Source organism: Hyphomicrobiales bacterium (assembly GCA_016125495.1).
Classification (GTDB): Bacteria; Pseudomonadota; Alphaproteobacteria; order Rhizobiales; family RI-29; genus RI-29.
In genome coordinates this window covers 57,672-115,342 of record WGLQ01000002.1, presented here as the reverse complement: position 1 = coordinate 115,342, position 57,671 = coordinate 57,672, and the positions used below count along the sequence as shown (strand labels likewise).

The 57,671-nt window shown below is 66.5% G+C and carries 46 protein-coding genes (2 of these 46 cut by a window edge); 27 read left to right on the top strand and 19 right to left on the bottom strand.

Features of this window, described 5'->3' with window-relative positions:
* From GC150_01050 to GC150_01040, 3 genes are all read left to right on the top strand, one after another.
* Nucleotides 1–99 carry the 3' end of a hypothetical protein gene (locus tag GC150_01050; protein MBI1383487.1) on the top strand. It extends 186 nt beyond the left edge of the window, so the window shows 99 of its 285 coding nt (coding positions 187–285); its start codon lies beyond the left edge, outside the window; the stop codon is at nucleotides 97–99.
* A 160-nt stretch (nucleotides 100–259) separates the two neighbouring features.
* Nucleotides 260–1,357: a ferrochelatase gene (locus GC150_01045; protein ID MBI1383486.1), complete on the top strand. Its 1,098-nt coding sequence runs from the start codon at nucleotides 260–262 to the stop codon at nucleotides 1,355–1,357.
* A gap of 165 nt (nucleotides 1,358–1,522) precedes the next feature.
* Entirely contained in the window at nucleotides 1,523–2,011 is a 489-nt protein-coding gene (locus tag GC150_01040) for an NfeD family protein (protein ID MBI1383485.1), read from the top strand.
* Between the two features lie 88 nt (nucleotides 2,012–2,099).
* On the opposite strand, the gene GC150_01035 is transcribed toward GC150_01040, so the two are convergent.
* Nucleotides 2,100–3,128: a KpsF/GutQ family sugar-phosphate isomerase gene (locus GC150_01035; protein MBI1383484.1), complete on the bottom strand. Its 1,029-nt coding sequence runs from the start codon at nucleotides 3,126–3,128 to the stop codon at nucleotides 2,100–2,102.
* A 260-nt stretch (nucleotides 3,129–3,388) separates the two neighbouring features.
* On the opposite strand from GC150_01035, the gene GC150_01030 reads away from it, so the two are divergent.
* Nucleotides 3,389–5,293 (top strand): outer membrane beta-barrel protein, encoded by a 1,905-nt coding sequence (locus tag GC150_01030; protein MBI1383483.1) that lies wholly within the window; start codon nucleotides 3,389–3,391, stop codon nucleotides 5,291–5,293.
* 16 nt (nucleotides 5,294–5,309) lie between these two features.
* Here the strand turns inward: GC150_01030 and galU are convergent, their stop codons facing one another.
* Nucleotides 5,310–6,236, bottom strand: a complete 927-nt coding sequence (gene galU / locus GC150_01025) for a UTP--glucose-1-phosphate uridylyltransferase GalU (protein MBI1383482.1) — start codon at nucleotides 6,234–6,236, stop codon at nucleotides 5,310–5,312.
* Nucleotides 6,237–6,619: 383 nt separating this feature from the next.
* Here galU and GC150_01020 point away from each other — a divergent pair, with 383 nt between their 5' ends.
* The 4 genes from GC150_01020 (at nucleotide 6,620) to GC150_01005 (ending at nucleotide 10,947) form a co-directional block, all read left to right on the top strand.
* Nucleotides 6,620–7,948: a lytic murein transglycosylase gene (locus tag GC150_01020; GenBank protein ID MBI1383481.1), complete on the top strand. Its 1,329-nt coding sequence runs from the start codon at nucleotides 6,620–6,622 to the stop codon at nucleotides 7,946–7,948.
* Nucleotides 7,800–9,344, top strand: a complete 1,545-nt coding sequence (locus tag GC150_01015) for a DUF459 domain-containing protein (GenBank protein MBI1383480.1) — start codon at nucleotides 7,800–7,802, stop codon at nucleotides 9,342–9,344. The genes GC150_01020 and GC150_01015 overlap by 149 nt, the downstream gene beginning before the upstream one ends.
* Before the next feature lie 130 nt (nucleotides 9,345–9,474).
* Nucleotides 9,475–9,834 (top strand): sulfatase-like hydrolase/transferase, encoded by a 360-nt coding sequence (locus tag GC150_01010; GenBank protein ID MBI1383479.1) that lies wholly within the window; start codon nucleotides 9,475–9,477, stop codon nucleotides 9,832–9,834.
* A gap of 78 nt (nucleotides 9,835–9,912) precedes the next feature.
* The gene (locus tag GC150_01005) at nucleotides 9,913–10,947 is read left to right on the top strand and encodes a sulfatase-like hydrolase/transferase (GenBank protein MBI1383478.1); all 1,035 of its coding nucleotides are present in this window, start codon (nucleotides 9,913–9,915) and stop codon (nucleotides 10,945–10,947) included.
* A 35-nt stretch (nucleotides 10,948–10,982) separates the two neighbouring features.
* On the opposite strand, the gene GC150_01000 is transcribed toward GC150_01005, so the two are convergent.
* From GC150_01000 to gltB, 5 genes are all read right to left on the bottom strand, one after another.
* The gene (locus tag GC150_01000) at nucleotides 10,983–11,342 is read right to left on the bottom strand and encodes a hypothetical protein (GenBank protein MBI1383477.1); all 360 of its coding nucleotides are present in this window, start codon (nucleotides 11,340–11,342) and stop codon (nucleotides 10,983–10,985) included.
* A gap of 123 nt (nucleotides 11,343–11,465) precedes the next feature.
* Nucleotides 11,466–12,890, bottom strand: a complete 1,425-nt coding sequence (gltD, locus tag GC150_00995) for a glutamate synthase small subunit (protein MBI1383476.1) — start codon at nucleotides 12,888–12,890, stop codon at nucleotides 11,466–11,468.
* A gap of 14 nt (nucleotides 12,891–12,904) precedes the next feature.
* Nucleotides 12,905–13,489, bottom strand: a complete 585-nt coding sequence (locus tag GC150_00990) for a glutathione S-transferase family protein (GenBank protein ID MBI1383475.1) — start codon at nucleotides 13,487–13,489, stop codon at nucleotides 12,905–12,907.
* Entirely contained in the window at nucleotides 13,489–13,989 is a 501-nt protein-coding gene (locus GC150_00985; GenBank protein ID MBI1383474.1) for a hypothetical protein, read from the bottom strand. The genes GC150_00990 and GC150_00985 overlap by 1 nt, the downstream gene beginning before the upstream one ends.
* 75 nt (nucleotides 13,990–14,064) lie before the next feature.
* On the bottom strand, nucleotides 14,065–18,828 hold the full coding sequence (gene gltB / locus GC150_00980) for a glutamate synthase large subunit (protein MBI1383473.1): 4,764 nt from the start codon (nucleotides 18,826–18,828) through the stop codon (nucleotides 14,065–14,067).
* 391 nt (nucleotides 18,829–19,219) lie between these two features.
* On the opposite strand from gltB, the gene GC150_00975 reads away from it, so the two are divergent.
* The 4 genes from GC150_00975 to GC150_00960 all read left to right on the top strand — a co-directional run bounded on the left by GC150_00975 (nucleotide 19,220) and on the right by GC150_00960 (nucleotide 24,849).
* Nucleotides 19,220–21,253: a prolyl oligopeptidase family serine peptidase gene (locus GC150_00975; protein MBI1383472.1), complete on the top strand. Its 2,034-nt coding sequence runs from the start codon at nucleotides 19,220–19,222 to the stop codon at nucleotides 21,251–21,253.
* Nucleotides 21,254–21,307: 54 nt separating this feature from the next.
* Nucleotides 21,308–22,867 carry an AMP-binding protein gene (locus tag GC150_00970; protein ID MBI1383471.1) on the top strand — a complete coding sequence of 520 codons (1,560 nt, stop codon included), beginning with the start codon at nucleotides 21,308–21,310 and terminating at the stop codon, nucleotides 22,865–22,867.
* 71 nt (nucleotides 22,868–22,938) lie between these two features.
* On the top strand, nucleotides 22,939–23,823 hold the full coding sequence (gene aguB / locus GC150_00965; protein ID MBI1383470.1) for an N-carbamoylputrescine amidase: 885 nt from the start codon (nucleotides 22,939–22,941) through the stop codon (nucleotides 23,821–23,823).
* Nucleotides 23,824–23,859: 36 nt separating this feature from the next.
* A complete protein-coding gene (locus GC150_00960; protein ID MBI1383469.1) occupies nucleotides 23,860–24,849 on the top strand; it encodes an agmatine deiminase family protein in 990 nt (329 codons plus the stop codon).
* 60 nt (nucleotides 24,850–24,909) lie between these two features.
* Here GC150_00960 and GC150_00955 read toward each other — a convergent pair whose 3' ends face one another.
* Nucleotides 24,910–25,923: a 1-aminocyclopropane-1-carboxylate deaminase gene (locus GC150_00955; GenBank protein MBI1383468.1), complete on the bottom strand. Its 1,014-nt coding sequence runs from the start codon at nucleotides 25,921–25,923 to the stop codon at nucleotides 24,910–24,912.
* Between the two features lie 127 nt (nucleotides 25,924–26,050).
* Here GC150_00955 and GC150_00950 point away from each other — a divergent pair, with 127 nt between their 5' ends.
* From GC150_00950 to GC150_00935, 4 genes are all read left to right on the top strand, one after another.
* Nucleotides 26,051–28,159, top strand: a complete 2,109-nt coding sequence (locus tag GC150_00950) for a hydantoinase/oxoprolinase family protein (protein MBI1383467.1) — start codon at nucleotides 26,051–26,053, stop codon at nucleotides 28,157–28,159.
* Complete coding sequence (locus GC150_00945) at nucleotides 28,110–29,834, top strand: hydantoinase B/oxoprolinase family protein (GenBank protein ID MBI1383466.1); 1,725 nt, start codon at nucleotides 28,110–28,112, stop codon at nucleotides 29,832–29,834. The genes GC150_00950 and GC150_00945 overlap by 50 nt, the downstream gene beginning before the upstream one ends.
* An 87-nt stretch (nucleotides 29,835–29,921) precedes the next feature.
* Nucleotides 29,922–30,452 carry an inorganic diphosphatase gene (locus GC150_00940; protein ID MBI1383465.1) on the top strand — a complete coding sequence of 177 codons (531 nt, stop codon included), beginning with the start codon at nucleotides 29,922–29,924 and terminating at the stop codon, nucleotides 30,450–30,452.
* 229 nt (nucleotides 30,453–30,681) lie between these two features.
* A complete protein-coding gene (locus GC150_00935; GenBank protein ID MBI1383464.1) occupies nucleotides 30,682–31,722 on the top strand; it encodes a serine hydrolase in 1,041 nt (346 codons plus the stop codon).
* Nucleotides 31,723–31,750: 28 nt separating this feature from the next.
* Here the strand turns inward: GC150_00935 and pxpA are convergent, their stop codons facing one another.
* On the bottom strand, nucleotides 31,751–32,536 hold the full coding sequence (pxpA, locus tag GC150_00930) for a 5-oxoprolinase subunit PxpA (GenBank protein MBI1383463.1): 786 nt from the start codon (nucleotides 32,534–32,536) through the stop codon (nucleotides 31,751–31,753).
* Here pxpA and pxpB point away from each other — a divergent pair.
* Both pxpB and GC150_00920 read left to right on the top strand, forming a co-directional pair.
* Entirely contained in the window at nucleotides 32,417–33,442 is a 1,026-nt protein-coding gene (gene pxpB / locus GC150_00925; protein ID MBI1383462.1) for a 5-oxoprolinase subunit PxpB, read from the top strand. The genes pxpA and pxpB overlap by 120 nt on opposite strands.
* A complete protein-coding gene (locus tag GC150_00920; protein MBI1383461.1) occupies nucleotides 33,439–34,515 on the top strand; it encodes a 5-oxoprolinase/urea amidolyase family protein in 1,077 nt (358 codons plus the stop codon). The genes pxpB and GC150_00920 overlap by 4 nt, the downstream gene beginning before the upstream one ends.
* Before the next feature lie 64 nt (nucleotides 34,516–34,579).
* Here GC150_00920 and GC150_00915 read toward each other — a convergent pair whose 3' ends face one another.
* On the bottom strand, nucleotides 34,580–35,056 hold the full coding sequence (locus GC150_00915) for a flavodoxin family protein (GenBank protein MBI1383460.1): 477 nt from the start codon (nucleotides 35,054–35,056) through the stop codon (nucleotides 34,580–34,582).
* A gap of 123 nt (nucleotides 35,057–35,179) precedes the next feature.
* Between GC150_00915 and GC150_00910 the strand changes: the two genes are divergently transcribed.
* The gene (locus tag GC150_00910) at nucleotides 35,180–36,049 is read left to right on the top strand and encodes a D-amino-acid transaminase (protein MBI1383459.1); all 870 of its coding nucleotides are present in this window, start codon (nucleotides 35,180–35,182) and stop codon (nucleotides 36,047–36,049) included.
* A gap of 31 nt (nucleotides 36,050–36,080) precedes the next feature.
* Here GC150_00910 and GC150_00905 read toward each other — a convergent pair whose 3' ends face one another.
* Complete coding sequence (locus GC150_00905) at nucleotides 36,081–36,812, bottom strand: cyclic nucleotide-binding domain-containing protein (GenBank protein MBI1383458.1); 732 nt, start codon at nucleotides 36,810–36,812, stop codon at nucleotides 36,081–36,083.
* Nucleotides 36,813–37,039: 227 nt separating this feature from the next.
* Nucleotides 37,040–38,704 carry a hypothetical protein gene (locus tag GC150_00900; GenBank protein ID MBI1383457.1) on the bottom strand — a complete coding sequence of 555 codons (1,665 nt, stop codon included), beginning with the start codon at nucleotides 38,702–38,704 and terminating at the stop codon, nucleotides 37,040–37,042.
* Between the two features lie 1,071 nt (nucleotides 38,705–39,775).
* On the opposite strand from GC150_00900, the gene GC150_00895 reads away from it, so the two are divergent.
* From GC150_00895 to GC150_00885, 3 genes are all read left to right on the top strand, one after another.
* The gene (locus tag GC150_00895; protein MBI1383456.1) at nucleotides 39,776–41,080 is read left to right on the top strand and encodes a hypothetical protein; all 1,305 of its coding nucleotides are present in this window, start codon (nucleotides 39,776–39,778) and stop codon (nucleotides 41,078–41,080) included.
* Nucleotides 41,081–41,236: 156 nt separating this feature from the next.
* A complete protein-coding gene (locus GC150_00890) occupies nucleotides 41,237–42,004 on the top strand; it encodes a tfuA protein (GenBank protein MBI1383455.1) in 768 nt (255 codons plus the stop codon).
* An 8-nt stretch (nucleotides 42,005–42,012) separates the two neighbouring features.
* The gene (locus GC150_00885) at nucleotides 42,013–42,939 is read left to right on the top strand and encodes an EamA family transporter (GenBank protein MBI1383454.1); all 927 of its coding nucleotides are present in this window, start codon (nucleotides 42,013–42,015) and stop codon (nucleotides 42,937–42,939) included.
* Here GC150_00885 and GC150_00880 read toward each other — a convergent pair.
* Nucleotides 42,881–44,089 (bottom strand): helix-turn-helix domain-containing protein, encoded by a 1,209-nt coding sequence (locus GC150_00880; protein MBI1383453.1) that lies wholly within the window; start codon nucleotides 44,087–44,089, stop codon nucleotides 42,881–42,883. The two genes, GC150_00885 and GC150_00880, sit on opposite strands and share 59 nt — an antisense overlap.
* Between GC150_00880 and GC150_00875 the strand changes: the two genes are divergently transcribed.
* The 5 genes from GC150_00875 to caiD are packed head-to-tail and all read left to right on the top strand — an operon-like array spanning nucleotide 44,067 to nucleotide 50,633.
* Nucleotides 44,067–44,963 (top strand): 3-keto-5-aminohexanoate cleavage protein, encoded by an 897-nt coding sequence (locus tag GC150_00875; protein MBI1383452.1) that lies wholly within the window; start codon nucleotides 44,067–44,069, stop codon nucleotides 44,961–44,963. The genes GC150_00880 and GC150_00875 overlap by 23 nt on opposite strands.
* Nucleotides 44,964–45,007: 44 nt before the next feature.
* Nucleotides 45,008–46,498 (top strand): carnitine 3-dehydrogenase, encoded by a 1,491-nt coding sequence (locus tag GC150_00870; GenBank protein MBI1383451.1) that lies wholly within the window; start codon nucleotides 45,008–45,010, stop codon nucleotides 46,496–46,498.
* 43 nt (nucleotides 46,499–46,541) lie between these two features.
* The gene (locus tag GC150_00865; protein ID MBI1383450.1) at nucleotides 46,542–47,705 is read left to right on the top strand and encodes an acyl-CoA dehydrogenase; all 1,164 of its coding nucleotides are present in this window, start codon (nucleotides 46,542–46,544) and stop codon (nucleotides 47,703–47,705) included.
* The gene (locus GC150_00860; GenBank protein MBI1383449.1) at nucleotides 47,706–49,820 is read left to right on the top strand and encodes a CoA-binding protein; all 2,115 of its coding nucleotides are present in this window, start codon (nucleotides 47,706–47,708) and stop codon (nucleotides 49,818–49,820) included.
* A 27-nt stretch (nucleotides 49,821–49,847) separates the two neighbouring features.
* Nucleotides 49,848–50,633 (top strand): crotonobetainyl-CoA hydratase, encoded by a 786-nt coding sequence (gene caiD / locus GC150_00855; protein ID MBI1383448.1) that lies wholly within the window; start codon nucleotides 49,848–49,850, stop codon nucleotides 50,631–50,633.
* Nucleotides 50,634–50,705: 72 nt separating this feature from the next.
* On the opposite strand, the gene GC150_00850 is transcribed toward caiD, so the two are convergent.
* The 6 genes from GC150_00850 to GC150_00825 all read right to left on the bottom strand — a co-directional run.
* Nucleotides 50,706–52,040 carry a M24 family metallopeptidase gene (locus GC150_00850; GenBank protein MBI1383447.1) on the bottom strand — a complete coding sequence of 445 codons (1,335 nt, stop codon included), beginning with the start codon at nucleotides 52,038–52,040 and terminating at the stop codon, nucleotides 50,706–50,708.
* A 130-nt stretch (nucleotides 52,041–52,170) separates the two neighbouring features.
* Nucleotides 52,171–52,671, bottom strand: a complete 501-nt coding sequence (locus GC150_00845) for a hypothetical protein (GenBank protein ID MBI1383446.1) — start codon at nucleotides 52,669–52,671, stop codon at nucleotides 52,171–52,173.
* Nucleotides 52,672–52,676: 5 nt separating this feature from the next.
* A complete protein-coding gene (locus tag GC150_00840) occupies nucleotides 52,677–53,726 on the bottom strand; it encodes an ABC transporter permease subunit (protein ID MBI1383445.1) in 1,050 nt (349 codons plus the stop codon).
* A gap of 125 nt (nucleotides 53,727–53,851) precedes the next feature.
* Nucleotides 53,852–54,850, bottom strand: a complete 999-nt coding sequence (locus GC150_00835; GenBank protein ID MBI1383444.1) for an ABC transporter permease subunit — start codon at nucleotides 54,848–54,850, stop codon at nucleotides 53,852–53,854.
* A gap of 92 nt (nucleotides 54,851–54,942) precedes the next feature.
* A complete protein-coding gene (locus GC150_00830; protein MBI1383443.1) occupies nucleotides 54,943–56,829 on the bottom strand; it encodes an ABC transporter substrate-binding protein in 1,887 nt (628 codons plus the stop codon).
* 70 nt (nucleotides 56,830–56,899) lie between these two features.
* Nucleotides 56,900–57,671, bottom strand: partial view of an FkbM family methyltransferase gene (locus tag GC150_00825; GenBank protein MBI1383442.1) — the 3' portion only. It continues 617 nt past the right edge of the window; the window shows 772 of its 1,389 coding nt (coding positions 618–1,389); its start codon lies off the right edge, out of view — the gene reads right to left on this strand; it ends in the stop codon at nucleotides 56,900–56,902.

Genomic DNA, 57,671 nt, shown 5'->3' with positions numbered 1-57,671 from the left:
ATCGGGTCGGTGCTGATCCCGCTCGGCGGCGGTCTCGTTGCCGGAACGCTCGCGCTCTCGGCGGTCGCACTCGTCATGGTGTGGCGTCGGGCCCGTTGAGCTTACCGCGCGCGAGTGGTTTGCCCGGTCCGCACGCCTTTACCAGAGCAGCGCGGCTCCTGACCCCGGCGCTTGCCTCGCCAAGCACCGGGGCGGCTCGGCCGGTGATCCATTCGCCACCGGCATGGGTAGCAACCCTGCCAATGCCACGAGGAGAGCGATGAACATCTTGTCCCAGAATGCTACCGCTCTCGCCGAGCGATCGGCCTTTCTTCCGCCCGACCATCCACCGGTCCGCTTCGGACGCGTCGGCGTGCTGCTCGTCAATCTCGGGACACCGGACGCCACCGACTACTGGTCGATGCGCCGCTACCTTCGCGAGTTCCTGACCGACAAGCGCGTGATCGAATGGCCGCGCGCGATCTGGCTTCCGATCCTCCACGGCATCGTCCTGATGCGTCGGCCGGGCAAGGTCGGCAAGGCCTACGAGGCGATCTGGAACCGCGAGCGCGACGAGAGCTGGCTGCGCACCTACACGCGCAACCAGGCGAACCGGCTCGCCGGGCGTCTCGGAGCCGCCAATGGACCCGATGCACCCGGTGATCTCGTCGTCGACTGGGCGATGCGCTACGGCTCACCCTCTATCCCCGATCGCCTCGAAGCGCTGCGGGCCGCCGGCTGCGAGCGCATCCTGTGGTTCCCGCTCTATCCCCAATACGCCGCCGCGACGACGGCAACCGTGAACGACAAGGCTTTCGACGCTCTCAAACGGATGCGCTGGCAACCGGCCGTGCGCACCGTTCCGCCCTACCACGACGATCCCGTCTACATCGATGCCCTCGCCCGCTCCATCGAGACGCATCTCTCGGCTCTCGACTGGGAACCCGAGGCCGTGATCGCTTCCTATCACGGCATCCCACTGTCGTACTTCCAGCAGGGCGACCCCTACCACTGCCACTGCATGAAGACGTCGCGCCTGCTCACCGAACGGCTCGGCTGGCCGAAGGGGCGCCTCATCACCACCTTCCAGTCGCGCTTCGGCCCCGAAGAATGGCTTCAGCCCTATACGGACGAGACCATCGAACGGCTGGCCCGCGAGGGGGTCCGGCGGATCGCGGTGTTCAACCCGGGGTTCGTTTCGGACTGCCTCGAGACACTCGAGGAAATCGCCGTGGGTGGCCAGGAGATCTTCCACGAGCACGGCGGCGAGAGGTTCGCGCACATCGCCTGCCTCAACGACGGAGATCTCGGAATGGACGTGATCGAGCACGTCACGAGACGCGAACTCGCCGGCTGGCTTCCACCGCCACGCCCGTGACCGGCCACGACGCCGCTCCGCTCCGCAACCAATTATCGAGTAGCCAGCAAAGCGAACACTTTCTATAACTTGGCCCGTGCTTCGTTGCTTGGGAACCGTCCGGGTGGTGGTCGCCAAGTCACCGAAGTGTCATGGCTTGCGCCGCCTTGGGGGAGCGTTCGGGATATGCTCGACTATTTCGTTCAGCTTGGTCCTTGGAATTGGCTTCTGCTTGCCGCCGTCTTGTTCATTCTAGAGACGGTGGTGCCTGGTGTGTTTCTCGTATGGTTTGGTCTTGCGGCGGCCATCGCCGGCGGTGCCGCGATCGCGTTCGATCTGGGGCTGGCGGGCCAGCTCACGATCTTCATCGTGTCCTCGATTCTCACCGTCCTACTCGCCCGACTCTTCGTGAACCGGACCAGCAGAACAGCGGAGGCCGAAACCTTGAACGTGCGCGCCAAGCAATACATTGGACACAACTTCACGTTGAGTGACGCCATTCAGAACGGCCGTGGCCGGATGAAGGTCGGCGATACGGTCTGGGCCGTCGAAGGACCCGAGTTGCCGCTCGGGACGGTCGTCACCGTCAAGGGCGCACGCGGCAACGTCCTTCTCGTCGAGCCGGTCGGCAATGATACGCCGAGCGGTCTTCCTCATGCGGGAACCTTCGGCTGAGCCCCGCAGGAAAGTCCGAGAGAAACGCCCGGCGAGCGCGCCTCGGTCTTCGATGATCGCAGGCTGCGGTTCCGCGCGCCCTGCGCTCTCAGGCAACCCCGATCCGCAGCAGGTCGTGGATGTGGACGATGCCGACGGGCCGGCCGTCCTCGACGACGAACAGTGCCGTGATGCTCGAGGAGTTGATGATCTCGAGCGCTTGCGAGGCGAGCACGTCCGGGCGCACGGTCTTCGGTCGCCGCGTCATCACTGACCCGACCGCCTTCTCGAACAACGTCGGCCCCATGTGTCGGCGCAGGTCACCGTCCGTGAAGATGCCGGCGAGGCGGCCCGCGCCATCGACGATGCCGAGGCAGCCGAAGCTCTTTTCGGTCATGGCCAACAGAGCCTCGGGCATCATCGTCTCGGCCGTCACGAGCGGCAGTCGCTCGCCCCGATGCATGACATCGCTGACGAACTTGAGGCTGGCACCGAGCTGCCCTCCCGGATGGAAGACCTTGAAGTCCTGGGCCGTGAAACCACGCCCTTCGAGCAGCGCGACCGCGAGGCAATCGCCCACCGCGAGTTGCATCACCGTGGAGGTCGTCGGCGCGAGGCCGTGCGGACAGGCTTCGTCCGCCTTCGGAAGTGCCAGCACGATCTCCGACGACTTGGCGAGAGTGGATTCCGGATGCGCCGTGATCGCGACCAGCGGCACCGAGAACCGCCGAGTGTAATTGATGATGTTCTTGAGTTCGGCCGTCTCTCCGGACCACGAAAGCGCGATCACCACGTCGTCGACCGTGATCATCCCGAGATCGCCGTGGCTCGCCTCGCTCGGATGCACGAAATAGGCGGGCGTGCCGGTCGAAGCGAGCGTCGCGGCAATCTTCTGGCCGACATGCCCGGACTTGCCTATGCCCGTTAGGATCACCCGCCCCTTGGCCGCTTGCACCAGCGTGACCGCCCTGGTGAACGGCTCGGCCAGACCGTTCTCGAGCGCCCGTTTGAGGCTCTCCAGTCCGTTCGCCTCGCAGGTCAGTGTGTGCAGGGCGCTGGCAATGGCCGGCTGCGCCGGGGGCACGGAGGGCTCGGCTCGCATGATCTGCTGACCCCTTCTCATCGCGCTCACCACCATGTCGCTTCGTCCCGTGCTCGGTTTCGGCCGGCGGATCCGCCGCCAACCGAGGCTCGCACGCAGCGACTGCGCTGGTGAAGCCTTAGCCGGACCATCGCATCCACGCAACGATTCGCCAGCCCCCCGGCACCCACGCTCTCTGCGGTGTTCCACCGCGACACACAGGAAAAGCTTTCGTTTACCAAGCCGAAAGCCATGACCGTCTAGGGTGCGCATTGGACCGGCTGCCGAGCCGGCGCCGATTGCCAAGAGGTTGCCCGGTGCGCTCCGCCACCCACTTTGTCTGCCGTCTCGTCACGGCGCTGCTGGTTCTGCTCGCGCTTGAAACACAACCGGCGAGCGCACAGACGCGCACGAGCACGCGCGCCGAAACGGCGGGCCAGTTCGGATCGCAGGCGGAATCCGGAACATCGGGCCTCACCGGCTCGCTGGACCCGCTCGTCCCGTCCTCGGGCCCGGCGCGGCGAACCCTAGAGGGCAATCCAGACGCCGCAACGGATGTCGGCGAGCCGGCCCCGCTCGGCTTCGACAACGCCGGACTGCGCAGCTCGTTCGGCAGCCTCGATCCCGCACGTTCGGGTCGGGACGCAGAGACCGGCGCCCCACGGAGCGACGCCGATGCATTGGACGAATTCGAGGAGGACGGCGATGACGCCGCCAATCTCGGCGATGGCAGCGATCCGCGCCTGGGGCTCGAGAACATGGTGCCGCCGGCCCCCGAGGACGGTCTCGGCGAGCCGGTCGAGCCCACCGCTCCACTCGATGGTGATCTTGCGAGCTACGAAGCCGATCAGCCGCCGCGCCCCAGCCCCGACGGCTTTGGTGCCCCGTTGACGCGTGACGGCGCCATTCGCCCGATCGAGTCGGCAACCGGCCTCGACGACGGTCTGCGTCGGGAGGCGGGTCCCCTGGCGGTCCTTCCCGCGCGCCACGCCTTCGGCGAGCCCGAACGCCTACCCGCGCTCACCACCGACCAGCCCGCACTCGACGAACGCGACGCTCGTAACGCTGGCCTCGAGGAGGATCGCCCCTTTGCGCCACTCGGCTGGCGCTACGGTTCGTTCGTTCTGCGGCCGAGCCTCGAGGCGTCCGGACTCGCGACCGACAACGTGCGCGCAAGCTCCGGCACGGCCGATGCCGACACCGCGCTCGAATTGCGCCCTGCCTTCACCATCACGAGCGACTGGCGCCGCCACGCGCTCGAGGTCGACGTCGAGGGGCTCGCAACCTTCCATGCCGGCTTTCCCGAGGAGGACGACCGCGCGCTTCGGGCCATCGCCCGCGCCCGGATCGACATCCGCGAGGACACCGCCCTCACTGGCGAACTCCGCTACGAACTGCAGCAGGAGGCCCGCGGAGAGCTCGAGAGCGGCGCAACGGGTGCCGGCGAGCGTCCGAACATCGAAACCTTTGCCGCCTCGCTGGCGCTCGACCGGCGCTTCAACCGACTCGACGTCGGACTGCGGGCCGGCCTCGAGCGCTTCGACGATGCCCTCGTGACCGCGGGCGGCGTGCCGGCCACCGGCAACGAGCGGGACTATCTCGAGGTTGTCGGCGGTGCCCGGGCGGCCCTGAACCTGAAGCCTGGCCTCTCGCTCTTCGTCGAGGGAGAGAGCAATGATCGCGACTATGCCCTCGCCACCTTCGACGACGGCTTTACGCGTGATCATCGCCGCGAGCGGCTCGTTGCGGGGATCGAAGGCGAATTGAGCCGCGCCGTTCTGACCGGTCGCGCCGCCGTCGGCTATGGCCGAATCCGCCCCGACGAGGCCAGCTTCGGCCAACTCGACGGCATCGTCGTCGATGCCAGCCTCACCTGGCTTCCCTCCGCGCTCACCACGGTCCGCTTGCGCGGCGCCAGTGAACTCGAGCCGACCACACTCGCCGGCTCGCCGGGCTCGCGCACGACCGCCTACGCGCTCGAGATCGAGCACGCTTTCCGCCGCTATTTCCTGGCAACGGCGGGCCTGGCCTATGGAACGCAGGACTACGAGGGCGTCGACATCGAGGAAAGCGAGCTGGCGGCCTTCGTTGCCGCCGAGTACTTCCTGCGCCGTGGCCTCACCGTCACCGCACGCCTCGAGCACACGAGCTTTCAAAGCTCGCTCCCGGATCGCGACTACGACGTTTCCTCGGTCCGCCTCGGAATGCGCGTCGCCCCCTAGCCTCGGGTACGCTGCCTCAGACCGCGCGCCTCACCAGCGCCGGGCGCGCGGTCTTGGCCTTTCCGCTCCCATCGAGGATGTCCCGGATGCCTTGGCTGAAGGGACCGGCGAGCGCACCATCCTCGAGCGCGAGCGCCACGTTGGCGAGCAGGAAGCCGAGCTTGGAACCGCAATCGAACGTCTGTCCGTCGTGCTCGAAAGCAACGAACGACTGGCTGGCGAGCAGCTTGAGCATGGCGTCCGTCAGCTGGATTTCGTCGCCCGCGCCACGCTCCTGGCTCGCGAGGATGCCGAAGATTTCGGGCTGCAGGATGTAGCGCCCCATGATGTAGAGGTTGGACGGCGCGGTTCCAGGCTTCGGCTTTTCGACCATGTTGCGCACCGGCCAGACGGGCCCCGGCCCATCCGCGATGCCGACGATGCCGAATTTGTGTGCCTCTTTGGCATCGACGCGCTCGACGCCGACGACGTTGCCACCGCCGACATCGTGATAGACGTCCATCATCTGCGCGAGGCAACTCTTGCCCTCGGTCTTGACGATCATGTCGGGCAGCAGCAGCGCGAACGGCTCGTCACCGACGAGGTCGCGGGCGCACCACACCGCGTGCCCGAGGCCGAGTGGCGCCTGCTGGCGCGTGAAACTCGTCTGGCCGGCGCCCGGCATGAGTTCCTCGAGCATGTTGATCTCGGCGAGCTTGGCCTTCTCGCGAAGCGTCATCTCGAGTTCGACCGAGCGGTCGAAATGATCCTCGATCACGTGCTTGTTGCGCCCGGTCACGAAGATGAAATGCTCGATCCCGGCCTCGCGCGCCTCGTCGACGACGTGCTGGATCACCGGCCGGTCGACGACCGTCAGCATCTCCTTGGGCATTGCCTTCGTGGCTGGCAGGAAGCGGGTGCCGAGCCCCGCCACGGGAAAAACCGCCTTGCGTATGCGCTTCATCGCCGGTCGCCTCGTTCGGTTGGCCGCGTCACGGCGGACCACGCTGGTCCACCGAGGATGCACACGAGATCGTGCATGGTCGGGGCCATGCAATCGCGCAACTCCATGCGATCGACCATCATCATTACCAGACCATTACGATTCTGGCTCTCTTCTGGCATCGCCGACCGGCCCGGGGTCACCCCCTCCCACCACCGGTCCCGAACATGTTAGTATGACGGGCGAGTTCGATGCCATTGACGAAACTGGCACCGGGCCGACCGGCAAGCCCGTCCGACACCACGGGACCGGACGGCGCGATCAACCCGAAGGGGACCCGCCCCGACATGGTAGCGCCGTTCCGCCATGCGCGTTCCGTCTTGCGGCTGGTCCGAGGCCGCGCGATGCCCCGCCATACCCGGCGTCGGCGGCTGTCGTCGCTCCTGGTCGGCGTCGCCACGATGGTCCTCGCGCCGTCGCTCGAGGCATCCGCCCGCCCCCCGCTCCCCGAACGCAAGGCGAGTCCGATGGTCGTATCCTCCCCCGGTGGCCAAGCGAGCACGACGGACGAGGCCAGCGAACTCGCAAGCCTGCTCTCGGAGCTGGCGACCGAGGCCGAGGCCAAAGGCGTCTCGCGGACCACTTTCGCAACGGCGACCGCCGGTCTCACGATTGACCCAACCATCGTCGATCTCCTTGAAAACCAACCCGAACACTCCCGCAGCGTCGCCGACTACCTTGCCTTGGCCGTCTCCGAAACCCGCATCGCCAACGGCGGCGAGAAGCTCGCGGGCGAGGCCACGGTGCTCGCGGCCATCGAGGCCCGCCACGGCGTTCCGCGTCAGACGCTCGTTGCTATCTGGGGCCTCGAGTCCGGCTATGGCCGCAGCGCCGGCACGCGTTCAGTGGTGCGCTCGCTGGCAACGCTGGCACTGCGCGGCGGCCGGCGGGCCGACTACGGACGCCGCCAACTCGTCGCAGCCCTCGAGATTCTCGAAGCCGGCGATGTCACTCCAGCCGCCATGGTCGGCTCGTGGGCCGGCGCCATGGGCCATACCCAGTTCATCCCGACCACATTCCTCTCGCACGCCGTCGACTTCGACGGCGACGGCCGCCGCGATCTCTGGGGCTCGCACGCCGACGCCCTCGCCTCGACCGCCAACTACCTCGTGGCCTCGGGCTGGCAGACGGGCGAACCATGGGGCATCGAGGTCGCCCTGCCCGAAGGCTTCGACTACGCGCTGACGGGCCTGCGCGCTCCGCGCTCGCTTTCCGAATGGTCCGGGCTCGGCGTCGTCCGTCTCGGAGGAGGCGCACTCACCGGTCTGCCGGCCGAGGGCACGGTTCTGGTACCGGCTGGCGCCAGCGGACCGGCATTCCTCGTCTTTTCCAATTTCCGCGCCATCCTGCGCTACAATCAGTCGACGTCCTACGCGCTCGCCATCGGACATCTCGCCGACCGGCTCGCGGGCGGCCCGCCCTTCGCGCGCCCGTGGCCGACCGGCGATCGTCCACTGAAACGCGAGGAGCGTGAGGAACTGCAGTCGCTTCTCGTTGCGCGCGGCCACTCTACTGGCGGAATCGATGGTATCATCGGGCCGGCGACGCGCGAGGCGTTGCGGCGCTTCCAGCAGACGATCGGTCTTCCGGCGGATGGCCATCCGACAGCCGAGCTTCTGCAACGACTGCGCGAGACGACGAGCAAGGATGGGAGCACGCCGAGCGATGGCTGACCGGAACCCCAGTGTCCGCATCACCGGACCAGCCGCTTGGCATCGCACCTTCTGGCGAGCGGTCGCACGAAGCCGGCAAGTGTTGCGCGCAGCCTTCGGCTTTCTGCTCGTTCCGGTCGTTGTCACCCTCGGGCTCGCTGCCGTCACCCATCCCGCCGCCGCCCAGTTCAGCTCGAGCTATGTCACCCCATTCCCGCCGGATGGCCGCTACCGCGTCATGGTGATCGGCGATTCGCTCGCCGAGGGCCTCACGGGCGGCCTGCGAGGCGAGTTGGAAAAGGACGGCGGCATCCAATTGCTCGGCAAAACCGCCTGGGGCGTCGGGCTCACCGCCGGCGGCGCCCTCGACGCGCTGTCCGTCACCCGTAAGGCCGTCGCCGACAGCGACTTCCAGATCGCGATCGTCCTGTTCGGCGTCAGCGACTGGCGACAGATTCGCGTGGACGGCAAACGCCTGAAACCGGGTTCCGACGAGTGGATCGCAGCCTACACCACGCGCGTCGATGCCATGCTGGAGCGGCTCGCCACCGAGAAAGCGGCCGTCTATTGGGTCGGCCTGCCGATCGTTCGCGGCCGTGAGCGCGTCGAGATCGCGAGCACCCTCAATCTCATCTTCCGTGAGCGCGCCGCGCGCCGCGGACTGCGCTACATCGACACCTGGGCCGCCTCCGCCGACCAGGAAGGCGGCTACACCGACTACGGCCCCGACATGGAAGGTCGCGTCCGCCGGCTGCGCGACAAGGACGGCATCCATTTCACCGCGAGCGGTTACGGCACCCTCGCCCACTTCGTCGCCAAGTCCATCCAGCGCGACATCGCAACGGCCCGCACGCAACAGGACGTGCCTCTCGCCGGCGACGAGGAGGAGCAGCAGCGCATCTCCGAGCGCCGGCGGCCGAACTTCTCGGCGACGCCCGAAGCCGTCGGCCAGCGTCTCACGGAGGGCCCGATCAGCCAGCGCCTGCCGCTCGGCGAACTCATCGAGTACAAGGACGACACCTCCAAGGTCGTCCTGACGATTACCCCCGATCTCGGCGCCGCGATCGCCAGCGGCGACATCACCGCGAGCCGCCGCGAGCTGGAGATCGAACTGCCCCGCCCCGCGATTCCGACCGCCGTCGTCCAGCATATCCGTCGCCGTTCCGGCGCCGCCGCACCCGCCGCCTCCGGCCCGCTCGAGTTCAATCTCGCGACCGGCGCGACGCTCATCGGCCAGATCACGCCCGAGGAGGAATGGACCCAGACGCGCGGCCGCCGCGTGCCGATCACCCAGACGCCCTATTACAAGGTTCTGGTGAAGGGCGAGCGGCTGCCTTCCAAGCCCGGACGCGCCGACGATTTCTCGTGGCCGCCCCCCTCCGGTTCCTCGACCGTTGCCCGCCAGCCTTCCGGCTGAGTTGCTGGAGATCGGCGACCATCGCCCTGTTGCGCGCCAACCGCTATCCATCATCTCGGACACCCTCTAGAAGACGCAGATATCGCGTCTCGACTGGCTGCGCGGCTTCGATGCGAGCGGACCAGAGCCAATGATGGAGAGCCCCGTGGGCAACGATCGACCGAATATCCTCCTCGTCATGGCGGACCAGATGACGCCTTTCATGCTGGAGGCGTGCGGCTATCCGATCGCACGAACCCGCCACATGAAGGCCCTTGCGGAGCGCGCCGTGAATTTCACGACGGCCTACACGCCGAGTCCGATCTGCGTCCCGGCCCGCTCCTGCCTGATGACCGGACTCTACACCTCCACCACGGGCTGCTACGACAACGGCGATCCATATCACAGCTTCATACCGACCTTCGCCCACTACCTCACCAACGCGGGCTACGACACGGTGCTCTCGGGCAAGATGCATTTCGTCGGCGCCGACCAGTTGCACGGGTTCTGACGACGCCTGAACACAGATATTTATCCCTCTGGCTTCATCTGGTCGTATCCGCTCCTGCCCGAGAACGATCCGGAGGCAATGGCATTCGACTTCGCGCCCCAGTACCAAGCGGAGAATATCGGTCCGGGCTGGAGCAAGGAGTTGCAGTACGACGAGGAGACGCATTTTCGGGCGCTCGAATACTTGCGTCACGCACCTGACCGCCCCTTCATGCTGACGGTGTCATTCACGAATCCGCATCCGCCGTACATCGTGCCTCGCGCCTATTGGGAGATCTACAAGGACGCCGATCTGCCCTTGCCGAACTATCCCGGCGACATGGATGAGAGATATTCGGACTTCGACCGGGCATTCATCCGCTGGTACGGGCTCGACCGCAAGAGCATCCGGGACCCGCGCCATCTGATCGCCATGCGCCGCGGCTTTGCGGCGCTCGCGCACTACGTCGACGACAAGTTGGGCGAACTGCTCGCGGTGCTGGAAGAAAAGGGACTGAGGCGGAACACGATCGTCATCCTGACGTCCGATCACGGCGAAATGCTCGGCGAGAAGGGACTGATCCAGAAGCGCAGCCTCTACGAGTGGTCCGCGCGCATTCCACTGATCATCGATTTCCCGGGCGCGGGTCATCGCACGGTCGAAACTCCCGTTTCACTGATCGATCTCCCCGCGACCCTCATCGACCTCGTAGGGGCTGCGCCCGCGCGCCCGCTGGACGGACGCTCACTGATGCCGGCGCTGCTTGGCGATCCACTGGACGAGGTCCCGGTCATCTCCGAGTACCATGGTGAAGGCATCATGCGCCCGAGCTTCATGGTGCGGAAGGGGCGCTGGAAATACCTTTATTGCCATCGCTCCGCGCCGCAATTGTTCGACATGCTCGAGGATCCGGGCGAGTGGAACAATCGCGCCGGCGATCCGAGCGTTGCAGATGTCGAGCGCGAACTCGATGCGCTGATCACCAAGGGCCAATTCGATCTCGACGCCATCGAAAGGGATATATGGTCCCGGCTCGCCCAAAAGCAAGTCGTCAACGCTGCCATGGCGACCAATGGAACAGCGTGGGACTATAAGGTCGAATCCGACACGGCGGGGCGGTATGTTCGCGTCTAGCTGAAGTTCCGCGCCCCCCGCCCCGGCCCGCCGCTTCAGTCCGCGATCTCGACGGCGCACTCGAAGCCGTCGTATTGCCATCCTCGCGCGCGGGCGAATTGCGAAAGGGCCTCGGTCGTTTCGTCGAAATCGGTCGAGGCGACCTCACGGTATTCCTCCGCGATGACGCCATTCCTGCATTTCGCAAGGTCGACCTCGAAGCCGAGCCCCCGCAATTCCTCCGCCATCGCGGCCTCCGTGAAGGTCGCATCGTCGTCGTGAAAGAGGAAATGCAGGACGTGGCGCACGGCCCTCCCGTTGTCGCCATGTCCGGCGAGGGCCTTGCGCACCTTGTCGTTTTTCGTGACGGTGTGCTCGCTGGCTCGAACGCGGGGAAACGGGGACTGGCGGCTCACGGTTCTCTCCTATGACGGATCGCGACCGAAGACCTATGATACCGCGGGGCTTGCCATCCGGTTAGCCATGGTCGGCGTCGGTGGATCATGTTTACCGAAATCCTCCCGACCGTCCCCCACCGTCTAGCGCGGCAGCACGCTCGCCCCCATCAGCGCCTTGTCGATGGCATGCGCCGCCTGCCGACCCTCGCGGATCGCCCAGACGACGAGCGACTGGCCGCGCCGCATATCCCCGGCAACGAACACCTTTTCATGTGAGGTGCGATAGCTGCGATCGTCCGCCTTGACGTTGCGCCGCCCATCGAGCGCGAGCCCGAATTCCGTGATCGGCCCCGCCGCCACCGGATGGACGAAGCCCATGGCGAGCAGCACGAGGTCGGCCGGCAGCACGAACTCGCTGCCCTCGATCTCCTGGAATTTCTCGTCGCAACGTGCGCAGACGAGTTGCGTCACCCGCCCATTCAATCCCTCGAAGCGCTTCGTGGTGACGGAGAATTCCCGCGCTGCTCCCTCGGCCTGGCTCGAGGAGGTACGCATCCGGAGCGGCCAGTGCGGCCAGGTCAGCCCCTTGTTCTCCTTTGCCGGCGGCTCCGGCATGATCTCGAGCTGCGTCACCGAGATGGCACCCTGCCGGAACGCCGTGCCGATGCAGTCGGACCCCGTATCCCCGCCCCCGATCACCACGACGTGCCTCCCGCCGGCGGTTTCGAGCGTACCGAGGGTGCGATCGACCGGCTCGCCCCCGTTGCGTCGGTTCTGCTGAGGAAGATAATCCATGGCCCGATAGATGCCGACGAGCTCCCGCCCGGGGATGGCCAGCTCCCGCGGTTCCTCCGAACCGCAGGCGAGCAAGACGGCATCATGCGTGTCCAGGAGCTGGCGGCTCGTCAAATCCTTCCCGACCGCCGCATTGCAATGAAAGACGACACCTTCGGCCTCCATCTGCGCGATGCGCCGGTCGACGATGTGCTTTTCCATCTTGAAGTCCGGGATGCCGTAGCGCAGCAGGCCGCCGGGTTTGGCGTTCTTCTCGAAGACGTGCACCTCGTGGCCGGCCCGCGCGAGCTGTTGCGCGGCAGCCAGCCCCGCCGGGCCCGAACCGACGACGGCCACCTTGCGTCCGGTCCGCTCGGTCGGCGGCTGCGGCTGGATCCAGCCTTCATCGAAGCCGCGGTCCGCGATCGCGCACTCGATCGACTTGATGGTGACGGGCGTGTCCGGAATATTGAGCGTGCAGCTCGCCTCGCACGGCGCCGGGCAGACGCGACCGGTGACTTCGGGAAAATTGTTCGTGGAATGGAGGTTGGACAGGGCCGTCTCCCACTCTCCCCGGTAGACGAGATCGTTCCAGTCTGGGATCTGATTGTTCACCGGACAGCCGTTGTGGCAGTACGGGATACCGCAATCCATGCAGCGCGCGGCCTGCTTTTTGGTCTCCGCCTCACCGAGGGCCGTGACGAACTCCCGGAAATGGCGGACACGCTCCTCCACCGGCCGGTAGCCGCGATCCTTGCGTTCGAACTCCAGAAATCCCGTGGGCTTGCCCATCAAATTCGCTCCCCTCAGAGCTCGACGCCAAGCGCGCTCTCGCAGCGCGCGATCCATTGCCGTACCGCCGGCCGGCCGGCGAGATCGAAACCGCCCTCTTGGGCTACCCGCGTATAGGTCAGGAGCGCGATGTCGGCGATGGTCAGGCGGCCGGCAGCGAACCATTCCCGCCCCGTCAGTTCCTTTTCCATCTGATCCAGCGCGCGGTTGCCCCGCTCCATCCGCCATGGCTCGACTTCGGCTGCCGGCTTGCCGAGGTAAACCCTCTGGAAGCGCGCGCCCGCAACGAAGAATTCGTGCGAATTCTGCTCCCAGAACAGCCATTCGTCGACCTTGGCCTGCGCGAAGGGATCGTCCGGCAGCAGCCCCGAGCCGCGGGCCAAAAAGCGCATGATCCCATTGGACTGGGCAAGACAGCGCCCATCGTCGAGCACGACTGCCGGCACCTGCCCCTGGCTGAACCGCGCCAGATAGGCGGGCGTGCGGCTTTCGCCCTTCATGACATCGACGTCGACCCAGGTGTAGTCGAGCCCCAGGTGATCGGCGGTCCACTTCACCTTGAGGCAGTTGCCCGAATTACGGTCTCCGAAGATCCGCATCATGTCGCTGGTCCCTGATCGCGAAAGGCCGAGAAGGCCTCGGCCGCGGCCGGCCCGGCTGCCGTTTCCCAGTCCGCCTTGCCCTTCTTGGCGTATGCGACCCAGTCGGAGTTGCGGCGATACCAGCCGAGGCCCACCCGATCGAACGCGTCGACCCCGCTCTCCGTCCCGACACCGAGATGGGCGAGCCCCGCATTGATCGCTCCCTTTGAAACGCCGAACGCCAGTTGTCGATCCGGCGACCACACCGCCGCCCCCTGCTCGCCCTGGCCACCGAAATATGCCGTCGCCACCAGAACCACCGCTTCCTCACTCCCTATCCTGGCGCCGATCCCGAGAAGTCCGCTGCCCGGCGTGTCCGGCGGATCGAACGACCATCCGGCCTTGACGAGCAGGGCCAACCCGAGCGCGAGCGGCGCAACGACAGCCCCGTAGGCAAGGCTTTGGTGGCGCGACAACAATTCGCGGCGCGCGACGAATCCGAGAATGTTGTGTGCCAACTCCCTCTCCTGGCCTCGTGGTCCGACCGAGAACTCGTGGCCCCCGTCCGGCGCTCGAATCCCTCCCCGGGCGACCTACTCCGCGGCCGGTTTGCGGGCCTGCTCCGTGACGCCGATCTCGAGGACGTCGAGACCCGTCGTGTCGGCCTCCTGCGCCCGTGCCAGCTCGGCGAGTGCCCGGCGGTACTCTACCGGCATGACCTTGACGAATTTTCCGCGCTCCACGTCCCAGTTCTCGAGGATTTCCTTCGCGCGCCGCGAGCCCGTGTAGCGGGCATGGTTGCGGATGAGAACGAAAAGCCGCTCCTCGTCCCGGTTGCTCATGTCACGCATCACATCGACCAGCCCGTGCGTATCCAGCTCTCCGGCCTGCGGCCCTGCCAGACGGCGCCCCTCGAGTTCGGCTTCGACCGGTTGCAGATCGACCATCGACTGGTTGCAGCGGACAGCGAAATCATTTTTTTCATCATAGACATAAGCGATGCCGCCGGACATCCCGGCAGCGAAATTCCGCCCCGTCTGGCCGAGCACCACGACGCAGCCACCCGTCATGTACTCGCAGCCGTGATCGCCCGTTCCCTCGACCACCGCGACCGCTCCCGAGTTCCGCACCGCGAACCTCTCGCCGGCCACACCGAGGAAGTAGCACTCCCCGCTGATCGCACCATAGAGCACCGTGTTTCCGACGATGATGCTCCTGGCGGCGTCGATTTTCGATCCCTTGGGTGGCCTGACCACGATCCGTCCACCCGAAAGGCCCTTGCCGACATAGTCGTTGGCCTCGCCTTCGAGTTCGAGCGTCACACCCTTGGCCGCCCACGCCCCGAAGCTCTGACCGGCCGTTCCGGTAAGCGAAATGTGGATGGTATCGTCCGCGAGGCCGGCATGGCCGTAGCGGCGTGCGACCTCGCCCGAAAGCATCGCCCCGAATGTCCGGTTCGTGTTCCGGATGGCAAGGTCCATGCGCACTGGCTGACGTCGCTCGAGCGCCGCCTGCGCTTTCTCGATCACTTGCCGGTCGAGCACATCATCGATGGCGTGAACTTGCCGTTCGACACACCTGACGGCGACGTCGTCGCCAACCTCCGGCTTGTGGAAGAGACGTGAAAAGTCGAGCCCCTTGGCCTTCCAGTGTCCGACGGCACGCTCCTTGTCGAGCAACTCGGTTCGCCCGATCGCTTCCTCGAGCGAGCGCATGCCGAGCGAGGCGAGAATTTCGCGCACCTCCTCGGCGACGAAGAAGAAATAGTTGATGACGTGCTCCGGCTGTCCGGAGAAGCGCTTGCGGAGCAAGGGGTCCTGCGTTGCGACGCCGACCGGACAGGTGTTGAGATGGCACTTGCGCATCATGATACAGCCGGCCGCGATGAGCGGCGCGGTTGCAAAGCCGAATTCGTCCGCCCCGAGCAGCGCACCGACGATGACGTCGCGCCCGGTACGCACGCCGCCGTCGACCTGCACGCGGATGCGCCCCCTGAGGCGGTTGAGCACGAGCGTCTGCTGCGTCTCTGCGAGACCGATCTCCCAGGGACTGCCGGCGTGCTTGATGGACGTGAGCGGGCTCGCCCCCGTGCCTCCCTCGAAGCCAGAGATGGTGACGTGATCGGCCTTGGCCTTGGCGACGCCCGCCGCGACCGTACCGACGCCCACTTCCGAAACCAGCTTGACGGAAATATCCGCCCTCGGATTGGTGTTCTTGAGGTCGAAGATGAGCTGCGCGAGGTCCTCGATGGAATAGATGTCGTGATGCGGCGGCGGCGAGATCAGCCCGACGCCCGGCGTCGAATGGCGCACCTTTGCGATCGTCGGGTCGACCTTGTGGCCAGGCAATTGACCGCCCTCGCCGGGTTTTGCTCCCTGCGCCATCTTGATCTGGATCATGTCGGCGTTGACGAGATATTCCGCCGTCACTCCGAAGCGGCCGGACGCCACCTGCTTGATCGCCGAGCGCATGCTGTCGCCGTTGGCGAGCGGCACGTACCGGTCCGCCTCCTCGCCGCCTTCCCCCGTATTCGATTTGCCGCCGATCCGGTTCATCGCGATGGCGAGCGTCGTGTGCGCCTCGCGGCTGATCGACCCGAAGCTCATTGCTCCGGTGGAAAACCGCTTGACGATCTCTTCCGCCGGCTCGACTTCCTCCAGCGGTACCGGTGCGCGTGCAGCCTCCTCGGCGGACCTGATGCGGAAGAGCCCGCGCATCGTCATCAGCCGTTCGCCCTGCTCGTTCACCGCACGCGCGAAGTCGCGGTATTTCTCCGGCAATTTTCCGCGTACCGCATGCTGCAGGTCCGCGACCGTCTGCGGCGTCCAGGAATGCCGTTCGCCGCGAATGCGGAAGGCATATTCTCCCCCGACCTCGAGCGCGCCGGCCAGCACCGGAGACGCGCCGAACGCCAGACCGTGCCGCTCCACTGTCTCCCGCGCGATCTCGGCCAGACCAACGCCCTCGACCTGGGTGTGCGTGCCCGTGAAATAGCGATCGACGAACGCCCGCTTCAGCCCGACGGCATCGAAGATTTGCGCTCCACAATACGACTGGTAGGTCGAAATGCCCATTTTGGACATGACCTTTAGAATACCCTTGTCGATCGCCTTGATGTAGCGCTTCTGTGCCTCCTCGGCCGGAATGGGTTGGTCGAGGTCGCCGACCAGCTTCTCGATCGTCTCGAACGCGAGATAGGGATTGATCGCCTCGGCGCCGTATCCTGCGAGCGTGCAGAACTGGTGCACCTCGTGCGCCTCCCCGGTCTCGACGACGAGACCGACCGAGGTCCGCAGCCCGCAGCGGATGAGGTGGTGGTGCACCGCCGATGTAGCCAGCAGGGAGGGAATCGGAATGCGGTCCGGCCCCACCATGCGGTCGGAGATGATGATGATGTTGAACTGGTCGCCGTCCTCGATGCCGACAGCCACCTCCGCCTGCTTGCAGATGCTCGCCAGCGCCGGCTTCATGCCGTTGACGCCATTGGTCGCGGGATAGGTGATGTCGATCGTGATCGTGCGGAACCGGTTGTCGGCGACGTCCGCGATGCGGCGCACGCGCTCGAGCTGGTCGTTCGTCAGGATCGGCTGTGCGACTTCCAACCGCTTCAGCCGCGACGTACTCGTCACGTCGAGGATGTTCGGACGCGGTCCGATGAAGGAGACCAGCGACATCACCAGTTCCTCGCGGATCGGATCGATCGGCGGGTTCGTCACCTGCGCGAAATTCTGCTTGAAGTAGGTGTGCAGCAGTTTCGCGTGATCGGAGAGAGCGGAAATCGGCGTGTCCGTCCCCATGGAGCCGACTGCCTCCTGACCGGTCAGCACCATCGGCGCCATCAGCATCTTGAGGCTTTCCTGGGTGTAGCCGAAGGCTTGCTGGAGATCGAGCAACGCCGCGCCCGACCGCTTGTGCCGCGCCCGTCCCTCCGGTAGATCGGCGACCAGGATCTGGCTGCCCGCCAACCACTCGCGATAAGGATTCTTGCGCGCGATCCGCGACTTCAGCTCATCATCGTCGATGATCCGCCCTTCTTCGAGGTCGATCAGCAGCATCTTGCCCGGTTGCAGGCGCCACTTGCGGGTTATTTTCTCTTCCGCAACCGGCAGCACCCCAGCTTCCGAAGCCATCACCACACGGCCGTCGTTCGTTTCGTAGTAGCGGGCGGGCCTCAGGCCGTTACGGTCGAGCGTGGCGCCGATCTGGCGGCCATCGGTGAAGGCGACCGCCGCCGGTCCGTCCCACGGCTCCATGAGCGCGGCGTGGTATTCGTAGAAGGCCTTGCGGTCCTCGTCCATGAGCGGATTTCCCGCCCATGCTTCCGGAATCAGCATCATGGCGGCGTGCGCCAGCTCGTAGCCCCCCATGTAGAGGAACTCGAGAGCGTTGTCGAAACACGCCGTATCCGACTGGCCTTCATAGGAGATCGGCCAGAGCTTTCCGATATCTGGGCCAAAGAGCGGGGACGAGACGCTGGCCTGGCGCGCGGCCATCCAGTTCACGTTCCCCCTCAGCGTGTTGATCTCCCCGTTGTGGGCGACCATGCGGTAGGGATGCGCCAGCTTCCAGGATGGGAATGTATTGGTCGAGAAGCGCTGATGGACCAACGCGAGGGCGGAGGCGAATTCCGGATCGTGCAGGTCGCTGTAGTACGCCCCGAGCTGGTCGGCGAGGAACATGCCCTTGTAGACCATCGTCCGGCTGGAGAGCGAAACGGTGTAGAAACCGTTGTCGCGTCCCTCGGTCTGCGCGTAGATGCGGTTCGAGATGACCTTGCGCAGCACGTAGAGCCGGCGCTCGAAATCGTCGCCCGAAAGGCCCTTGGCGCCCGGCCCCCTGCCGATGAACACCTGGGCGTGGCGTGGCTCGGTCGCGATGACGCCGTCCGAGAGGCACGAGTTGTCGGTCGGCACCTCGCGCCAGCCGAGCAATTCCAGCCCTTCGCTCGCCGTCACCTCGGCGACCAGCTCCTCGCATTGCGCGCGGATCGCGTCGTCCTGCGGCATGAAGAAGAACCCGGCACCATAATCGCCCGCCTCGGGCAACGCGATGCCGAGGCCCGCGCACTCCCGCCTGAGGAACTCATCCGGCAACTGGACGAGCATGCCGGCCCCATCGCCAGCCAACGGGTCGGCCCCGACCGCGCCGCGGTGGGTGAGGTTCTCCAGGATCCTCAGCCCGTCCGTGACGATCTCGTGGCTCTTTCGCCCCTTGAGGTCGGCAACGAAGCCGACACCACAGGCGTCGTGCTCGAGCGAGGGATCATAGAGGCCCGCCGTCGGGGCAACCGGTTTGCGAGCGCGCGACCCAATCGTCCGCGGCTGCCGGATGCTGCCCCTGATCGTGGGTTGCGACATGATCCCTCTCCTTGCCCTTCGCAGTGCCGGCCGCGCCTTCTCGGCGGGGCCCCACCAGAACATCATGGACCGGCGTTCCATCGCCGTGCTCGCGGTACGCCTCGAGCGGCACGGTCGAGCAAAGGAACATTCGCGCACCGAAGCGGCCCTACCCGCACCGTCGCCGGTGGTCGAAAGCCGTTCCGCTGCAATGGATTGCGCGAGTGCGCCGATCATATATTAGGACAGCATGGCTGACCTATCTACGGGAAGTTGCCATAATCGGCGAACGTTTGCAACAATCGAAATCGCGGCGCCCCCCATGTCGCAACAATGCTGCCGGGCTCGCGTGCCCGTTGCCGTTCATCGTCGCGACACTTGACGCGGCCGCCCACCTCGGCACCTTGTCGCCATGACCCGGCTCCCGCTCCCCCATGGCCTCTGGCCGTCTCCAATCACGCCCGACCACGTCGCCACCCAGTCGATCCGCTTCGGCTCGCTCGATTGCGATGGGGCGCACCTTTACTGGACGGAGGCGCGCCCCTCGCAAGGCGGTCGCGGCACCGTCATGCGCGCCCCGCTCGATGGCTCGTGCCCGCCCGAAGAGGTGCTTGCGGTCGAACACAGCGCACGCACGCGCGTCCACGAGTACGGCGGCGTGGCCTTCCTGTGCGACGGCGCCGGCGGCTTCTATTTCATCGAGGATGCCAATCAGGACATCCACCACCGCACCGCCGCTGGCACCGTCGTTCGTATCACGGATGCGCCCGGTTGGCGCTTTGCCGACCTTTGCCTCGACCGCCAGCGTAACCGCTTGATCGCGGTGGCTGAAGTCGCTTCGCCCGCCGCGAATGGGGCCGGCTCCGCATCACCCGACGCGCCCCCCGATGGCAACTCGCCGCACGAGCACCCGACTGCCGCCATCGTCGCTGTTCCACTGGCGCCGCACCGCCGGCACCCCACTCACCTGCTCGGACTCGCCACCGACCAGGGCGAAACGCCCGCGACGGTCGCCGACCTCGTCGTGCTGGTCGCCGACACCGATTTTTTCGCCTTTCCCCGCCTCAGTCCCGATGGAGGCCGCCTCGCCTGGCTGTCCTGGTCGCTCCCGGACATGCCCTGGGACGCCGCCCGCCTCTCGCTCGCAGAGGTCGCGGGCGATGGTCGGCTTGAGCCCCCGAGTCAAATCGCGGGCGGCGCAGGCGAAGCGGTCACGGAACCGGATTGGTCGCCCGATGGAACCCTCCATTACATCACCGACGGACCGGGATCGGGTCGCCTGATGCGTTGGCGTGATGGCCACTTGCCGCCCCTGGACACCGGTCCGGGCGACCTCTTCCAACCACTCTGGGGCCTCGGCGCGCGCAGCTACTGCCTGACGGGCGGCGATGAACGGGTCGCCTTCGTGACCGCCTCCCACGAGGGACGCGAACACCTCGTGCGCGCCGGCCCGGCCACCCCGCCGCGCCGCATCGCCGGCGACCTTGCCGGCTTTTCGAGCCTCGTTGCGCTTCCGGGCGGCGACATCGCCGTGATCGCGGCGAGTGACAGGGACACCCCCGCCATCACCGTCATCCGGCCGAATGTGCGACCGCACCGCGTCTGGCCCGCAAGGAGCGATCTCGAGGCCCTCGGCGACGGCATCTCGGTCGGCCGCTCCATCGAATTCCACGACGATAGCGGCGAACCATTGCACGGCGTGCTCTATCGGCCCGCGAGCGACACCCACCGCGCCCCCCGCGGCAATCCACTTCCGCCGGCCATCATCACGCTGCATGGCGGGCCGACCGGCAGCCTCGATCGCGGCTTCAAGCCGCGAGTCCAGTTCTGGACGAGCCGCGGCTTTCTTCTCCTCGACCTCGCCTATTCCGGCACGACCGGCTTCGGGCGCGACTACCGCCGCCGCCTCGACGGCGCGTGGGGCATCCGCGACGTCGCCGACACGATCGCCGCGGCCCGCCACCTCGCCACCGCCGGACTCGCCGATCCCGCACGGATTGCGCTCTACGGCGGCAGCGCGGGCGGATACACTGTCCTTGCCACGCTCGCCGCCAGCGACCTTTTCGCCGCCGGCGTCAGTTGCTACGGCATCGCCGATCTCGCCCGCCTCCAGGCGACCACCCACAAGTTCGAAGCCGGATACCTCTACCGCCTGCTCGGAGCCAAGAACGATGCCGACCCGGTATTCGACGAGCGCTCACCGCTGCATCGGGTCGATCGCATCCGCTCGCCCGTGTTGCTCCTGCAGGGCGCGGAAGATAACGTGGTTCCGCCCGAGCAGAGCCAGGCGATGGTCGGCGCCCTGCGCTCCCGGGGCGTGCGCGCCGATTTCCATCTCTTTCCCGGCGAGGGCCATGGCTTCCGGCGCCGCGAGACCATCGTCGCTGCGCTCCAAGCCGAACTCGCCTTCTACCGCGAGGTCATGAACCTCGCCCCGACCACCTGACGAGTCCCGCCGGGCAGCTCGTCCGCAACCCGAATACATGGAGTTCCTGCAGCGATGGCGGGCAATGTCCTCTTCGATGGTCTGACCCGAGGTTTCCAGTCGGACCGCCTCTTCGCACGCCTGCCCGATGGCCGGCACTACTCCTACCAGGACGTCCTCGACGTCTCGGCCCGTTTCGCCAACGTATTGGTCGAACGTGGCGTTCAACCCGGAGACCGGGTGGCGGTCCAGGCGCCGAAGTCGATCGAAGCGCTCATGCTCTACCTCGGCGCCGTACGCGCCGGCGCCGTCTTCCTGCCACTCAACAACGCCTATACGCCGGCCGAGATCGACTATTTCCTTTCCGACGCGGAGCCGGCCGTCTTCGTATGCGATCCTGCTCACCATGAACGCATGGCGCCCCTCGCCGCCTCCCGCGGCATCCGCCTCGAGACCCTGGGCGTCTGGCGGAGCGAGGCAGAGAGCGCCGGCACGCTCGCCGATGCCGGCCTCGCCGCCCCCACGACGTTCGAGACGAAGCCTCGGGCCCCGGGCGATATCGCCGCCCTCCTTTATACGTCCGGAACGACCGGCCGCTCCAAGGGCGCGATGCTGACCCACGACAACCTCCTTTCCAACAGCCGTACCCTGCAGCAGCATTGGCGCTTCACCGCCAACGACGTTCTCCTCCACGCCCTGCCGATCTTCCACACCCACGGCCTCTTCGTTGCAACGAACGTGACCTTGCTCGCAGGCGGCGCCTTGAATTTTCTCCATTCCTTCGACATCGACTGCGTTCTCGGGGCGCTCCCCACCTCGACGGCCATGATGGGCGTGCCGACGTTCTACACACGCCTCCTCGACGAGCCGCGATTTACCCGCGAACTGGTCGCCCACATGCGGCTCTTCGTTTCCGGCAGCGCGCCTCTCCTCGCCGAGACCCACGCACGCTTCGAGGCACGCACCGGGCATCGCATCCTCGAACGCTACGGCATGACCGAAACCAGCATGAACGCCTCCAACCCGTACGATGGTGAACGCCGGCCGGGCAGCGTTGGCTTTCCCCTTCCCGGTGTTTCCATCCGCATCGCGGACCCGCAGACCGGCGAAGTCCTCGCCCCCGGCGCCGTCGGCGTGATCGAGGTCGCGGGGCCCAACGTCTTTGCCGGATACTGGCGCAATCCTGAAAAGACCGCTGAGGAATTCCGCCCCGACGGCTATTTCATCACCGGCGATGTCGGCGTCGTCGATGGCGATGGTTACCTTTCGATCGTCGGGCGCGCCAAGGACCTGATCATATCGGGCGGCTTCAACGTCTATCCCAAGGAGGTCGAAGCAGCGATCGACGACATCGAAGGCGTTGCCGAGAGCGCCGTCGTCGGAGTGCCGCATCCCGATTTCGGCGAGGCCGTGGTCGCTGTCGTCGTGCCGAAGGCGGGCGCCGCGGTGACACCGCAGGCCGTGATGGCCGGGATCTCCGGTCGCCTCGCCCGCTTCAAGCAGCCCAAGCACGTCGTGATCCGACCCGCCCTCCCGCGCAATGCCATGGGCAAGGTGACCAAGAAGGACCTGCGCGACGAGTTCGCGGACCACTTCATCGGCCGGCCCGCCGGCAGTGATCGCGCGCGGGCTTGAATCCGTCGCCGCCCTGTCGCAAGCATTGCGCTGAGCCCGGCATCGGTCCGGGCGGAACGAGGTAGGACCCCATGCGCACGGTAACCGTCGCGGCAACCCAGATGGCTTGCAGCTGGGACATCGAGGACAATCTCGCCAGGGCGGAGGCCCATGTGCGCGAGGCCGCGCGGCGGGGCGCTGGCATCGTTCTGCTCCAGGAATTGTTCGAGACGCCATACTTCTGCATCGAGGAGCATGCACGTCACTTCGCCCTCGCCCGGCCGCTGGGCGGCAACCCACTGGTCGAACGGTTTTCCTCTCTCGCTCGCGAACTGGGCGTCGTCCTTCCGCTCTCGTTCTTCGAAGCCGCCGGCAACACGCGCTTCAACTCGCTCGTCGTCATCGACGCCGACGGCAGCATCGTCTCCCACTACCGCAAGAGCCATATCCCCCATAATCCGGGCTATGAGGAAAAATACTACTTCAGCCCCGGCGACACGGGCTTTGGCGTCGCCCACACCCGCTTCGGCACGCTCGGCATCGGCATCTGCTGGGACCAGTGGTTTCCCGAAACGGCCCGCAGCCTCGCCCTCCTAGGCGCCGAGATACTCCTCTTTCCGACCGCCATTGGCAGCGAGCCGACCGACCCGACCCTCGATTCCTCCGGCCACTGGCGCCGCGTCATGCAGGGCCACGCCGGCGCCAACATCATGCCGCTCGTTGCCTCCAATCGCGTCGGCACCGAGCGCGAAGGGCGCACCGAGGTCACATTCTACGGCACCTCCTTCATCGCCGACCACACCGGCGCCGTCGTCGCCGATCTGGATCGCGCCGAGGAGGGCGTCGCCCTCGCCACCTTCGATCTCGAGGACATTGCCCGCTATCGCGTCGAGTGGGGCGTTTTCCGCGACCGCCGGCCGGACCTTTATGCCCCGCTCGCCACCATGGACGGTCGCCGCCGCCACCCGTCCGCCTGACCTCGCCGAGGAAAAGGAGAAGAACCCATGCTGCGCATGCCGGCCGAATGGGCCCCCCACGCCGCCACCTGGATGATCTGGCCCTGCCGCGAGGAGGTCTGGGGCGACCGCCTCGCCGAGACCAAGCGCGGCTATGCCGCCGTCGCGCACGCCATCGCCCGCTTCGAGCCCGTCCGCATGATCGCCCCGCCGCGCCTCGCTGCCGAGGCGAAAAGCGCCCTCGGCGGCGATGTCGAGGTCGTGGAATTCCCGGTGGACGACAGCTGGGTCCGCGACTGTGGCGCGATCTTCCTCACCGATGGCGAGCGCCTTGCCGCCGCGAATTTCCGTTTCAATGCCTGGGGCCGGAAATACCATCCCTTCGATGCCGACGACAGGATCGCCGCCGCGATGGCCGAGTACGTCGGATGCCCCCTCGTCTCCTCCGACCTCATCGCGGAAGGCGGCGGCATTTCCGTCGACGGCGAAGGCACACTGCTGACCACCGAGAGCTGCTTTCCGAACGCCAACCGCAACCCGGGCTGGAGCCGCGCGCGCATCGATGGCGAACTCTCCCGCGTGCTCGGCGCTGAGAAGATCATCTGGCTGCCCGGCAACGTCGAGGAGCGCGAGACCGATGGCCACGTCGACGGGATTGCCCAGTTCGTCGCCCCGGGGCGCGTGGTCATCGAGGCGCCTGCCGGCCCCGGCCACCCCTGGGGCCCCATCATGAAGGCCAACATCCGCGCCCTCGAAGGCAAGACGGACGCTGCCGGCCGCCCGATCGAGATGGTCCGCATCACCGAGGCCGAGAGCCTCCGCCTGCCGCGTCACCTCGAGGACCGGTTCTGCCGCTCCTACGTCAATTTCTATCTCGCCAACGGCGCCGTGATCGCCCCGAGCTACGGCATCCGAGAGGACGATCAGGCGCGTGAAATCCTCTCCGCCGCCTGCCCGGATCGCGAGATCGTCATGGTCCCGATCGTCGACGTCGCGATCGGCGGTGGCGGCATCCATTGCATCACGCAGCAGCAGCCCGCCGTCTGAGGCCGATCCCCGCCTCGCGGCGGGAGCCGACGTGTTTTCGCTCCCGCCTGCCTCTTGCCCTCAACCGTTGCGGTATACGTAGCTGTAGCCGTTGATGGCGGGCACGCCGCCGAGGTGAGCGTAGAGAACCTTGGAGCCTGCGGGAAAATATCCCTTGCGCACGAGGTCGATCAACCCCTGCATGGACTTGCCCTCGTAGACCGGGTCCGTCATCATGCCTTCGAGCCGCGCCGCCATGCGGATCGCCTCGTTGGTTTCCTTCGACGGCACGCCGTAGGCCGGATAGGAATATCCATCCATCAGGACGAGGTCGTCGTCCGTGATCGCACGGCCGAGCCCGACGAGGTCCGCCGTGCCCTGTGCGATCGCCATCACCTGCGCCCGCGTCTGCGCGAGCGTGCCCGAGGCATCGATGCCGATGACCCGGTTGGCGCCCCCGTCCTTGGCGAAGCCGACCAGCATGCCGGCGTGCGTCGAACCCGTCACCGTACAGACGACGATGTAGTCGAACGCGAAACCCTGCGCCGCCTCCTGCGCCCGCACCTCCTCGGCGAACCCGACGTAGCCGAGCCCGCCGAGCGGATGCACCGAGGCCCCCGCCGGGATCGGATAGGGCTTGCCGCCTCTTGCCTCGACGTCCGCGATGGCCCGCTCCCAGCTCTCGCGGATGCCGATGTCGAAGCCCTCGTCGACCAGTTCGATCTCGGCCCCCATAACTCGGCTCATCAGGATGTTGCCAACCCGGTCGTAGACGGCATCCTCGAACGGCACCCAACTCTCCTGAACCAGCCGGCACTTCATGCCGATCTTGGCCGCCACCGCCGCCACCTGCCGCGTGTGGTTCGACTGCACACCGCCGATCGTCACGAGCGTGTCCGCCCCCTTGGCGATCGCATCGGGCACGATGTATTCGAGCTTGCGCAGCTTGTTTCCCCCGAACGCGAGGCCCGAATTGCAGTCGTCCCGCTTGGCATAGATTTCGACCGCCCCGCCGAGATGCGCGGTGAGCCGCGACAACAGCTCGATGGCGGTCGGCCCGAAGGTCAGGCGATAGCGTTCGAACTTTTCGAGCATGGTGTTCCCTTCCTGGGGCTCTCGCGGCGAAGGCCGCACGCATGGCGCGCATGCGGGTAGAATGCTTGACTTGCGGCCCGCGTCAACGTCCGATGCCGGCCGGGTCGAGCAGTGGGAAGGACAGACCATGACGGTGAGGATCGGGGCTGATATCGGCGGCACGTTCACCGATCTCGTGCTCGTCGACGATCGCGGCGGGCGTGTGCTGATCGACAAGGTGCTGACCACGCCGGACGCCCCGGACGAGGCGGTGATGACGGGCGTGCGCAACCTGCTCGCCGCCGCCGACTGCCCGGGCGCCCGGGTCGACCAGGTCGTGCACGGCACGACGCTCTTTACCAATGCCGTCATCGAGCGCAAGGGCGCGCCGACCGCCCTCGTCACCACCCGCGGCTTTCGCGACGCCGTGGAGATCGGCCGCGAGCACCGCTACGACATGTACGATCTGAAGATGCGCCGGCCCGCCCCGCTCGCCCCGCGCCGCCTGCGCTTCGAGGTCACCGAGCGAACCCTTGCCGACGGACGCATCCACACCGCACTCGACGAGGCGAGCGTCCACCACGTCGTCGACCGGCTCGTGGAGGAGGGCATCGAGGCGCTCGCCATTTGCCTCCTGCACGCCTACGCCAACGACACCCACGAACGCCGCATCGAGGAAATCGTGCGCGCCCGCATGCCGGCACTCGCGATCACCCGCTCGTCCGATCTGGTGCCCGAGATACGCGAATACGAACGAACCTCGACAACGCTGGTCAACGTCTATGTCAAGGGGATCGCGGAGCGTTATCTTTCGCGACTGCGCCGCCGCCTCACGGATGAGACGGCCGTTGCCGGAAAGCTCTTCGTGATGCAGTCGAACGGTGGGCTGTCCGAGGTCGACATCGCGGCACGCTATCCGGTCCGCCTCATCGAGTCGGGTCCCGCCGCCGGCGCGATCGCCGCCGCCAGTTTTGCCGCCGCCACCGACCGCCCGGATATCCTCTCGTTCGACATGGGCGGCACGACCGCCAAGGCCTGCCTCATCGTCGATGGCAAGCCCTTGATCGCGCCCGATTTCGAGGTCGACCGCCAGTATCTCTTCAAGAAGGGCAGCGGCTTTCCGGTCAAGGTCCCCGTGATCGAGATGATCGAGATCGGCACCGGCGGAGGCTCAATCGCGGGCATCGACGCCATGCGCCGCCTCCAGGTCGGGCCGCGCAGCGCCGGCTCCAAGCCGGGCCCCGCCAGCTACGGTCTCGGCGGCGACCGCCCGACCGTCACCGACGCCGATCTTGTACTCGGCTTCCTCGATCCCGATTTCTTCCTCGGCGGCGAGATGGCGCTCGACGTCGCGCGCGCCCGCGCCGCCATCGAAACGCACGTCGCCCGCCCCTTGGGGCTCGGCGTCGAGGAGGCCGCCGCCGGCATCCACCAGCTCGCCAACGAGAGCATGGCCTCGGCCGCCCGCATGCATGCCATCGAGCGCGGCCTCGACATCGACCGCTTCACCATGTTCGCCTTCGGCGGCGCCGGTCCCGTGCACGCCTTCGGCGTCGCGCGCATCCTGCGTTTGGGGCGCATCGTTTACCCGCTGCGGGCGGGCGTCATGTCGGCCATCGGTTTTCTTTCCGCTCCGCTCTCCTTCGACTTCGTGCGCAGCCAGCCGGCCCCGCTTGCGACGCTCGACTGGACCGCTGCCATGTCCGCCATCGAAGAGATGGAGGCCGAAGGTCGCCAGGTCCTCGGCCGCACGGTCCCAGAGAGCGAACTGACGTTCGCCCGCTTTGCGGATATGCGCTATCGTAAGCAGGGCTACGAGATTCGCGTTCCGATCCCCGATGGCCGCTTGAGCGCGCAAAGCGTTGCCACAATCCGCGAGCGTTTCGAGCAGACCTATGCCGCGCTCTACGGCCATACGGTACCGGACGCCGAGATCGACGTCGTCTCCTGGCGTGTCATCGCATCGGGCCCCCTTCCGGCCTCCCCCCTCGCTGCGAAGCTGGCGGCAGCCGCCGCCCCGTCCACCGGCGCCGGGGCAGCCCTCAAAGGCGAGCGCCTCGCCTACCGGCAGGGCGAGGCGGGCCACCGTCCGACACCGGTTTACGACCGCTACCGTCTGGCGCCCGGCACATCGTTCTCGGGTCCCGCGATCATCGAGGAAAAGGAATCGACCGTCGTCGTCGACGGTCCCGCCCGGATCTCGGTCGATGCCTTCGCCAACCTCGTGGTCGAGATCGACCGGGCGCCACGCGCGTGAGCCGGATAAGGGAGTAGAACCCATGGACCAGGTCACCCTCGACATTCTCTGGAACCGCCTGATTTCGACCGTCAACGAACAGGCTGCCGCCCTCATCCGCTCCTCGTTCACCTCCATCGTGCGCGAGGCGGGCGACCTCTCGGCCGGCGTCTTCGACCGCCGCGGCCGCATGGTCGCCCAGGCCGTGACCGGCACGCCCGGTCACATAAACTCCATGGCGACCGGAATGATCCACTTCCTCGCGCGCTATCCGGTCGACACGCTCGCCCCCGGCGACGTCCTCGTCACGAACGACCCATGGAAAACGGCAAGCCAGCTCAACGATATTACAGTTGCGACCCCGGTCTTTTACAAGGGCCGCGTCGTCGCCTTCTTCGCCAGTTGCTGCCATGCCCTCGACATCGGCGGGCGCGGCCTCTCGGCCGACAGCCGCTCGATCCACGAAGAGGGGCTTTTCATCCCGATTATGAAGCTCGCCGAGGCCGGCCGACCGAATGAGACTCTCTTTGCCATGCTCGCTGCCAACGTGCGCACGCCCGAGGAGGTACTTGGCGACCTCCACTCCCAGATCACCGGCAACGAGGTCGGCGCACGTCAGCTCGTCTCCTTCCTCGAGGAGTTCGGCCTTTCCGACATCGAGGAATTGTCCGATCGCATCGTCGAGCGAACCGAGGCTGCGATGCGCGAGCGGATCCGCGCGCTCCCGGACGGTGATTATTCCTACGCGCTCACCATTGACGGCTTCGAGGAGCCCATCGCAATAAAGGTTCGCATCCACGTCGCCGGCGACCGCCTGCTCGTCGACTACGCCGGTTCCTCGGGTCCCTCCCACATGGGCATCAACGTCTGCCTCAACTACACCCGCGCCTACACCACCTACGGCGTCAAGTGCGCCATCTCGCCGGATGTGCCCAACAACGAGGGCAGCTTCCGCCCGATCGAGATCGAAGCCCCCGAGGGCGGCATCCTGAACGCCGCCTATCCGAGCGCCGTCGCCGGCCGCCATCTCGTCGGTCATTTCCTTCCTTCGGCCGTGATGGGGGCGCTGGCGGGCTCGCTGCCCGAAACCGTCATCGCGCCCGGCGCCGACGGCCTCTGGGACACCCACGTCGCCGGTTTCGATCCGCGCACCGGCAAGCATTTTTCCTACACCTGGTTCTCCTCGGGCGGAGTCGGCGCCATGGCCGATCGGGACGGGCTTTCCGCCACCGCTTACCCCTCCGGCATCGCCGGCGTTCCCGTCGAGGTGATGGAGACGATCGCTCCCCTTCTGGTTCACAGCCGCGAACTGCGCTGTGATTCGGGCGGGCCTGGCACCTACCGGGGCGGCCTCGGCCAGGAAATGACGTTCGAGGTCCTGACCGACCGATCGTTCCTTTTCTCGGGCCTCTACGAGCGCACCCGCCATGCCGCGCCCGGCCTTGCCGGTGGCTCGCCGGGGGCCAGCGGCCGGCTTTCCGCCGAGGTCCGCTCGGCCGACGGGCGCCACGAACCGCTCGAGATCGCCCCCAAGCTCACCCGCACCCTCAAGCCCGGCACTGTCGTCACCGTGGCGATGCCCGGCGGTGGCGGCTACGGCCCACCGGCCGCCCGCGACCAGGCCGCCCTCGACCACGACATCGCCGAGGGCTACGTCTCGCCGCAGGCCGCGCGACAGTCCTATGGTCGGGCTTGATCGCACGGACAGTCGGCGCCAGAGCTGCTCGACGGTCACCGCAGCACCGTGCAAAGCCGCAGCCGCCCAACTGCCCGAGGAGGTCCCATGCGCATCGAAGCGATCCCCATCGGCGACAATCCGCCCGACGACATCAACGTGCTGGTCGAGGTCTCGATCGGCGGCGAGCCGATCAAGTACGAGATGGACAAGGCTTCCGGCACGATGTTCGTCGACCGCATCCTGCACACCGCGATGCGCTATCCCGGAAACTACGGTTTCATTCCGCACACGATCTCCGACGACGGCGATCCCGTCGACGTGCTGATCGCCAACAACCGGCCGCTCATGCCAGGATGCGTCATCAACTGCCGGCCGATCGGGGTTCTCTTCATGGAGGACGAGGCCGGCAAGGATGAAAAAGTGATCGCCGTGCCGAGCGCCCGCGTTTCCCAGCGCTTCGTCGGTGTCCACGACGTCGCCGATCTGCCCGACGTGGTCCGCCGGCAGATCGGTCACTTCTTCGAGCACTACAAGGACCTCGAGAAGGAAAAGTGGGTGCGCGTCGCCGAATGGGGCAACCACGAGGTGGCCAAGCGCGTCATCCGCGAGGGCATCGCCCGGGCAGGCGGTCGCTGACGCGTGCCCTTCGGCAACTGGGAGGGGCGGTCGGCCGCCGCATTCGAGCCAACCAACGTCGGCGCGCCCGTCCTCCGGAGGCGGCTTGCGTGTGCCGCGACGAGCCACTTTGGGAAGACACCCGATGCAGAATTATCCACCGCTCTCGAACGCGATCAGGCTCGTGGTTTGCATGCTCGCCGCCGCGGTGACGATCGCTTTTTCTCAACCTTCGATGGGAACGTTCGCAATGGCTGACGACGATGCCGGATGGGCTCGGGCAGAGCCGGGCGAGGTGGGGCTTGCCGCCAACCTCGGCGAACGGATCGAGGCCGCGGTTTCGGCCGAGGGTCTGGCAGGTCTCCACGGTGTCGTCGTCGTTCGCAAGGGACGCCTCGTCCACGAACGCTACTTTTCGGGTGAGGACTATCGGTGGGGCGAACGGCTTGGTCACGTCACCTTCGAGGCCTCGACACTTCACGACGTGCGCTCGGTCTCCAAGAGCATCGTATCCCTCCTCTACGGCATCGCCCTTGCGGAGGGAAAAGTTCCGCCGCTGGATGCCCCGCTCTACGACCAGTTCCTGGGCCAGGAGGATCTCGCCGCAATTCCCGGCCGCCGGGCCATCCGCGTCGAACACGCGCTGTCCATGACGCTCGGTCTCGATTGGAATGAAAACCTTCCCTACGACGATCCCCGCAACAGCGAGATCGCCATGGAGAACTCGCCCGACCGCATCCGTTATGTGCTCTCGCGGCCGCAGGTCGCGGCTCCGGGCGAAGCCTGGACGTATTCCGGCGGGGCCACCGCTCTCATCGGCCGCCTCATTGAGGAGGGTACCGGTACCGATCTCGAAAGCTACGCGCGATCGAGACTCTTCGCTCCGCTCGGGATCGAGCAAGTGGAATGGATACGAGGCTCCGACGGCCGGCCCGCTGCGGCTTCCGGCCTGCGAATGCGCCCTGCCGACCTGGCGCGCATCGGCCAGATGGCTCTCGAGGGCGGCGTCTGGAACGGCCGTAGGGTTGTCCCAGCGAACTGGCTCCGGCGGTCATCCGGCCTGCATGCCCTGACGCCGGAGGGACTGGCCTACGGCTACGGCTGGTGGATCGGCGCGCTGCGCAATGGAAAGCGCTGGTTCGCTGGCTTCGGCAATGGTGGCCAGAGGCTTGCCGTCGTTCCGTCGCTCGACCTCGTCGTGGTCGTGACGGCGGGCAACTACAATGCGCCGGAGGCCTGGCGGCTACCGGTCGCAGTCTTCGTTGCCGTCCTCAAGGCAGTGGAGAACTGAGAGGCAGAACAATGAGGAACCAGCAGCGCTAGGCCGCCCCGTCCACCAGCATTTCCGGCAGCGTCACGACCGAGACGCCGGCCGCCTCGAGCCCGCGCCTCACCGCCCGTGCCACCGCGACCGCCGTCGGCTCGTCGCCATGCACGCAGAGCGAATGGAACGGCAGGCGCAGTACTTTGCCGCTCCGTGCGACGATCTCGCCGGTCGTCACCATACGCACCGCCCGCGCGCTCGCCACCGCCTCGTCGCGGATCACGGAGCCGGCCATGCTCCTCGGCGTCAGCGTACCATCGTCCTCGTAGGTGCGATCGACGAACGCTTCGAGCGCCGTCACCAGCCCCAGCTCGCGCGAGACCCGCTCCAACTCCGTGCCCGGCATCACCAGATGAATGAGGCCGGCATCCACCACCTTGACCGCCCGCGCGATCGCCATTGCATAGCCCCGGTCGGTGCAGGCCATGTTGTTGAGCGCCCCGTGCGCCTTGACATGCGTGACGGCGATGCCCGCGTAGTGCGCCATCGCCTGCATCGCCCCGATCTGATAGGCGCACTGATACTCGAGTTCGTCGGCATTCATCCTGATCTGCCGCCGCCCGAAGCCCCACAGATCGTCGAACCCGGGATGCGCCCCGATGCTGACCCCCTTGGCCGCCGCCGCGATCGCGACCCGCCGCATGGTTGCCGCATCGCCTCCATGAAATCCGCAGGCGACGTTGGCCGTTCGCACGATATCGAGCAACGCGTCGTCGTCGCCGATGTCGTAGGCCCCGAAGCCTTCCGCCATGTCGGCGTTGATGTTGATGCGGTCGGACATGGCATTCACCGGTGCGGGCTGGACAAAGAGATCGACCCGCGCACTATGGCCCGGCCCGTGTCGGCCTGTCCAATCGGGCGGTCCCAAGACGCCATCCTCGCATCGCGCAAGCGGCGCATCCTCGACGGTTGCCGCAGTGTCGCGGGTCGGAGCCGAGCCACAGCCATGACGACATCACCTCGCTTCCTGCCCATGGGCGACACGGCGCTGACGATCGAGTTCGCGACCAACGTCGAGCGAGAGACGAGCCGCCGCATCCTGGCGCTCGACCGCCGGGTCGCAGAGGCCGCGCTCGCCGGCATCGTCGAGACCATCCCGACGTTCCGCTCGCTCACCGTTCACTATGATCCGCTCGTCTGGAAGCCGTCCGACCTCGAGGCGGAGTTGCAGGGCCTCGTCGCCGGCCTCACGTCCATCGAGGATTCCCCGCGCACCTGGCACATCCCGGTCTGTTACGATCCCGAATTCGGCCTCGACCTCGACGACGTGGCCCGCTCCCGCGAACTGTCCGTCGACGAGGTCGTGCGCCTCCACAGCGACGCCACCTACCTCGTCTACATGATCGGCTTCCTTCCGGGCCTGCCCTACATGGGCGACATCGCCCCGGCCATCGACCTGCCACGCCGCCTCGATCCACGCGTGCGTGTGCCGCGCGGTTCGGTGTCGATTGCCGTCGGCCTCACCATCGTCTACCCGCTCGAGAGCCCGGGCGGCTGGCACATCCTCGGGCGCACGCCGGTTCCGCTCTTTACCCTCGAGCGCGAGCCCCCGACCCTCCTTGCGCCGGGTGACAGCGTGCGCTTCATCGCCATCCCGCGGGCCGATTACGACAGGCTCGAGGGCACGCCCGAGGCCGCCGACTGGAGCCGCTGGCAAGCCCCCGCATCGACGGGAGGCCGCCGATGACCCGTGCCGCTCTCCTCGTCCGTCAGCCGGGCTTCTTCACGACCGTCCAGGATCGCGGCCGCTTCGGCCACCAGCGCCTCGGCGTGCCGACCTCGGGCGCGCTCGATGCGGCGTCCTACCGGCTCGCCAACGCGCTGGCTGGGGCCCCGGCGGGTGCCGCCGCCCTCGAGATGCGCCTCGTCGGCCCCACTTTGGAGGCCGTGGGCGGACCGGTCCGCCTCGCTGTCGTCGGGGCTGAGGCAAGCCTCGAGATCGCTGGCACAGGGGGCTCCGGACCACGCCGGGTGAAGTCGGGTGAAAGCGTCACGGTGCGTGCCGGTGAACGCGTCGCTGTCGGTCCCCTCGCGTCGAGCGCGACCGCCTACCTCGCGGTCGCTGGTGGCCTCGACGTACCGCTGATCATGGGGAGCGCCTCGACCTATGTGCGCGGCCGTTTCGGTGGTCACGAAGGGCGCGCACTTGCCGTTGGCGACCGCCTTTCGCTCTGCCAAGACGGTCCCCCAGCCGGCCTCGAGCGCCGCCTGCCGCCCTGGCCGATCCAACCCGCCGACTACATCCGCGTCGTACCCGGCCCTCAACGCGACCACTTCACCGATCGCGGATTTGCGACACTTCTCGAAGCCGAGTGGACGGTCAGCAGCGAGGCCGACCGGATGGGCCTGCGCCTCGACGGCCCCCCGATCGAACACGCGGGCGGCTACAATATCGCCTCCGACGGCATCGCCACCGGCGCCATACAGGTGCCCGGCTCCGGCCAACCGATCGTCCTCCTCGCCGATCGCCAGACGACCGGCGGCTATCCCAAGATCGCCACGGTGATCTCGGCCGACCTGCCTCACCTCGGCCGAATGGCGCCCGGCGCCCGCTTTCGCTTCGCAGCTGTCGCACCGGACGAGGCATCCGCCGCCGCACGCGCCCACGAGGCCGAACTTTGCCGTCTCGAGCGGGCCATCACCACGTTCACATCCGGCCCTCCGGACACGGCCGCTCTCCTCGCCGCGAACCTCATCTCCGGCGTCTGGGGACCGGCGGCAGCCCCTCGGCGGGACGGCGACGAGCCGGTCGGAGATTGAAAGCCGAGCTTCGGAGCGTGCCGCCCCTGCCCCAGCGCATGCGAGCGCCGCTCGTTCGGTGCCGTCAAAAGATGCCCGCATCGAGCCCGGCCGCCATCAGCGCGCCGAGTTCCTCGCACTCGCCGACGAACCCGTCCCGCCACGTCCCACGCATCACCAGCGGCTCGGCCACCGCCCGCCAGCGCAGCCCCGTCGTGATGGAGGCGACCGCGCGGCAGGTGCCCGTTCCATCGTGCCCTGCGCGAACGTAGAGGGCGTAGGCCAGGCCCTGCTTTTCCTCCAACACCGGATAATAGGTGCGGTCGAAGAAGTCCTTGAGCGCACCGGACATGGTGCCGAGGTTCTCGGTGGTGCCGAGCACGATCGCCTGGCACGCGCGCACGTCGTCGGGGCCGGCCTCGAGCGGCGCCTTGACGACCACCTCGACGCAAACGTCCGGCTCGCGGCGCGCGCCCCGTTCAACCGCCTCGCGCAATCGCAAGGTGTTGGCAGATGGCGCATGGGCCACGATCAGCAGCCGCTTGCCGTTGCCGACGGTCACGTTCCGCACCACTCCCACCACGCCGCCCGACCGCCAGCCTCGCGATCAAGGCGCTTGCCTCGACTTCCTCGATGGTGATTGTATCGCCGCCCATCCGCTGGTCAAAGCGATCGAGGACCGACCATGAGCCGCATCGTCTACGTGAATGGCCATTTCCTGCCCGAGGCGGAAGCCAAGATCTCCGTCTTCGACCGTGGCTTCCTCTTTGCGGACGGCGTCTATGAAGTGACGTCGGTGCTTGAGGGCGAACTCATCGACAATGCCGCCCACATGACGAGGCTCGAGCGCTCCATGCGCGAACTCTCGATGCCGGCCCCCGCGAGCGCCGAGGAGATCGAGGCGGTCCAGCGCGAACTCGTCGCGCGCAACGAGCTGCGCGAAGGCATGGTCTATCTGCAGGTGACGCGAGGCGCGGCCGACCGCGACTTCGCCCTGCCGAAGGACCCCAAGCCCTCGCTCGTTCTCTTCACCCAGACGGCCAGCATTCTCGACAGCCCGCGCGCGGCACGAGGCATTTCGGTCATCACCCTGGAGGACATCCGCTGGAAGCGGCGCGACATCAAGACCGTCGCGCTGCTCGCCCCGAGCCTCGCAAAACAGCAGGCGATCGACGCCGGCGCCGACGACGCCTGGATGGTCGAGGACGGATACGTGACCGAGGGCACGTCGAACAACGCCTACATCGTGACCGCCGACGGGACCATCGTCACCCGGCATCTCGGCAACGAGATCCTGCACGGCATCACCCGCAAGGCCGTTCTCGACCTCGCCCGCGAGGCGCAGTTGCGTGTCGAGGAACGCCGTTTCACGCCCGAGGAGGCCAAGACCGCGCGCGAAGCGTTCATCACTTCGGCGTCTTCGTTCGTGTGCCCCGTCGTGCGCATCGACGGTATCGCCCTCGGCGATGGCACACCGGGCCCCATCGCCAAGCGGCTGCGCGCGCTCTACATCGACATGGCATTGGCCGAAGCCCGCGCCCGCAAGGGCGCTTGAATAGGCGGCGCTCCGGCAGGCTCGTTGTCGGTCAACCCAGGGCGCGCGCCGTCCCCGCCGGCCGATCGTGATCGAACCCGGCGAGCTTGCTGAGCCGCGAGCCGTCACGGATGATGATCGCCCCGCGTACCACCTCCACGATACCGCCGCGCCGCCAGCCGGTCAGCACCCGGTTCATGTGCTCGCGCGAGGCCGCCACCTGATGCGCGAGCGCCTCCTGCGAAATTCGCACCGGCTGGCCGGACACCCCGGCCCGGCCCTCCAGCCGCAACAGCTGGCGCGCCGCCCGAACCGGTACGGACAGGGTCGTCGCTTCGAAATACTGTTCGTTTATCGCCCGCAAGCGTCTCGCCAGCAATTCGAGGAGCCGTCGAGACAGGCACGCATCGGACGCCAGTGCGGCCAACAGGTCGTCGCGCCCGATCATCCAGCAATCGATGGCCTCGAGTGCGGTCACCGTCGCCGTTCGCGGCCCGCCATCGGCGATCGCGATCTCTCCGAAGAGATCGGGCGCGCCGATCACATTGACCACGACCTTGCGTCCATCGAGACCGAGCACCGAGACCTCCGCCCGGCCAAGCGCCAGAAGATAAAGTGACGTGGCAGGCTCGCCCAGCCGCACGATCTCCTCGCCCCCGGCGAACGAAACAGCTCGCGCGCGACGGCTGATTTCTGCCACCGTGTGCTCACCGATCCCCCGGAAGAGCTCCACCTTGTCGACGAGCCTCCGCAACTGCCGCTGCGCGCAGCTTCCCCCTTTCATCCCTGCCCCCAATTCGTCCCCCCTCGAGCCGCGCTCGCATACGACGAGAAGCACCCGCCTTCGGCCGTGGACATTGTTATATCGCCTACCGGTAAACCTCTTGTGCCAAGCAGGGGCGAAAACCAACCGGGCGCTGTTAGGAAAACCGCAGTAACACGTTGCATCATCCCATCGATGAAACGTGCGTCGCAAGGCGGTACCAACGGCCGCACACCTAGCGATCCCGATCAGCCCGGCAGCCCCGCCGCACGCAGCGCTTCGGCATAGACCGTTTTCCCCTCCTCGGTCATGGTCGGCTGCACGGCGATCCAGCGCTCGACGGAAAAATCGGGCTGGTACCGCAAGAGGCGGTCCACGTGCCGGCGCGGGTCACCGCCGAGGCGCGCGGTCGCGGCGGCGAGCAGGCGATAGGATTGAGTCGGATCCCGCATCCGGCTGAGCACGCGCAGAACCGCCTCGTCGTCGCCCCTCTCGAAGTGGGCATCCCCGAGCGACCAGAGACGATAATCCGGATTCGTCTCGTCGAGGGCGAGCGATGCCTGCAAGAGATCGATCGCCTCGTCGCAGCGATCGAGATAGCTGAATACCATGCCGAGGTCGCCGGCCACACCCGCGCACCCTGGCCGCATGCGCCGCGCCCGCTCGAGCGCATAGACTGCGCGATCGCGCTCACCCGACCAGAAGTGACAGAACCCGAGCTGATGCTCGCAGACGGGATCGATCGGGTCGATCTGCACCGCCCGGCTCGCGTGCTCGATCGCCGTCTCGAGCGGCTGAGCCGGTCCGCAAGCCCAGTCGAAGCGCCACGCTATGGCATAGCCACGCGCCAGGAGGGCATGTGCCCTCGCATAGTCGGGATCGAAATGGAGGGCCTCCCTGAGTGCCCTTATGCCTTCCAGTATGCCGATCCGGCTGTATGTGGAAAGCAAACGCTTTCCCTTGAGGTAGTGATGGAAACTGCCACGGGGGGAGAGGACCTGGTTGTCGCTCGCTTCGATCTCACCGACCTCGATCGTATCGACGACATAGGAGGCGACCGTATCGACGCTCGCGCCACCCGGCGCCCCCGCGACATTGTGTCCTCGACCGTGTCCGAACTCCAGGCAGCCAAAGTGTCGCGAGAGAAGGAATCTCCGTTGCTGGCGGCTGTAGATGCCGAGCTTGACCGACCGCCCGAAACCGGGCTCGCCTTCGATCAGCACCAGGTAGTCGCCGCAGCCTGCCCCATCCCTGGCCATTCGCGAGAGGAGATTCCTGAGGCCACGCTGCACCTGTCGCGCCGTCACGTCGAACGCCGCGCCGACGAGATGATCGACCACCCGGCCGGCCAGCACATCGCGGACCTCGTCGTCCGTCGTTCCGGCCACCAGCACCTCGACCGCGGTGACCGCCCTGAGGCGACTGCCGGCGCCACGCGGAACCGGTGGCGGGCAACCGGTCGATATCGCCGCCGGGTCGATCTCGATGCCGCGAATAGGCATCGACCCCGCCTTTGCGACCCCCCCGATCCGCCTCGGCTCGAAGACGCGCAGACTGGGGGCGAGGGCCTGAAAAACATCCTCGTCGACTCCGATGCAACCGGGAGCCGTCAGGGACTGGAGGCGGGCCGCCTTGATGATCACTTCTCCGAAGAGCCCGCCCTCACCCTCCGTGGTTTCCCCTTCGCATATGGCGATTCGGAATCTCAGAGCCCGACCATCGCCCTCGCCGTGACCGCGGCTCAGCGCGTGCTGGACCGAAAGCGCCGCCCGCATGGCCGCCTGGCTGGTGTTGAAGACGGCGAGCACGCTGTCGCCCGTCATCTCCACGATGCGGCCGTGATACTGCGCGGCAGCTTCGCAGAACGACCGACGCGCGGCCCCGATTGCCTCGATCGTCTCCGATCTGCACAACCGCATTGATTCTGAATATGCCACGGCATCGGCATAGAGAACCGATTGCCAACGAACCGGAGAAGATGAATCCATCATTAATACCGTTTGCACGCATCCGATTGAATGATTGACTTGACGCGTTAAGAAACCTGTCAACAGGAGAGGAAAATGACAAAATCCACGGCGACGACCGCGATCGAGACGCCCTCGAACGTTGGTGGACGCATCGCTCCCAAGGCCGTGACTCCGGCTCAAGTTGGCGGTCGTATTTCCGCGACCGCGGTTACGCCCGCCCAGGTCGGCGGACGCATTCGCTGACTTATGCACCGTCGCGGATCGCCGTGGAGCGATTATTCGTTCCGGTCCGCGACGGTCGACAATCGATCTCTCCTCACGGTCGAAACGCTTGCGCTGCTCAGGTGAGAAGGAAAATATAGACGAAGAATCAATTGTTTAGAACAGATTGAAATTTTCGATGCCAAGCGCTCGCTCGCATGTGCGGCGGATTGTCCCCGCACCCTGCCGATTGAACGCGACACCCGAACCCATGTCGCAAAATTCGTCGGCGGATGCAGCCGATCGGTTCGGCATGCCCGCTTGAAGGAGGATCAATCGCGCAGGGATAATGCGAGAGGGTCGAGGTCGCGGGGTTTAACGATTCCGCTAGTTTTGGTCCCGGATGAATGGATGGATTAAATCCCGGATGAATGGAACGTTTGAATTCGACTTGAATATCAAAGGGCGATTCGGATTAGTCCCGGGTGATAACAATGACCGATCGAAGCGGCCTCCAGCGCGCGCTTGAAAGCCCGTGACGATCGATCGCAGGACTGTTCGGGGCTGAGGGTTCCCGGCGGTTCTTGAGTATAGGGAGATCGTCGGAGCCCCCGCCCGACGGACCGCCCGACAGGACCGGATCGGGGCGGTCGCTGTCGATCCGACCATCGTTACCCACCCGGTCGGCTGAAGTGGAGGCAGTCCCGTGGTGTCACAGGGCGCAAAGAGCTCATGCCCTCGCGTTTCGGCGCTCCATGTCGCCGACGCGAACGATGACCATTGCCTTCACAGCCGCTACTGGAGCCCCGCCTCGTGATGGATGACGCCGCTCCCGGACCCCGCCTCGCGACCGCCCCCGCCGGGACCACAACACACTTGATCCACCCGGCCGCCCTCGAGCCCGGGGCCCGCCACGCTTACGATGGCACGTTCCGCTCGCGCCCGCCCGGCGAAACACTGGATCGCGTGATGCCGCTCCTGCCGCGTTACGGGATCACCCGGGTAGCCAACATCACAGGGCTCGACAGGATCGGGCTGCCCGTCGTCAATGTGGTGCGCCCGCTGTCGCGCTCCGTCAGCGTTTCCACCGGCAAGGGGGTGTCGCTCGAAGCCGCCAAGGTCTCGGGGATCATGGAGTCGATCGAGGCCCACCATGCCGAGAACCTGCGCCTGCCCGTTCACCGCACGACAGTGGCCACCGTCGCCCGCCTCGGCCGCCCCGTCGACCTCACGCGCCTGCCCATGCGCGACGATGCCCCGCCGCTCGACGAGGCTCCGCTCGCCTGGGTCGAGGGCTTCGACATCCTCGGGCAAACGCCGCGCCTCTTGCCGCTCGAAACCGTTACCAACGACTTCACGATCGGGGTGGATCGCGGACCCGAGGGGATTTTTTTCAAGGGCTCGAACGGTCTGGCATCCGGCAACAACGTCCTCGAGGCGATCACGCATGCGCTCTATGAGATCATCGAGCGCGATGCCATCACACTGTTTCATTACCACTTCGGTCGTGTGCGCGCCTTTCCCCGCCTCGACCTCGACCATCCCTGTCTCGATGGCCCCCGTGCCCTGATCGAGCGCATCCATTCGCTCGGCATGGAAGTCCATCTCTGGGACATCACCAGCGACGTCGGCGTGCCATGCGCCTATTGCATGATCTGGGAGGGACTCGCCGCGTCGCGCTCGAAGGCGCGCGCCACCATCGGTTCAGGTTGTCATGCCAGTCCGTCCATCGCCATGTCACGCGCCATAACGGAGGCCGCCCAGGACCGGCTCACCCTGATCGCCGGCGCCCGTGACGATCTCCTCGCCCGCAACTATGTGATCGACGGCGATTTCGCCGATCGCATTCGCGAGAGCCTCGAGATCGACACGCGCCCCCCGGTCGCCCCCTCATGGCCCGCGGATCCGTGCACCCCGACCTACGACGCCGAATTGCGCCGCGTCTGCGCGAACCTTGCGGCCGTCGGGATCGAGGAAGCTGTCGCGGTGGACCTCGGCTGGCCCGAGCATCCCGATATTTCCGTCGCCAAGGTCGTTGTTCCGGGCCTCGAACCGCCCCATGACGATGTCGGTTACCAACCGGGGCCACGCGTGCTCGCTCCACTCGGCATCGGATGAAGCGGCGCACACCGTTCGCGATCGACGGCGGGACCACCAGGCATTTGACCACGTTCGAGGTTGCGTGCAGGATCGCAACCGTTCCGAAGGGGGACCGACCGCGGGTGCCTGACCAGTCTTCTGCCGCAGGCCGCCGTATCGAGAGGAGCTGAATGGATGATCGTCGTTTTTGCCGGCCCCACCCTCTCGGCGTGCGACCTCTCGCGCTGGCCGTCATTGGAGTTTCGCCCCCCCGCCGCGGCCGGGGATGTTGCCACCGCGGTTGCAGACGGCGCACGCCACATCGCGATCATCGACGGCTTCTTCGAGACCACCCGTGCGGTCTGGCACAAGGAGATCGTCTGGGCCATGGAGCGTGGCGCGAGGGTCTACGGCGCATCCAGCATGGGCGCTCTGCGTGCCGCCGAGCTCCACGCCCTCGGCATGGAAGGTGTCGGCCGCATCTTCGCCGACTACCGCGACCTGGTTCATGAGGACGACGACGAGGTGGCGCTGATCCATGGCCCCGCCGAGGCCGGCTACATGCCGCTGTCCGAGGCGATGGTGAACATTCGCCACGCCTGCGAACTGGCGCTCACGGCCGGCCGGCTAACCTCTGAAGAGGCAAGCGTGATCGTCGCGACGGCAAAGTCCCTCGACTACAAGGAACGCACCTGCGAGGCCGTCGTCGCGGCCCTCGAAGGTGCCGGCAACGAGGGCAACGACCTAGGCCAGCGCTTCGCCGCCTGGTGGTCGGGCGGCGATTTCGACCTGAAGCGCAAGGATGGCATCGCCCTGCTCGACCGCCTTTCGGCCTGCGCCGCCGGCGCGACGACGGACGGGGGAAACGATCCCGGCGATGGCATCGCCCGGGCCGCGCGCCCGCCCGTCCCCCTCACGGCCCAGTTCGTTGGTCTCCTCGCCGAGCGTGGCATCACACCGTGAAGGGACAATTGTCCTCCGATCCGCTCCTGGGCGCTGGCCTCTACACGATCGCCATCGCCCTCCTCGCTGCGATGGATGCGCTTGCCAAGCATCTCGTTGCGACCTTCGATTTCGCGCAGATCGTGTTCTTTCGCGGCGCCTTCGCGCTTTTGCCCGTCCTCGCCTTCATCCTCGCGACGCGGCGGCGTTTCGTCCTCTCGACCTCCAGTCCGGCCATGCAACTCGCGCGCATCGCGACGGCGGCGATCGCCACCGCCTTATTTTTCATCTCCCTCAAGTATCTCATCCTGGCCAAGGCGGCCGCCATCACGCTGCTGGCTCCCGTGCTCATGACCATCAGTGCAGGGCTCCTCGGTATGGAGAAAATAGGCCTGAGGCAGGCTGGGCTCGTCGCCCTCGGCCTCGTCGGAGGTCTGCTCATCGTCTCGCCATGGAGCCTCGACTGGCACGATACCTCGGCTCTAGGCATCCTGCTCGCACTTGGCGCAACGGTCTTTTATTGCGCGGCGATGCTGATGACCCGCGAGCTTGCGGCACGCGGCGAGTCGGACACCATGCTGCTCGCAACGCCCCTCGGCATGTCCCTCCTCGCACTGCCTGTTGCCTTGCCCGCTTGGGATATCGGCTGGCAGGACGAGTGGCTCGCCTTTACGGGTGTTGGTCTCCTCGGCGGCGCCGCCACCATTCTCATCATCCAGGCATGCCGTTTTGCGTCGATCGGCGTACTAGCGCCGTTCGACTACTCGATTTTCCTCTTTTCCGCGGCGATCGGCTACCTCGTCTGGTCCGAGCGGCCCGAGGACCACACATGGCTCGGCGTAGCCGTCATCGCCTTCGCCATGGTTCTGGTTCGCAAGCGCCGCCAGCCACTTGCCGTCAGTCCCGAAGGCGGCGACCTGCAATCGCCTCTCCCGGCCGATCCGCCGCGCCGCTGACCGTTCGCCGCGCGGCCCCAGGCGTTTCGCCGAACTGCCGTCGGAAGGCACGTGCGAACGCCGCGCTGGAGGAAAAGCCTGAGCGGTCGGCGATTTCAGTGACGCTCAACCGCGAGTGCTGCAACAGGCGGCGGGCATGCCCGAGCCGCAGATCGAGATAGTAGGCGTTGATCGATGTCGCCAGCGCACGGCGGAACGCAACCTCGAGCGTGCGCCGCGCCACCCCCACCCGGCGCGCGATCGCCTCGACGCCGATCGGCGCGGCGAGTGTCCGTTCCATGATCCGGATCGCCTCCGCCACCTCCGGCGCATCGAGCGCCAGCCGCCCGACCGGCACCAGCGGTTGCGGCTCGCCGGCCCGCATGCGGTGGTCGTAGATGAACGCGTTGGCGACCATCAGCGAGAGGTTGAGACCATGGTTGGCGGCGATGAGGTCGAGCGCCATCTCGAGGGCCGGTGTCGCGCCACCCGTCGTGATCCGCCCCCGGTCGACGACGTAGCGATCCGGCACGACCTCGACCTCCGGGTGCGACGCCGCGAACGAGGCCAGATCCTCCCAGTGCGTGGTCGCTCGATAGCCGTCGAGCAACCCCGCCGCCGCCAGCACCCAGGCACCCGAATCGATACCGCCGAGCGTCACCCCTCGGCGCGCCAGCGTCCGCAATCGCCGCGCCAGAGCCGCCGCCTGACGCGCCACCCCGAACGAGGCCACACAGATCACCGCATCCCGCTCGGCCTCGGCGTTGAACTCCCCCTCCACGATCATCTGCATGCCGCTGGAGGAAGCCACGGGTCGCCCGTCCGCCGAAAGCACCCGCCAACGATAGAGCGCCTGACCGGCCGCCCGATTCGCCGCCCGAAGCGGCTCCATGGCCGCCGCCAGCCCGAGAAGCGTGAACTCCTCCAGCAAGAGGAAGTCGAGTCTGAGCGGCGCGGTGCCACCACGAGCCTGAAAGAGCATCGTGCCTCCTCCAACCGTTGCCGGCGCGGCCGCGTGCGTGGCATGTCCGGCGATATGCGGCGTTGCGCAAATTGCATGAGTTTCCACGCAAATTGTGAAGCATGCCGATGCCACCCGCAATAGCATCTCGGCTCGCACCATGCTGAGCAAGAGGAGACGATCCACGATGAACTGGGAGGTCTTCGTCACCTGCGCCGTGACTGGCGCCGGCGCCACCACCGACAAGAGCGACAAGGTTCCGGTCACCCCCGCGGAAATCGCCGCCTCGGCTATCGAGGCCGCCAAGGCGGGCGCCGCCGTCGTCCACCTCCACGTCCGCGATCCCGCAACGGGTGCCGGTTCCCGCTCCGTTGCCCTCTACAAGGAAGCTGTCGACCGCATCCGCTCCTCGGGCGTCGATGCCGTCATCAACCTCACCGCCGGCATGGGCGGCGACCTCGTGCTCGGCTCGCCCGAGCGCCCCCTGCCGCTCAAGGAAAAGGGCACCGACATGGCCGGCGCCGAGGAGCGTCTCGCCCACGTCGCCGAATTGCTCCCCGAGATCTGCACCCTCGACTGCGGCACCATGAACTTCCTCGCCGGTGGCGACTACATCATGGTCAACTCCGTCGACATGCTCCGCGCCATGGCCAAGAGGATCAAGGAACTCGGCGTCAAGCCCGAATGCGAGGTCTTCGACACCGGCCACCTCTGGCAGGTCAAGGACCTGATGCGGGAGGGATTGATCGACTCTCCCGCCCTCATCCAGCTCTGCATGGGCATTCCCTATGGCGCGCCGGCCGACACCAACACGTTCATGGGCATGGTCAACAACCTGCCACCCGGCTCGATCTGGTCCAGCTTTGCCATCGGCCGCATGCAGATGCCCTGGGTTGCCCATTCGGCGCTGGCCGGCGGCAACGTCAGGGTCGGTCTCGAGGACAATATTTACCTCTCGCGCGGCGTGCTCGCAACGAACGGGCAACTCGTCGAGCGCGCCGTGACCATCCTCGAGGCGATGGGCGCGACCGTCATCGGCCCGGCGGATGTTCGCAAGCGCCTCGCTCTCACGAAGCGCGGCTGAGCGCCGCGCGCCGCCAACCCGACGTCAGTCGAACGAGGAAAGAAATGAGCGCAGTGGAAAAGGCCGCCTGCATCGGCGGTGGCGTGATCGGGGCAGCCTGGGCCGCCCGCTTCTCGGCCAACGGCATCGACGTCGTCGTCGTCGACCCTGATCCCGAGGCGCCACGCAAGGTCGACGAGGTGATGCGCCTCGCCCGCCGCGCCCAGTCCAAGCTGACCCTCGCCCCGCTCGGTCGGCAAGGCAGTGTTCGGGTCACGACCGACCTTGCCGAGGCTCTCGCTGGCGCGCAGTTCATCCAGGAGGCCGCGCCCGAGCGTATCGAATTGAAAAGGCGCCTTTTTGCCGACATCGAGGCGCTCGTTCCGCAGGACGTCGTGATCGCCTCCTCGACCTCCGGCTACAAGCCGAGCGATCTCCAGGAAGGCATGCGCAATCCGGAACGGCTCCTCGTCGGCCACCCCTTTAATCCGGTTTATCTCCTTCCTTTGGTCGAGATCGTGCCGAGCCCCGCAACGGCCCTCGCCGTGACCGCGACCGCGAAATCGTTCTATGCCTCGCTCGGAATGCATCCCCTGGTCGTGCGCAAGGAAATCGACGCCTTCATCGCCGACCGCCTCATGGAGGCCCTTTGGCGCGAGGCCCTCTGGCTCGTTCACGACGACATCGCGACGGCCGCCGAGATCGACGACGCTATCCGCTATGGTTGCGGCCTCCGCTGGGCCCAGATGGGCACCTTCCAGGTCTTCAACATCGCCGGTGGCGAGGCGGGCATGCGCCATTTCATGGCGCAGTTCGGCCCCGCGCTCAAATGGCCGTGGACCAAGCTCATGGACACGCCCGAGATGACGGACGAACTGGTCGAGAAGATCGCCGTCCAGTGCGAGGAACAGGCCGCCGGTCTTTCCATCCGCGAGCTCGAGCGCATCCGTGACGACAACCTCATTGCCATCATGCAGTCGCTCCGCCAGAACCGTTGGGGCGCCGGCAGGACGCTCTCCGAGTACGAGGCGAGCCTCCTCGCTCGCACGCATGCCTCGGCTCCCGACGCCGGCAGTCACGACCTCTCCCGCCCTTTGCGCCTCTACGAGGACCAGGTGCGACCCGAGTGGACCGACTACAACAACCACATGAACGAGAGCCGCTATCTCGAAACCTTCACGAACGCCACCGACGCCATGATGCACTTCGTCGGCGCAGACGACAGCTACATCGCCGCTGGACGGAGCTATTTCACGGGCGAAACCCATATCATCCACAAGGACGAGGTGCAGGCCCTCGAGCCGATCTACGTCACCACCCAGGTCCTCGGTGCGGATGACAAACGCATGCACCTCTTCCACAGGCTCTACAACGGGCGCAACGACACCCTGCTGGCCACCGGCGAGCACATGCTGCTGCACGTCGATCTGAAGGCGCGCCGGGTGACACCGGCCGCACCCGAAGTCGAAGCAAGGCTGCGTGCCGTCGCCGAGGCTCACGCCGCCCTCCCCCGTCCGGCCGAGGCCGGTCGCCACGTCGGCGCGCCGCGCGCCTGATTTCCATTTGCCCGCGACCGGGTGCGCCAGGAGGGTCCGACCGATGCACTTCGCCTTGACCGAGGAGCAGGAGATGATCGTCGCCACGACGCGTGGCTTCGTCGAAAAGGAACTTTATCCGCACGAGGACGAAATCGAGCGGACCGGCGTCCTGCGTCCCGAGTTGCGCGATGAACTGCGCGCCAAGGCCATGGCCGCCGGCCTCTATGCCGCCAACATGCCCGAAAGCGTCGGCGGCGCCGGCCTCGACACCCTCACCTGGGTCCTTTACGAGCGCGAACTCGGCCGCGCCAACTATGCACTGCACTGGTGCTGTGTGTTCCGTCCCTCCAACATCCTCATGGCCTGTGAGGGCGAGCAGCGCGAGCGTTACCTGCTGCCGGCGGTGCGTGGCGAGAAAACCGATTGCCTTGCCATGACCGAGCCCGACCACGGCTCGGACCTGCGCGGCATGAAGACGTTTGCGCGCGCCGACGGGGACGATTTCGTCGTCAATGGCGTCAAGCATTTCATCAGCCACGCCGACGAGGCGAGTTTCGTCGTCCTGTTCGCGGCAACCGGCGAGGAGACAACGCCCCGCGGACCGAAAAAACTGATCACCGCTTTCCTCGTCGACAAGGGCCACCCCGGCTTCACCGTCCGCCCCGGCTACCGCAACGTCTCCCATCGCGGCTACACCAATTGCATCCTCGAGTTCACCGATTGCCGGTTGCCAAAGAGCCAGGTCCTCGGCGAGGTGCACAAGGGCTTCGAAGTCGCGAACCAGTGGCTGGGCGCGACCCGCCTCCAGGTCGCGGCCACTTGCCTCGGTCGCGCCGACCGTGCCCTCGGCCATGCCGTCGATTGGGCCGCCAACCGGCGCCAGTTCGGCCAGCAGATCGGCAAGTTCCAGGGCGTGTCGTTCAAGCTCGCCGACATGGCCATGGAATTGAGGGCCGCCGAACTCCTCACCTTCGAGGCGGCGTGGAAATTCGACCACGGCACCGTGCGCGACGAGGACATGGCGATGGCCAAGCTCAAGGCGACCGAGGTGCTCGCCATGGTCGCCGACGAGGCCATCCAGATCCACGGCGGCATGGGCCTCATGTCGGACCTGCCTCTGGAGCGCATCTGGCGCGACGCGCGCGTCGAGCGCATCTGGGAAGGAACGAGCGAAATCCAGCGCCATATCATCTCGCGTGCCCTTTTGCGTCCTCTCGGAGCCTAGATGAGCACCACCGCACCCCCCCGACCGACGGGCCCTGGCCGCCGCGACTTCTCCCGCCTGCTCGCCCCGCGCAGCATCGCCGTCCTCGGCGGCCGCTGGGCCGAACGCGTCGTCAAGCGTTGCCTTGCAACCGGCTTCAGGGGCAACCTCTGGCCGGTGACGCCGACGCGGACCGAAATGTGCGGCCTGCCGACGTTTCCCGATCTGGCCGCCCTTCCCGCTGCGCCGGACGCCGCTTTCGTCGCCGTCAACCGTCACGAAAGCGTGCGCGTGATCGGCGACCTGGCGGCAATGGGTGCGGGCGGTGCGGTCTGCTTCGCCTCCGGCTTCGCCGAGACCGGACCGGACGGAAAGGCCCTGCAGGACAGGCTGTCGGCCGCGGCCGGCCCGATGCCCTTCCTCGGCCCGAACTGTTACGGGCTCATCAACTACATCGACAATGCTCTCCTCTGGCCCGACGAGCACGGCGGCGCCCCCCTCGAGCGGGGAGTTGCCCTCCTCCTGCAATCCGGCAACATCGCCTGCAACGTGACGATGAACCGCCGCAGCCTTCCGATCGCGTATGTCTGCGCCATGGGCAATCAGGCCAACGTCGCCATGCCCGACATGATCGAGGCACTCGCTGAGACCGGCCGCGTCACGGCGATCGGCCTCTTGATGGAGGGATTAGGCGATCCGACGCGCCTTTCCGAAGCGACCGCCGCTGCCCATCGGCTCGGCGTGCCGGTCATCGCCCTCAAGGCCGGGCGAAGCGCCGCCGGCTCCGACATCGCCATGACGCACACCGGCTCCATGGCCGGAAGCGACGATGTGATGGACCTCCTCCTCGAGCGGATCGGCATTGCCCGCGTCGACAATCTCGCCGTCTATCTCGAGGCCATGAAATTGCTCCATGTCTTCGGGCCGCTTCCCGCCAACCGCATCTGCACCATGAGCTGTTCCGGCGGCGAGGCCCTCCTCGTTGCCGACGCCGCGCGCCATCACGACGTGCAGGTCGCCGATTTCACTCCCGAGGACCACGCCCGCATCCGCCCGACCCTCCACGACCTCGTCCACCTCGGCAATCCGTTCGACTATCACACCTTCGACTGGGGCGACCGCACACGCCTCGAGGCGACCTTTACCGCCGTCATGCGCTCTTCCTTCGACATGACCGCCCTCATCAACGACCCGCCGCGCCGCGACCGCTGCGATCCTGCCGATTGGGACGTCGCGACCGAAGCCTTCGCCGCCGCCGCCGCCACGACTGGCGCTCGAGCGGCCGTTATTGCAACGCTCGGCGAAAGCATCCCGGAGCTCCAGGGCGCCGCCCTCCTCGCTCGGGGGATTGCCCCCCTCATCGACATCGACGCCGCCCTCGCCGCAATCGCGATCGCAGCGAAAGCCGGCCGCGAACGCCCGCCCTACTCCCCCCTCGGCGCGCGCGCAACGGCCGGCCACGACCCCGACGCCTCCGGTCGGCCGCTCGATGAGCCCGCCTCCAAGACGGCACTTGCCGAATTTGGCCTCCCGGTACCTTCGTCTCGCGTCTGCAGAACGCAGTCCGAGGCGGTTGCCGCCGCCCTCGACATCGGCTTTCCCGTTGCCCTCAAGGTCGTCGGCGCTGAATTTCTCCACAAGACGGAAATTGGCGGGGTCCGCCTCGGGCTCGGCGACGAGGCATCGGTACGTGGCTCCGCCGCCGACCTCCTTGCCCTCTCCGACCGCATCCTGGTCGAGCGTATGGCGCCGCGCCCAGTGGCGGAACTCATCGTGGGCGTCAATCGTGATCCAATCGCCGGACTCGTTCTGCTCCTCGGTGCCGGCGGCGTGTTCGCCGAACTGCTGAACGACAAGACCCTGCTGCTCCTGCCCACGACACGCGAGGAGATTTCGGCAGGTCTGGCCCGCTTGCGGATTTCCCGCCTCCTCGAGGGCTGGCGCGGCGGAGCGCGCGGCGACACTGAGGCCGCGATCGATGCAATCCTGGCGGTCGCGCGATATGCCGAGGCAAACGCCTCGAGCCTCGTTGCCATCGACGTCAATCCGTTGATGGTCCTGCCCGAAGGGCGCGGCGCGCTCGCCGTCGATGCCGTCGTCATCCACGACCGCGAGCCGACCGCCACCCGAACCTGACCAATCCCGAGCCTCAAGGAGCCGCCGATGACCGACACCCCCGTCCGCACCACCCGCAACGGCCACGTCCTCGAAGTCACCATCGACCGCCCCAAGGCGAACGCGATCAGCTACGCGACCAGCCGCCTCATGGGCGAAATCTTCCGCGACTTCAGGGACGATCCCGATTTGCGCGTAGCCATCGTCACCGGGGCGGGCGAGAAATTCTTTTCCGCCGGCTGGGACCTCAAGGAAGCCGCGGCCATGGAGGGTTACGAATCCGACTACGGCATCGGCGGATTCGGGGGCATGCAGGAATTGCCCAACCTGAACAAGCCGATCATCGCGGCCGTCAACGGCATGGCTGTTGGCGGCGGCTTCGAGATCGCGCTCTCGGCTGATCTCATCATCGCCGCCGAACATGCGAGCTTCGCACTTCCCGAGATTCGTGCCGGCACGCTCGCCGATGCCGCCACGATAAAGCTCCCGAAACGCATCCCCTACCACACGGCGATGGACCTCCTCCTCACCGGACGCTGGATGGACGCAGCCGAGGCCCACCGCCTCGGGCTCGTCAAGGAGATCGTACCGGCCGGCGAGTTGATGGCGAAGGCACGCGAACTGGCCTCCCTCCTCGCTTCCGGTCCTCCGCTGGTCTATGCGGCACTGAAGGAGGTCGTTCGCGAGGCCGAGGGACGCAGCTTCCACGAGGCCATCCGCATGACGGCGGACGGGTCCCTCGCCACCTGCCGCACCCTCTATCAAAGCGAGGATCAGAAGGAAGGCCAGCGCGCCTTCGCGGAAAGGCGTGACCCCGTCTGGAAGGGGCGCTGACAAGCGGCGCCATCGCCGGCGCTTTTCCGTGCCTGCGGGGTGACCGGGCCGTTCCCCGACCGGTCGAGGACTTCAGATCAGCTTCTCGTCGAACGGACAGCGCGTCAGGTTCTCATAGCCGGTCTCGGTGATGAGAACCTGATCCTCCAGCTTGATCCCCTCCTTGCCACCGACGGCGCCGACATAGGCCTCGACGCAAAGCATCATGCCGGGCTCCAACACGCCGTCGTAGCCGCGTTCCTCGTAGTCCATCGGATACTTGATCGCCGGCCACTCGTCGCAGAGCCCGACGCCGTGGTATTTCGATCCGTAGCGCTGCGGCACGAACTCCTCGGGCAGGGCGTGGCCGGAAAAGGCCAGTTCCCGGAAGCTCACTCCGGGCCTCAAGAGTTGCATGTTCGTCATGATGTGTTCATGGGCGACCGCGTGCAGGCGGCGCTGCTCGTTCGTCGGTTGACCGTCGCCGATGAACCACGACCTCGAGATGTCCGCGCACATCCCGTAGCACCCGATGAGATCGGTATCGAAGCTCAGGATCTCGTTGTTTTGGATCACCCGCGGCCCGCATTCCTGGAACCACGGGTTGGTCCGCGGCCCTGACGCCAGAATGCGGGTCTCGATCCATTCCCCTCCCCGTCTGATGTTCTCCTTGTGCAACTCCGCCCAAACGTCGTTTTCCGTAACGCCCGGTTGCGCCGCGATCCGCATGGCCGCCACCGACTGCTCGCAGGCCCACATGGCGCAGCGCATCGCTTTGATTTCGTCCGGCCCCTTGATCGCACGCGTGCGCTCCGTCACCTCCTCACCATCGTGGACCTCGATGCCGAGCCGCTCGAGGGCCCGAAGACCGGCGATCTGGATCTTGTCGACCGCGAGCCGCCGGTTGGTGCCAGCATGGGTCCGCATGAGCTCGTCGACCTGTCCGGCAAAGCGCGCTGCCTTCTCCTCCGTTCGGTCACCGGTCGCGAAATAGAAGAACGAGCCGCCGCCCCGCACCTCCGAGACGAGAGGATTGTATTCCGATAGATACTTGAGCCCGGCGTATTCCCAGAGCACCATGTGCCCGTCGGCGAGCACGAGACAGGCGCGGAACGGATTGTGCGCCGCCCAGAGTTGCATGTCCGTCGTGTCGGTCGCATAACGGATGCTGAGCGGATCGTACATCAACAGCCCTGCGAGATCGCGCGCTATGATGGCATCCACCAGCCGCTTCAGCCGGAACGCGCGCATGGCCGGCAGGTCGGGACACGCGAGCCCCGCCGCCTCCCACTCCGCGAATGCCAATGGCGTCGGCCCTATCTCCACTCGGTCGTTGTCGTCGGGTGTGTTGTCCGGCCGCATGCCGCCCTGAGGGCGACGGGACGGGTCGATCTTGGGCTTGGCGATGGAAAAAGGTGACGACGACATCTGGGCGCCTCCGGGAGATGCAACCGGACGTGCGGCCTTGCCATCGCTCCGATCGCGCTGGACGATCATGGCGTAACGGCGACCGCTTGGCAATTGCGCAGCCCCTGCGTGGCGGCGATCGCGCCCCGGATCAACCCCGCGCGTCTTGCCGCCGGTAGAGGAAATAACGCCCCGTCGCAATACCCTCGGGCAGCGCCAGCTCGCGCGTGCCCTCGATGATGAGCGGCGCATTCGAAAGAACCAGCGCTCCCGGCGCGAGGGCTGGGGCGAGCGCCCCCTCGAGCATCGTGCGGATCGCGGCCGTGTTCTCAGGCGTACCGTCGCCGAGATCGTTGTGCACCATCGCCACTCGTCCCCGATGGCGGGCAACCGCGGCCGGCAGCGTTTCTCCGACCTCTCCGAGGATCATGTGTCCTGCATCCGGCACCGAGGAGGGATGCGCCGCGACGCGTCGGTCGAAGACGAAAATCTCGCGCCCCGGGAGCCGTTCGCGCAGATGATCGAAAGTGCGCCCGTTGCCGAGGCCGAGTTCGAAGACGACGCCGGGTACCTCGGCGATCATGGCGGCCGCTTCGTTGATGAGATCGCGCTGCGCCATCATGCGGCGGATGAAGCTGTCGAGCCTGGACACCGGTTTCAGCTCCTGTAGGGATCAGCCGCATCGCGCAGGCCATCGCCGAGAAAGTTGAAGGCGAGAACGACGATCACCACCGGCAACATCGGCAGCATCAGCCAGGGATAGAGCACCACGGCTTCGATGTTCTGCGCTTCCGAGAGCATGACACCCCAGCTCGTGATCGGCGGGCGCAGACCGAGCCCGAGATAGGAGAGCGCCGTCTCTCCGAGGATCATGGAAGGGATCGAAAGCGTCGCCGAAGCGATGAGGTGGCTCATGAAGTTGGGCAGCAGGTGGCGCGCGATGATGTGGCGTGGACGCGCGCCCATGAGCCGCGATGCGACTGCGAAATCCTCCTCGCGCAACGAAAGCAGCTTGGAGCGAACTGCCCGCGCGAGGCCCGGCCAGTCCAGCAACCCGAGGATCACGGTGATGCCGAAATAGACGAGAATCGGGCTCCATGTGACCGGCAGGGCGGCCGAGAGCGCCAGCCAGAGCGGCAGTTCCGGCAGCGACCGCAGGATCTCGATGACGCGCTGGATGACATTGTCGATCCAGCCACCGAAATAACCCGCGATACCGCCGAGCGTCATGCCGAGCACGAAGCTGATGGCGATCCCGACCAGCCCGACGGTGAGCGAAATGCGCGCGCCATAGAGGAGGCGGCTGAACACGTCGCGCCCGAGCTTGTCGGTGCCGGCAATGAAGAGCGTTCCCCCCTTCGGCGGGCACACGAGATGAAAGCGCGATTCGACCAGCCCCCAGAATCGGTATCGGTCCCCTTCGCAAAAGAAGCGCAGCGGCTGCGGCTTCCGCGTGTCGACGGAATACTCGCGCTGCAGCGTCTGCATGTTGAGCTTGAACGACAGCGGATAGACGAATGGTCCGACGAAGGAACCCTCGTGGAAGAGATGCACCGACTGCGGCGGCGCATAGATGAAGCGCGAGTTACGCGTCTCCAGCGCATAGGGCGCCAGCACTTCGGTGATGAGAATTGAGAGATAGGCGAACAGCAGGATGATGCCGCACCACAGCGCGACCTTGTGGCGCTTGAACCGCCACCACATCATCGTCCATTGCGAGGCGAGGAAATAGCGCTCCTGCTCGGGCGTCAGGCGCTCGTCGTCATCGACCACGAAGGGGCGCGGCGAAACGTAGTGCGCGAGCGGTTCGAGACCTTCGTTGTTCCTCTCCTTCACCGCCGCACCCCTCCCTCGAGCCGAATGCGCGGATCGAGAACGGCGAGCAGGACATCGGAGACGAACATTCCGACCACGGTCAGCAGTGCGAGGAACATGAGGAAGGAACCGGCGAGATACATGTCCTGGCTCTGCAAGGCCTGCAGCAGCATCGGCCCCGTCGTCGGCAACGACATCACCGCCGAGACGATCACCGAGCCCGAGACGATCTGCGGCAGCAGGCTCCCGATATCGGCGATGAACGGGTTGAGCGACATGCGCAGCGGATACTTCCTGAGCAGCCGTCCCTCCGGCAGCCCCTTGGCCCGCCCCGTCTCGACATATTGCTTCTGCAGTTCATCGAGCAGGTTCGCCCGCAGCCGACGGATCATGCCGGCCGTGCCCGAGGTTCCGATCACGATCACTGGCACCGCCAGATGCTCGAGCACCGACAATGCCTTGCCCCAGGTCCAGGGTTGGTCGATGTACTTGGGGTCCATCAGGCCACCGATCGAGATTCCGAACCAGGAATTGGCCAGATAGAGGAGGATCAGGGCGAGCAGGAAGTTGGGCGTCGCGAGCCCGAGGAGGCCGAGGAAAGTGATCCCGTAGTCGCTCCAGCTGTACTGGTGCGTCGCGGAGTAGAAACCGATCGGGAAGGAAACGACGTAGATGAAGAGCACCGTCGCGAAATTCAGCAGCATCGAGAGCCACAAGCGGTCCCCGACGACCTCTGTGACCGGCAGATTGTATTCGAAGCTGTAGCCTAGATCGCCCCGCAAGAGGCCCGTCGCCCAGGTCAGGTATTGCTGCCAGAGCGGCTTGTCGAGGCCGTATTGCTCCCTGAGGAAGGCGATCTTCCTGGGATCGACCGCCTCGCCTTGGGCCTTGAGTTCGTCGAGGTGGCTGGTGAGATAATCTCCCGGAGGGAGCTGGATAATGACGAAGACGAGCAGCGAAATGACCCAGAGGGTCACCGCCATCGTCACCGTTCTGCGGAGCAGATATCCGAGCATCCCGACCGCCGCCTCCGTTGACTGCATGCTCGCGAACGCGATGCGCCCGCCGCCGATCCGACGCCCGCCGAACGGTGGGCGCCTTTCTCAGACTACTGGTCCATCCAGAACGTATCGGGACTGTAGAGACCGAAGTGGGCACCTGGATCCCAGCTGTAGATCCCATCTTCGGGCACGTTGTGCAGCTTGCGGCTCACGACGACAGGCTGCGGCACCCGGCAGACCACCCCGATGGTGAAGACGTTCTCGGCATGGGTGGCAAGGATATCATGCCAGATGGTCTCGCGCTCGTCCGAGTCGAGCGAACTCGCCCAGCGCTCGTGGAGCATTGCGAGCTTTTGGCCCTCCGGCATGTCGGGTGCCTCGCCGCTCTTGCCGGCGGTCTCGTAATACCTCCCCCAGAGCGGCCACTGCAGCTGGTCCTCGCTCGTCGGCACGAATTCGATCGGCGCCGTGTCCGGGCCCGCCAGTCCATTGTCGATGCCATAGAAGATGGTGACCCACGCCGTGCCCGACTTGGCATGATCGCGCATCACCTCGCGCCGCGACGGCTTTATGAAGAGCGCGATTCCGGCCTTGCGCCAGGTATCCCGGACCAGTTGCAGAACGTCCGTCTGCTCCTGATCCTCGCCTGCCGTCTCCACGATGATCTCCAGACGGCGCCCGTCCGACATCAGTCGATAACCTTCCCCATCGCGCTGGACCAGCCCGATTTCGTCCAGCAGTCGATTGGCCTCGTCGATGTCGTAGGTCGCCCAACTCGACTGATATTCGTCCTTGAAGAGCGGGCTGTCCGGGATCACGGTGTTGTTCGATTCTTCCGCCAGTCCGAAGAACAGGGTCTGGTTGATCTCTCCCCTGTCGATGGCCAGTGAAAGCGCCCTGCGGAACCGCACATCGCGCGCCAGTGTCCGCTGCACGGGGTCCGACACGTGCAGGTTGGGAAACAGCGCGACGCGTGCGCCCTGGGCAGTGCGCCAGAGGCGGACATCGTAACCGTTTCGATCCTCGCCGTTCTTGAGGAAGGTATAGTTCTTGAACTCGAGCCCCCGCGCCTGGAGGTCCGCATCGCCCGTGCCCACCTTGGCCGGAATGAGATCACCGGATGTGATGCCCGCGACGAGCTGGTCGAGATAGGGCAACTGCCTGCCGTTCTGATCGACCCGGTGGAAATAGGGATTGCGCTTGAAGATGAAGCGCTCGGAGGGGGAGTTCGTCGTATTGACCCACGGTTGCAGGCTCGGAAACGCGATGTTGTCGGCCGTATAGGGCTTGTCCATGAAGTAGTGCAGCGCCCGCCAATCGCGCTGCGAGTGTTCCGCAACGAGCGCGGCGAGGCGGTCCGCTGGTGCATAGCGTTCGTGGAATTGCCGGAGGTAGTGGGCAGGCCGGTAGATGAACGGCGGCCGCGGCGCCGCGAGAGCCGGCAGGAAGTAGGGGTTCGGCTTCTCCCACGTATAGCGCACCGTGCGCTCGTCGATCACCTCGAAGGTCGCCGGTTTTCCGTCCACGACCAGCATGCTCTCCGGCCCCAGCGGGGAGATGACGGCATTCGTTGCCATGTCCTCCCAGTAGTAGCGGAAGTCTTCGCTCGTGAAGGGTTGGCCGTCGGACCACTTGTGCCCGGCCCTGATGCGGATCGTGAACGAGCGCCCTTCCTCGACCTCCACCGCCTCGGCGATGTCCGGCACGATTTCCAGATCCTCATTGTAACGCACCAGCCGGGCGTAGCTGTAGACAGTGACGATGCGGATGTCCTTGGCGCGCGCAAAGAGCATCCGAAGCGAGCCGCCATGCCGCCCGGCATCTGCAACGTTCATGACCATGGGCTGTGCGGGCAAACGCTCGGCGAGCGGTGGCAATCTGCCGGCCGCGACCTCTTCAGCCAGCGCGGGTGGTTCGACCAGTTCCCCGGCGCGCACCGCCGAATTCGTCGCCCCGAAACATGCCGACAGCACCACGAGCGCCACTGTGAGCATCCGAACGCGCGCGACCCATGACCGGACGTGCAATGCCGGCTCGAGCGAGACGCGCGCCGAAGCTGCCACCCTAAGAACGATCATTCGACCCCTCCCTTTCGAGCACCAGGTTGATATATCCCGGCTCGGCAAACGCTTGCGCAACTCGATAGCGCAATTGAGACATGAACGCGAGGAACGACGCGAGATTGTCGTCCATCACCTCGACGAGGATGAGTGGCGAATTCTCGGCGAGCAGCCCCTTCGCCCCTTCGATCACGGCGATTTCGCCACCTTCGACGTCGATCTTCAAGAGTGCCACGTTGTTGAACCCGAGGTCGTCGAGCCTTGCCACCTCGATGCTGCCCGAGCCATCCGCATGGAGCCTCGTCGAGCCGAGGTGGCCGCGTCGCCCCGCGTCCGCCCGTGCATGGCCCGGCGCCCCGCCAACCGCGATCCCGAGCCGCGAGAGGTCGACACGGTTCGCCCCGTTGCGGGCCACCACGCTCTCCAACCAGCGACATGTTGCCGGAACCGGCTCCAGCGCCACCACCCGCTCGAGGTTCGTCAACGTCCCCAAGTAGATGGCGTGGTTGCCCGTGTTCGCCCCGACATCGACCGCAATCCCTCCCTGGCGACCGGCAAGGTACGATCGCACGCAATCGAGCTCACCGGCCTCGAAGAAGAGGCCGCGCATTTGCACGCGCTCGATCGCCGGGTTGCGGCCCGTGTAGGCCATCTCGAACGACCGCCCATGCGCCGAAACGGGGATCCAGAGATCGTGCGAGCGCTCGAGGTGGCAGCGAAGGCCGGCTCCGTCACCGACAATCGATCCTGGCAACGCGCCCGTCGTCGCCCGGGTG

Coding starts and splice junctions, on each gene's coding strand:
- GC150_01040 (MBI1383485.1), top strand. CDS start 1,523: ATGCTCGACTATTTCGTTCAGCTTGGTCCTTGGAATTGGCTTCTGCTT.
- GC150_01010 (MBI1383479.1), top strand. CDS start 9,475: ATGATGGAGAGCCCCGTGGGCAACGATCGACCGAATATCCTCCTCGTC.
- gltB (MBI1383473.1), bottom strand. CDS start 18,828: ATGTCGCAACCCACGATCAGGGGCAGCATCCGGCAGCCGCGGACGATT.
- GC150_00870 (MBI1383451.1), top strand. CDS start 45,008: ATGAGCGCAGTGGAAAAGGCCGCCTGCATCGGCGGTGGCGTGATCGGG.
- galU (MBI1383482.1), bottom strand. CDS start 6,236: ATGAAGCGCATACGCAAGGCGGTTTTTCCCGTGGCGGGGCTCGGCACC.
- GC150_00935 (MBI1383464.1), top strand. CDS start 30,682: ATGGCTGACGACGATGCCGGATGGGCTCGGGCAGAGCCGGGCGAGGTG.
- pxpA (MBI1383463.1), bottom strand. CDS start 32,536: ATGTCCGACCGCATCAACATCAACGCCGACATGGCGGAAGGCTTCGGG.
- GC150_00875 (MBI1383452.1), top strand. CDS start 44,067: ATGAACTGGGAGGTCTTCGTCACCTGCGCCGTGACTGGCGCCGGCGCC.
- GC150_00950 (MBI1383467.1), top strand. CDS start 26,051: ATGACGGTGAGGATCGGGGCTGATATCGGCGGCACGTTCACCGATCTC.
- GC150_01015 (MBI1383480.1), top strand. CDS start 7,800: ATGGTATCATCGGGCCGGCGACGCGCGAGGCGTTGCGGCGCTTCCAGC.
- GC150_01005 (MBI1383478.1), top strand. CDS start 9,913: ATGGCATTCGACTTCGCGCCCCAGTACCAAGCGGAGAATATCGGTCCG.
- GC150_00945 (MBI1383466.1), top strand. CDS start 28,110: ATGCCTTCGCCAACCTCGTGGTCGAGATCGACCGGGCGCCACGCGCGT.
- GC150_00890 (MBI1383455.1), top strand. CDS start 41,237: ATGATCGTCGTTTTTGCCGGCCCCACCCTCTCGGCGTGCGACCTCTCG.
- GC150_00920 (MBI1383461.1), top strand. CDS start 33,439: ATGACCCGTGCCGCTCTCCTCGTCCGTCAGCCGGGCTTCTTCACGACC.
- GC150_01045 (MBI1383486.1), top strand. CDS start 260: ATGAACATCTTGTCCCAGAATGCTACCGCTCTCGCCGAGCGATCGGCC.
- GC150_00960 (MBI1383469.1), top strand. CDS start 23,860: ATGCCGGCCGAATGGGCCCCCCACGCCGCCACCTGGATGATCTGGCCC.
- caiD (MBI1383448.1), top strand. CDS start 49,848: ATGACCGACACCCCCGTCCGCACCACCCGCAACGGCCACGTCCTCGAA.
- GC150_00955 (MBI1383468.1), bottom strand. CDS start 25,923: ATGCTCGAAAAGTTCGAACGCTATCGCCTGACCTTCGGGCCGACCGCC.
- GC150_00840 (MBI1383445.1), bottom strand. CDS start 53,726: ATGATGTGGTGGCGGTTCAAGCGCCACAAGGTCGCGCTGTGGTGCGGC.
- GC150_00970 (MBI1383471.1), top strand. CDS start 21,308: ATGGCGGGCAATGTCCTCTTCGATGGTCTGACCCGAGGTTTCCAGTCG.
- GC150_00860 (MBI1383449.1), top strand. CDS start 47,706: ATGAGCACCACCGCACCCCCCCGACCGACGGGCCCTGGCCGCCGCGAC.
- GC150_01035 (MBI1383484.1), bottom strand. CDS start 3,128: ATGGTGGTGAGCGCGATGAGAAGGGGTCAGCAGATCATGCGAGCCGAG.
- GC150_01020 (MBI1383481.1), top strand. CDS start 6,620: ATGCCCCGCCATACCCGGCGTCGGCGGCTGTCGTCGCTCCTGGTCGGC.
- GC150_00975 (MBI1383472.1), top strand. CDS start 19,220: ATGACCCGGCTCCCGCTCCCCCATGGCCTCTGGCCGTCTCCAATCACG.
- GC150_00910 (MBI1383459.1), top strand. CDS start 35,180: ATGAGCCGCATCGTCTACGTGAATGGCCATTTCCTGCCCGAGGCGGAA.
- gltD (MBI1383476.1), bottom strand. CDS start 12,890: ATGGGCAAGCCCACGGGATTTCTGGAGTTCGAACGCAAGGATCGCGGC.
- GC150_00865 (MBI1383450.1), top strand. CDS start 46,542: ATGCACTTCGCCTTGACCGAGGAGCAGGAGATGATCGTCGCCACGACG.
- GC150_00905 (MBI1383458.1), bottom strand. CDS start 36,812: ATGAAAGGGGGAAGCTGCGCGCAGCGGCAGTTGCGGAGGCTCGTCGAC.
- GC150_00830 (MBI1383443.1), bottom strand. CDS start 56,829: ATGCTCACAGTGGCGCTCGTGGTGCTGTCGGCATGTTTCGGGGCGACG.
- aguB (MBI1383470.1), top strand. CDS start 22,939: ATGCGCACGGTAACCGTCGCGGCAACCCAGATGGCTTGCAGCTGGGAC.
- GC150_00990 (MBI1383475.1), bottom strand. CDS start 13,489: ATGCGGATCTTCGGAGACCGTAATTCGGGCAACTGCCTCAAGGTGAAG.
- GC150_00850 (MBI1383447.1), bottom strand. CDS start 52,040: ATGTCGTCGTCACCTTTTTCCATCGCCAAGCCCAAGATCGACCCGTCC.
- GC150_00835 (MBI1383444.1), bottom strand. CDS start 54,850: ATGCTCGGATATCTGCTCCGCAGAACGGTGACGATGGCGGTGACCCTC.
- GC150_00940 (MBI1383465.1), top strand. CDS start 29,922: ATGCGCATCGAAGCGATCCCCATCGGCGACAATCCGCCCGACGACATC.
- pxpB (MBI1383462.1), top strand. CDS start 32,417: ATGAAATCCGCAGGCGACGTTGGCCGTTCGCACGATATCGAGCAACGC.